The organism is Microbacterium bandirmense (assembly GCF_037204185.1).
Taxonomy (GTDB): Bacteria; Actinomycetota; Actinomycetes; order Actinomycetales; family Microbacteriaceae; genus Microbacterium; species Microbacterium bandirmense.
In genome coordinates, this window is the sequence record NZ_JBBDGM010000017.1 from 1 (window position 1) to 56559 (window position 56559).

53 protein-coding genes (1 of these 53 only partly in view) are annotated in these 56559 nt (G+C 68.2%); 26 read left to right on the forward strand and 27 right to left on the reverse strand.

All coding sequences use genetic code 11. The annotated features are described in order from the left end of the window. From WDU99_RS15405 to WDU99_RS15425, 5 genes are all read right to left on the reverse strand, one after another. Positions 1-1618, reverse strand: a 1618-nt coding sequence (locus WDU99_RS15405; RefSeq protein WP_337333347.1) for an AAA family ATPase, incomplete at its 3' end; no start/stop codon positions are given. Between the two features lie 46 nt (positions 1619-1664). Next, a complete protein-coding gene (locus tag WDU99_RS15410; protein ID WP_337333348.1) occupies positions 1665-2117 on the reverse strand; it encodes a hypothetical protein in 453 nt (150 codons plus the stop codon). A gap of 725 nt (positions 2118-2842) precedes the next feature. After that, the gene (locus WDU99_RS15415) at positions 2843-3052 is read right to left on the reverse strand and encodes a hypothetical protein (RefSeq protein WP_337333349.1); all 210 of its coding nucleotides are present in this window, start codon (positions 3050-3052) and stop codon (positions 2843-2845) included. 130 nt (positions 3053-3182) lie between these two features. Then, the gene (locus tag WDU99_RS15420) at positions 3183-3578 is read right to left on the reverse strand and encodes a type II toxin-antitoxin system VapC family toxin (protein WP_337333350.1); all 396 of its coding nucleotides are present in this window, start codon (positions 3576-3578) and stop codon (positions 3183-3185) included. Beyond that, positions 3575-3808 (reverse strand): FitA-like ribbon-helix-helix domain-containing protein, encoded by a 234-nt coding sequence (locus tag WDU99_RS15425; protein WP_337333351.1) that lies wholly within the window; start codon positions 3806-3808, stop codon positions 3575-3577. The genes WDU99_RS15420 and WDU99_RS15425 overlap by 4 nt, the downstream gene beginning before the upstream one ends. 225 nt (positions 3809-4033) lie before the next feature. Between WDU99_RS15425 and WDU99_RS15430 the strand changes: the two genes are divergently transcribed. Both WDU99_RS15430 and WDU99_RS15435 read left to right on the forward strand, forming a co-directional pair. After that, positions 4034-4423 carry a cyclase family protein gene (locus tag WDU99_RS15430; protein ID WP_337333352.1) on the forward strand — a complete coding sequence of 130 codons (390 nt, stop codon included), beginning with the start codon at positions 4034-4036 and terminating at the stop codon, positions 4421-4423. Between the two features lie 187 nt (positions 4424-4610). Beyond that, the gene (locus WDU99_RS15435; RefSeq protein ID WP_337333353.1) at positions 4611-5267 is read left to right on the forward strand and encodes a ScoMcrA-related endonuclease; all 657 of its coding nucleotides are present in this window, start codon (positions 4611-4613) and stop codon (positions 5265-5267) included. Positions 5268-5375: 108 nt separating this feature from the next. On the opposite strand, the gene WDU99_RS15440 is transcribed toward WDU99_RS15435, so the two are convergent. After that, positions 5376-5915, reverse strand: coding sequence for a large exoprotein (locus tag WDU99_RS15440; protein WP_337333354.1), 540 nt, complete (start codon positions 5913-5915; stop codon positions 5376-5378). 191 nt (positions 5916-6106) lie between these two features. On the opposite strand from WDU99_RS15440, the gene WDU99_RS15445 reads away from it, so the two are divergent. Beyond that, on the forward strand, positions 6107-6592 hold the full coding sequence (locus WDU99_RS15445; RefSeq protein ID WP_337333355.1) for a hypothetical protein: 486 nt from the start codon (positions 6107-6109) through the stop codon (positions 6590-6592). On the opposite strand, the gene WDU99_RS15450 is transcribed toward WDU99_RS15445, so the two are convergent. Then, positions 6576-9767, reverse strand: coding sequence for a transcriptional regulator (locus WDU99_RS15450; protein WP_337333356.1), 3192 nt, complete (start codon positions 9765-9767; stop codon positions 6576-6578). The two genes, WDU99_RS15445 and WDU99_RS15450, sit on opposite strands and share 17 nt — an antisense overlap. Positions 9768-9898: 131 nt before the next feature. On the opposite strand from WDU99_RS15450, the gene WDU99_RS15455 reads away from it, so the two are divergent. Continuing rightward, a complete protein-coding gene (locus WDU99_RS15455) occupies positions 9899-11080 on the forward strand; it encodes an FAD-dependent oxidoreductase (RefSeq protein ID WP_337333357.1) in 1182 nt (393 codons plus the stop codon). A 42-nt stretch (positions 11081-11122) separates the two neighbouring features. On the opposite strand, the gene WDU99_RS15460 is transcribed toward WDU99_RS15455, so the two are convergent. From WDU99_RS15460 to WDU99_RS15475, 4 genes are all read right to left on the reverse strand, one after another. After that, complete coding sequence (locus WDU99_RS15460; RefSeq protein ID WP_337333358.1) at positions 11123-12232, reverse strand: Fic family protein; 1110 nt, start codon at positions 12230-12232, stop codon at positions 11123-11125. A gap of 158 nt (positions 12233-12390) precedes the next feature. Next, on the reverse strand, positions 12391-12561 hold the full coding sequence (locus WDU99_RS15465; protein ID WP_337333359.1) for a hypothetical protein: 171 nt from the start codon (positions 12559-12561) through the stop codon (positions 12391-12393). Positions 12562-12654: 93 nt separating this feature from the next. Next, a complete protein-coding gene (locus WDU99_RS15470) occupies positions 12655-14358 on the reverse strand; it encodes an ABC transporter ATP-binding protein (RefSeq protein ID WP_337333360.1) in 1704 nt (567 codons plus the stop codon). A gap of 106 nt (positions 14359-14464) precedes the next feature. Next, positions 14465-15373 carry a LysR family transcriptional regulator gene (locus WDU99_RS15475; RefSeq protein ID WP_337333361.1) on the reverse strand — a complete coding sequence of 303 codons (909 nt, stop codon included), beginning with the start codon at positions 15371-15373 and terminating at the stop codon, positions 14465-14467. A gap of 139 nt (positions 15374-15512) precedes the next feature. Between WDU99_RS15475 and WDU99_RS15480 the strand changes: the two genes are divergently transcribed. Both WDU99_RS15480 and WDU99_RS15485 read left to right on the forward strand, forming a co-directional pair. Further along, the gene (locus WDU99_RS15480; RefSeq protein WP_337333362.1) at positions 15513-16826 is read left to right on the forward strand and encodes a glucarate dehydratase family protein; all 1314 of its coding nucleotides are present in this window, start codon (positions 15513-15515) and stop codon (positions 16824-16826) included. After that, positions 16823-17806: a 2-hydroxyacid dehydrogenase gene (locus tag WDU99_RS15485; RefSeq protein ID WP_337333363.1), complete on the forward strand. Its 984-nt coding sequence runs from the start codon at positions 16823-16825 to the stop codon at positions 17804-17806. Before WDU99_RS15480 ends, WDU99_RS15485 begins: the two co-directional genes overlap by 4 nt. 18 nt (positions 17807-17824) lie before the next feature. Here the strand turns inward: WDU99_RS15485 and WDU99_RS15490 are convergent, their stop codons facing one another. Genes WDU99_RS15490 through WDU99_RS15505 form a run of 4 tightly spaced genes read right to left on the reverse strand, consistent with a single transcriptional unit; the run spans position 17825 to position 22090 of the window. After that, complete coding sequence (locus WDU99_RS15490) at positions 17825-18550, reverse strand: sulfite exporter TauE/SafE family protein (RefSeq protein WP_337333364.1); 726 nt, start codon at positions 18548-18550, stop codon at positions 17825-17827. Further along, a complete protein-coding gene (locus WDU99_RS15495; protein ID WP_337333365.1) occupies positions 18547-19509 on the reverse strand; it encodes an ABC transporter permease in 963 nt (320 codons plus the stop codon). The genes WDU99_RS15490 and WDU99_RS15495 overlap by 4 nt, the downstream gene beginning before the upstream one ends. Beyond that, the gene (locus WDU99_RS15500) at positions 19502-20488 is read right to left on the reverse strand and encodes an ABC transporter permease (RefSeq protein ID WP_337333366.1); all 987 of its coding nucleotides are present in this window, start codon (positions 20486-20488) and stop codon (positions 19502-19504) included. The genes WDU99_RS15495 and WDU99_RS15500 overlap by 8 nt, the downstream gene beginning before the upstream one ends. A 30-nt stretch (positions 20489-20518) precedes the next feature. Then, complete coding sequence (locus WDU99_RS15505) at positions 20519-22090, reverse strand: ABC transporter substrate-binding protein (protein WP_337333367.1); 1572 nt, start codon at positions 22088-22090, stop codon at positions 20519-20521. 260 nt (positions 22091-22350) lie between these two features. Between WDU99_RS15505 and WDU99_RS15510 the strand changes: the two genes are divergently transcribed. From WDU99_RS15510 to WDU99_RS15525, 4 genes are all read left to right on the forward strand, one after another. Then, positions 22351-23343 carry a 2-hydroxyacid dehydrogenase gene (locus WDU99_RS15510; protein WP_337333368.1) on the forward strand — a complete coding sequence of 331 codons (993 nt, stop codon included), beginning with the start codon at positions 22351-22353 and terminating at the stop codon, positions 23341-23343. Between the two features lie 116 nt (positions 23344-23459). Next, positions 23460-24395, forward strand: a complete 936-nt coding sequence (locus WDU99_RS15515; protein ID WP_337333370.1) for a 5-dehydro-4-deoxyglucarate dehydratase — start codon at positions 23460-23462, stop codon at positions 24393-24395. Positions 24396-24437: 42 nt separating this feature from the next. Then, positions 24438-26033 (forward strand): aldehyde dehydrogenase (NADP(+)), encoded by a 1596-nt coding sequence (locus WDU99_RS15520; RefSeq protein WP_337333372.1) that lies wholly within the window; start codon positions 24438-24440, stop codon positions 26031-26033. Then, the gene (locus WDU99_RS15525) at positions 26030-27361 is read left to right on the forward strand and encodes an enolase C-terminal domain-like protein (RefSeq protein ID WP_337333373.1); all 1332 of its coding nucleotides are present in this window, start codon (positions 26030-26032) and stop codon (positions 27359-27361) included. Before WDU99_RS15520 ends, WDU99_RS15525 begins: the two co-directional genes overlap by 4 nt. Before the next feature lie 46 nt (positions 27362-27407). Here the strand turns inward: WDU99_RS15525 and WDU99_RS15530 are convergent, their stop codons facing one another. Both WDU99_RS15530 and WDU99_RS15535 read right to left on the reverse strand, forming a co-directional pair. Next, positions 27408-27623 carry a helix-turn-helix domain-containing protein gene (locus tag WDU99_RS15530; protein WP_337333374.1) on the reverse strand — a complete coding sequence of 72 codons (216 nt, stop codon included), beginning with the start codon at positions 27621-27623 and terminating at the stop codon, positions 27408-27410. Next, positions 27624-27971 (reverse strand): DUF2975 domain-containing protein, encoded by a 348-nt coding sequence (locus WDU99_RS15535; protein WP_337333375.1) that lies wholly within the window; start codon positions 27969-27971, stop codon positions 27624-27626. Between the two features lie 79 nt (positions 27972-28050). On the opposite strand from WDU99_RS15535, the gene WDU99_RS15540 reads away from it, so the two are divergent. Further along, complete coding sequence (locus WDU99_RS15540; RefSeq protein WP_337333376.1) at positions 28051-29286, forward strand: MFS transporter; 1236 nt, start codon at positions 28051-28053, stop codon at positions 29284-29286. A 56-nt stretch (positions 29287-29342) separates the two neighbouring features. Here the strand turns inward: WDU99_RS15540 and WDU99_RS15545 are convergent, their stop codons facing one another. Beyond that, the gene (locus WDU99_RS15545; protein ID WP_337333377.1) at positions 29343-29639 is read right to left on the reverse strand and encodes a DUF503 domain-containing protein; all 297 of its coding nucleotides are present in this window, start codon (positions 29637-29639) and stop codon (positions 29343-29345) included. Positions 29640-29827: 188 nt separating this feature from the next. Between WDU99_RS15545 and WDU99_RS15550 the strand changes: the two genes are divergently transcribed. The 15 genes from WDU99_RS15550 to WDU99_RS15620 all read left to right on the forward strand — a co-directional run bounded on the left by WDU99_RS15550 (position 29828) and on the right by WDU99_RS15620 (position 47291). Then, the gene (locus tag WDU99_RS15550) at positions 29828-30574 is read left to right on the forward strand and encodes a DUF2520 domain-containing protein (protein ID WP_337333378.1); all 747 of its coding nucleotides are present in this window, start codon (positions 29828-29830) and stop codon (positions 30572-30574) included. Next, positions 30571-31425: a pantoate--beta-alanine ligase gene (gene panC / locus WDU99_RS15555; protein ID WP_337333379.1), complete on the forward strand. Its 855-nt coding sequence runs from the start codon at positions 30571-30573 to the stop codon at positions 31423-31425. The genes WDU99_RS15550 and panC overlap by 4 nt, the downstream gene beginning before the upstream one ends. After that, positions 31425-31811 carry an aspartate 1-decarboxylase gene (gene panD, locus WDU99_RS15560; protein ID WP_337333380.1) on the forward strand — a complete coding sequence of 129 codons (387 nt, stop codon included), beginning with the start codon at positions 31425-31427 and terminating at the stop codon, positions 31809-31811. Before panC ends, panD begins: the two co-directional genes overlap by 1 nt. 2 nt (positions 31812-31813) lie before the next feature. Then, positions 31814-32713, forward strand: coding sequence for a 3-methyl-2-oxobutanoate hydroxymethyltransferase (gene panB / locus WDU99_RS15565; RefSeq protein ID WP_337333381.1), 900 nt, complete (start codon positions 31814-31816; stop codon positions 32711-32713). A gap of 54 nt (positions 32714-32767) precedes the next feature. Continuing rightward, entirely contained in the window at positions 32768-33775 is a 1008-nt protein-coding gene (locus WDU99_RS15570) for a PfkB family carbohydrate kinase (protein WP_337333382.1), read from the forward strand. A gap of 129 nt (positions 33776-33904) precedes the next feature. After that, positions 33905-35161, forward strand: coding sequence for an ATP-binding protein (locus tag WDU99_RS15575; protein ID WP_337333383.1), 1257 nt, complete (start codon positions 33905-33907; stop codon positions 35159-35161). Between the two features lie 60 nt (positions 35162-35221). Next, complete coding sequence (locus WDU99_RS15580) at positions 35222-36676, forward strand: DUF3375 domain-containing protein (protein ID WP_337333384.1); 1455 nt, start codon at positions 35222-35224, stop codon at positions 36674-36676. Beyond that, positions 36673-37338 (forward strand): DUF4194 domain-containing protein, encoded by a 666-nt coding sequence (locus WDU99_RS15585; RefSeq protein ID WP_337333385.1) that lies wholly within the window; start codon positions 36673-36675, stop codon positions 37336-37338. Before WDU99_RS15580 ends, WDU99_RS15585 begins: the two co-directional genes overlap by 4 nt. Next, positions 37335-40643, forward strand: coding sequence for an ATP-binding protein (locus WDU99_RS15590; RefSeq protein WP_337333386.1), 3309 nt, complete (start codon positions 37335-37337; stop codon positions 40641-40643). Before WDU99_RS15585 ends, WDU99_RS15590 begins: the two co-directional genes overlap by 4 nt. Further along, on the forward strand, positions 40643-41818 hold the full coding sequence (locus WDU99_RS15595) for a Wadjet anti-phage system protein JetD domain-containing protein (protein WP_337333387.1): 1176 nt from the start codon (positions 40643-40645) through the stop codon (positions 41816-41818). The genes WDU99_RS15590 and WDU99_RS15595 overlap by 1 nt, the downstream gene beginning before the upstream one ends. A gap of 147 nt (positions 41819-41965) precedes the next feature. Continuing rightward, positions 41966-43267: a hypothetical protein gene (locus tag WDU99_RS15600; RefSeq protein ID WP_337333388.1), complete on the forward strand. Its 1302-nt coding sequence runs from the start codon at positions 41966-41968 to the stop codon at positions 43265-43267. Positions 43268-43334: 67 nt separating this feature from the next. Continuing rightward, entirely contained in the window at positions 43335-43904 is a 570-nt protein-coding gene (locus tag WDU99_RS15605) for a PadR family transcriptional regulator (protein WP_337333389.1), read from the forward strand. A 20-nt stretch (positions 43905-43924) separates the two neighbouring features. Beyond that, complete coding sequence (locus WDU99_RS15610; protein ID WP_337333390.1) at positions 43925-45598, forward strand: ABC1 kinase family protein; 1674 nt, start codon at positions 43925-43927, stop codon at positions 45596-45598. 56 nt (positions 45599-45654) lie between these two features. Then, positions 45655-46632: an NAD(P)-dependent alcohol dehydrogenase gene (locus WDU99_RS15615; protein ID WP_337333391.1), complete on the forward strand. Its 978-nt coding sequence runs from the start codon at positions 45655-45657 to the stop codon at positions 46630-46632. Between the two features lie 197 nt (positions 46633-46829). After that, complete coding sequence (locus WDU99_RS15620; RefSeq protein ID WP_337333392.1) at positions 46830-47291, forward strand: hypothetical protein; 462 nt, start codon at positions 46830-46832, stop codon at positions 47289-47291. A gap of 96 nt (positions 47292-47387) precedes the next feature. Here the strand turns inward: WDU99_RS15620 and WDU99_RS15625 are convergent, their stop codons facing one another. From WDU99_RS15625 to WDU99_RS15665, 9 genes are all read right to left on the reverse strand, one after another. Next, entirely contained in the window at positions 47388-48788 is a 1401-nt protein-coding gene (locus WDU99_RS15625; protein WP_337333393.1) for an FGGY-family carbohydrate kinase, read from the reverse strand. Next, positions 48785-50284, reverse strand: a complete 1500-nt coding sequence (locus tag WDU99_RS15630; protein ID WP_337333394.1) for an FAD-binding oxidoreductase — start codon at positions 50282-50284, stop codon at positions 48785-48787. Before WDU99_RS15630 ends, WDU99_RS15625 begins: the two co-directional genes overlap by 4 nt. A gap of 42 nt (positions 50285-50326) precedes the next feature. Then, positions 50327-51103: an SDR family oxidoreductase gene (locus WDU99_RS15635; RefSeq protein ID WP_337333395.1), complete on the reverse strand. Its 777-nt coding sequence runs from the start codon at positions 51101-51103 to the stop codon at positions 50327-50329. Positions 51104-51113: 10 nt separating this feature from the next. Further along, the gene (locus WDU99_RS15640; RefSeq protein WP_337333396.1) at positions 51114-52598 is read right to left on the reverse strand and encodes an NAD-dependent succinate-semialdehyde dehydrogenase; all 1485 of its coding nucleotides are present in this window, start codon (positions 52596-52598) and stop codon (positions 51114-51116) included. Beyond that, entirely contained in the window at positions 52595-53548 is a 954-nt protein-coding gene (locus WDU99_RS15645) for an NAD(P)-dependent oxidoreductase (protein ID WP_337333397.1), read from the reverse strand. Before WDU99_RS15645 ends, WDU99_RS15640 begins: the two co-directional genes overlap by 4 nt. A 23-nt stretch (positions 53549-53571) precedes the next feature. Further along, positions 53572-54090 carry a formaldehyde-activating enzyme gene (fae, locus tag WDU99_RS15650; RefSeq protein ID WP_337333398.1) on the reverse strand — a complete coding sequence of 173 codons (519 nt, stop codon included), beginning with the start codon at positions 54088-54090 and terminating at the stop codon, positions 53572-53574. Further along, a complete protein-coding gene (locus WDU99_RS15655) occupies positions 54090-55031 on the reverse strand; it encodes a glycine betaine ABC transporter substrate-binding protein (RefSeq protein ID WP_337333399.1) in 942 nt (313 codons plus the stop codon). Before WDU99_RS15655 ends, fae begins: the two co-directional genes overlap by 1 nt. A 62-nt stretch (positions 55032-55093) precedes the next feature. Next, the gene (locus WDU99_RS15660) at positions 55094-55891 is read right to left on the reverse strand and encodes an ABC transporter permease (protein WP_337333400.1); all 798 of its coding nucleotides are present in this window, start codon (positions 55889-55891) and stop codon (positions 55094-55096) included. After that, positions 55888-56559 carry the 3' portion of an ABC transporter ATP-binding protein gene (locus tag WDU99_RS15665; RefSeq protein WP_337333401.1) on the reverse strand. 366 nt of this gene lie beyond the right edge of the window, so 672 of the gene's 1038 nt are visible here — the last part of the coding sequence; its start codon lies off the right edge, out of view — the gene reads right to left on this strand; the stop codon is at positions 55888-55890. The genes WDU99_RS15660 and WDU99_RS15665 overlap by 4 nt, the downstream gene beginning before the upstream one ends.

The following is a 56559-nucleotide window of genomic DNA, read 5'->3' on the forward strand; positions in this document are numbered from 1 at the left end:
GTTTTGAGGACGGACGCGACAGCGATTGAAGGGCCGCGAGTGTTGGGCTGTATAGAATGCCCTTCTCGTCGCGTTGTAGTAGCTTCAACGCGACTAGATCTTCAGCGGCTTGCTCCGCCTCTGCGTCTCCCGCGATCCACTCATTCAGCTCAGATTCAGTGATCGATGAATCAAGCAGGGATGCCGCCGACGGATAGTGGATTCCGAGCGCCGCAACTATCCCATTCCAAGCCTCGCCAGCGACGATCGCCCATTCAGGCGCGCTCACGCCCACATGGTCGGCGTTGATCTTGACAGCGTCGGCGGAAGCTTCGAGCACCTGTGTCCGAACGCTCTTGCGAACCGCGGATGCCAGGTCGCGAACGAAATACGGGAAGCCACCAGTAAGGCGTTGGACCTCGGCGATAGCGTCCGGTTGCCAGTCAAGAAGCATCGGGCGGCCCAAATCGCGAAGAAGCGAGGTCGTCTCCTCGAGTTCGAACGGGGTGAGGTAGACGCTGGAGACCTGGTTGAACATGGGATTGTCAACTTCGCCGCGATCCCCGAGAGAACTGCTCCTGAACATACGATTCGCAACGCCGCTGAACACTAGGGACACGTTCTCGCGAGCCTGCGCCGCAGATCGAAGGGCTCCCAGCAAGACTTTGATGGCCATTGGATTCTCGCGCGCGATCGCCGCTGCGCTCTCGACCTCGTCCACAGCGACCACAATGCGTATACCTGGGTTGCGAGAAGCGACGCGTTTGATGCGATCCGAAAGCGCCGAAGGGGTCAGGTCGTCGACCGACTGATCAGACTCATTCCCGATCCAGACATCTATGCCCTTTGCTTTTGCAGACTTGAGTTCCTCGTTCAAGCTCGCCGCAATCGAGCTAGCCAACTCCTCGGCTGAGTGTTCCTCCAGCATCTGAAAGTCTGCGATCGGGATGACCACACGACGCGGGAGCAAGACCCTTCGCAACTCGCGCAGCACCGACGTTTTCCCGGACCGCCTGAGTCCGAGGATTGCGATGTTCTGATCACCATCGATGGCCGCGCTCAGGTTCCGCATGAGACCCGTGCGGCCGAAGAAGTCGACGCCGCTAACGGGATTCTGGGTGCCGTACAGATCTCGTTCGCCGAGCCGGTCTCGAAGATTCCTAGTGATCTCCGCCATCAGGTCCGGACCGGTGTGTCGCAACGGATCGATGGCGACGATAGTGAGCTCACTGTATGAGTCGCTCTGCCATTCGTCGAGTTTGGTCTGGACGTTGGGGTCTGTGGAGATGAGGAGGGCAACACGACGGGACGGTGTGAAGCGCTCCGACTGCATGATCTGATCCTGGAGCGACCGAATCAAATCACTTGTGCGAAGCGTCATCGCGTTGAACGAGCGTCGTTGAAAATCCCGCCAGGGAGTGAAGTATGCAGCTACTTCCCCATTGATCCCGAAACGACGCTCGAGGTCTTCTCCGAGGCGTAGCAACGCGAGCCCAGACCCCTTGAGGTCGACTTCCTTTGCAACCGACGCCATGAAGAACATCGGGTTCGGGTTGTTCGCGGTCCGGAGTGACGAGTCCAAATTCTCGGCGGCCGGAAACTCCCGGAAAAACCGGCTACGGACCTCTTGCAATCCCATCGCGCCTCCCAATCCGATTCATTCATAGCATGCGCCGCAGCGTGACTCATCGCTCTTCGCGACGCGTCGCTGGGACGCGGAGGATCACTTCCTGCGCAGCCATGTCCTCACGGGGGAGATTCGACTGATCTAGGAGTATGCCCCCCTCAGCCTCTAGGAGTATGCCCCCCTCAGCCGCCGGTGCGAGCACGGAGCGGGCGGCGTTCTCCGCGTCGAGGGTGTCGGGCTTACCGTTCATCCGTCGCTGGCGGCGGTCTGGACGCCCTGCTTCGACGGCTTTGCGTCCGTGTCGGCGCAGGAACGAGGTGAGGGTCGCTCCGTAGGAGCCGGTGCCCTCGATGCCGAACGCAAGGACCTTTCCGAACGTCCGCCCAGGCGAGCATCTGCCGGAACCCGCCGGTATCGGTGGGGACGGTGAGAGTAGCGAGGATGCCGCCGATCGTGTCGAGCACGGCGGCGACGTGGATGTGCTTGTGGGTGTCGACGCCGATGACGACATGCCCGGAGTGGACGGATTCGAGTGCGATCATGGTGCCTGTCTCCCTTGACGGTCAGCGTGGTCTCACGCTGTCGCCGGCGGGTGGACAGGACTGTCACGGGGACGCTCTCGACATGCTGCTCGAGGCTCCTATTAGGTCACGCCCGATCCGGCGGCAGCGCTTGTTGCGTGTCCGGCCGGGCGGTCGACAGATCAACGCAAAGGCACCCTGCGGGCCAATCGTAAGCAAGGGTCAGACCGCGTCGGCCGGGACTCCTCAATCCTTGCGGAACCGGGTAGAAAGAGACTGACAATCGTACGAATCGCCGACGGATCCGATTGAGGGGGCGATCTGCTCGAGCGCGAGGTGCTCGGTCAGCACAATCGACGTGTATTGAGAGCCCAAGCGGAATCCGACAGCGACTGAGCGCAAGCACGCCTCGATCCTGCCGCCCACCACCCCTACGGGTTAGGAGACATGCCCTGATATGGGCGTGGGTTTGTCAAGGGGCAGGGGCGAGCGTGCTCGCCGCGTCCAGCAGAGCCAACGGATGCGGGTCGCGGATCGCCCCATGCAGGAAGCGCATCAGATCAGGAGTGTCGGGTGCCATGGAGCAAGGCTATGCGCGGGCCGGGTCGTCGCGGGAACCGCCGGCGGCGGCCTCGCGCTCAGCCCCGCGGTCGGGCTCGCGCGCCTGCGCCAGCAACCCCGCTGGCACCGCACGCCTCACCGGGTCCCGCACACGTCACGGGATGTCGGTGTAGTGCTCTCCCCGGCCCTGCTCTTCGGCGGCCAGACGGTCCTGCTGCTGCTCGTCGAAAGTCGGCCGCCGGTCGTCGGGGCGGTCGGGGTCGGTGTGACCCTTGGCAGCACGCGCGTCGTCGTCCTTGCTGAGGTCCGGGTCGGTGCCGTCGGGGTAGAGCGGGTCGGTGGGGAAAGGGGTCGGGTCAGACATGGGTTCTCCGGTCGCTGGTGGGAGTGCCAGCGTGGCATTCGACGTATTCGAGCGGATGCCCGTTGACAAGCCGCCCGTGAGGTGAAGCGGTTCTTTTGTCGTTGCCCCGCCGACCTGCTCTGGCGGATGGTCACGGCACGGGGACCAATTCGACGGCGCAGTGCTTCGCCGCGGCTTTCGCCAGCCTTCGGTCGTAGGTGAGCAGCGGGCATCCGAAGCTTTCGGCGAGCGCGACATAGCTTGCGTCGTAAGCCGAGAAGTTGTCGCGCAGTGCCAGTACCCGCGGTACAAGTGGCAGCGACTCCTGCAGATCGACACGGAGTCGCCGCAGGAGTCGAACTGCCTCGTCGAGGTGACTGTCGGTGAGAATGGCCTCGAGGTTCAGGCTGCGGAGTGCCGATGCGACTTCGATCGGGAGGAAGTCGGGTGCGACCAGCCGCGCTCCGGACAGACGATCACGCAGCGGGTTCTTTCGCCCGATATCGGCGATGAGATCGACCACAGCCGAGGCGTCGGCGACGATCATCGCCCTTGTCTGCCTTCGTGGATGGCCTTCAAGATCACGTCGATCGGGACCCTCGGCCGGGTCGGCCGAGCTTCGATCTCTGAGAACAGCTCAGCCAGGGTCGGCTTCGAGGCCATCTCGGTCAGCTCTGCAGTGAGGTACTGCTGCAGTGACTGCCCCTGCGCCTCGGCGCGAGCGGTCAGCACGACGTGCACCTGCGGGTCGAGGTCGCGGATCAACACGTTCGGCATGCTTACCGTATGCATGCAGATCATCCGATCAATTAGTGGATCCCGAAACTCGCGTCCGAGACCTGGCGCGCGAGATCGCGAGCACGCGCCAGGTTATAGGGCTCTTCCTATTTGAGGTGGGGTGGGTGAGTCCACTCTGAAGAGCCCATTTAGTGCGCAGTCCACGCACCAAGAACCCTGGCATATCAGGGCTCAACAGGCCTCAACCCGCGAAAACCGCCCGTGGTGACACGATCCAGGTGGGGCGACCTCGTCGTGCCCGGCGGCATCCCCGACGCCGTGCCGTCGATCGTGATCATCGACACCGGGTGGGCGCGCCACTTCGGCCAGCAGGCGGCTCTGCAGCATCCGCATCTTGACGCGGCGACCGCCGCCGAACTGTGGCGGCGCGGCATGCGCCTGCTCGCTGTCGACACCCTCAGCCCAGACCAAACGGGCGCAACCGGCGCGCCCGCCGCCTCGTTCCCCGTGCACGGGATCGTGCTCGGCGGCGACGGTCTCATCGTCGAGAACATTCGCGGCCTGACCGACCTGCCGGCGCGCGTGCGGGTCGGCTTCTTCCCGCTGAATCTGCAGGGCGACGCGGCGCCCGTGCGCGCGGTGGCGTTCACCTGACGCACGGCACCCCGTCAACAGAAGGGCGCCTCAGGCGCCGGCTCCCGCAGGGCGCTCCGGCTGCGTCGGCCCATCAACAGTGACGTCGTTTTGGTGCTTGAGTATTGCGCTGACTTCTCGGAAGCGTGACGAGGCGCGAGCCGGCGGACCCCCGTACGTGTCGGTGCTCACCGGTAGCATCCGAGTCATGGTCTCGTACGCTGCTCTCACCGAACGATCAGCTGTCGATGCTGCGCTCGCCGAGTTCGATCGGCTGGGGCGAGACGCGTTTCTGCACAAGTACGGCTTTGGCCCCGCGACGGAGTACTTCCTCATCTCCGACGGGGGCTTCTACGACTCGAAGGCCATCTTCGGCGTCGCGTACGGTAACCAGCATGGAACGGCGCTGGCGTCGGAGGAGTTCAACGGCGGCAAGAACGGCGCCGCGGGTCGACTCAGCCAGTTGGGGTACAGCATCGATGGTCTCGAATCCCGCGGGGGTCGGCTGTCGTACGACACCTTCGAGGCCGCACTCAACGAGTTCCGACTGCCGGTGGAGAACATCCCGATGGCACGCGAGTTCGTCATGCGCCACGATTTCGTGGAGTTCTACATCCCACGGTCGCGCAGTTACATCGCGATGATCCCTCGCGGTGGATCGAGACCCACCGGCTGGATCCACGTCGGCTACATCACCGAGCGCCACGACGACGGCCACGTCACGCACTTCGCCCTGCCCTACAACAAGATCCGCGACGGTGGCGGGTCGCGCTCGCGACAGCGGGAGGAGAGCGAGCAGTCCCGATGTGACACACCTGGGTGCGGGATGCAGCTGCCCGCCAGCGGGATCTGCGACTACTGCTGAGCCGCTACTTACCGCCGCTCTTCCCGCTGAACCTGCAGGGCGACGGGGCGCCCGTGCGCGCGGTGGCGTTCACCTGACGCACGGCAGCCCCGTCAGCAGAAGGGCGCCTCAGGCGCCGGCTTCGGCAGGACGCTCCGGCTGCGCGGGCCCATCGACAGCGGATGCCTGTGCTGGAACCCCCGGCCACTCCGTGCGGTCGGCGAGAAAGCCGTTGCCCGCCCACTGCGCCGGTGCCACGGCGGTGTTCCACGTTGCCTTGCTCAGCCCGATGACGCCGAACCAGGCTGTCGGGATCAACCAGAGTGCGACCAGCGCCGGCTCTTTGCCCGTCTTGAGTCCGACGCGGTAGGCGGCCACGCCGCCGCCGACGAACAGCGCGAGCGAGAAGATGAACCCGATGCCCACCCAGCTCAGCACCACGGCCCCGGCGAAGCAGTACAGCACCAGCCACGGGCTGAGGTCGCCGAGCTTGAAGAAGACCATGAAGTTGTAGACGGGCACCCACGCCCGCCACGTGCCCTGCACGCCCGCCTTGGCGAAGACCTTCGACATGAAATAGGCGGTGACCACGTACACGGCCACGCCGACGACGGCCACGCCGACCATCGCGGCCAAGTACGCCGCGAGAATCCCGGTATAGGTATCCATCTGCTTCCCCTCTCAGAATGCGCATCACCCGCAGACAGATGTGCGTCGTGTCGACACCCAACCATCGACCGCTCACAGACGACTCACAACGTGGGCGACCATCGGCCAGGCACAACGATGTGAGCCGTCTGTGAGCGCCACATGTTGAGATCGTGCGACCAGACGCCACCGGGGACAAGGGGGAGAAGAAGATGGCAGGATCCATGCGGGTTCGAATCGTGACCGGCACGCTCGCGATGGGGATCGCGGCGACGCTGACGGGGTGCTTCGGCAATCCCGTCGACGCGCTCGTCGACAGGGCCGCGCAGGACGGAGCCGAGCAGGTCGCCGAAGACCTCATCGAGGGGATGAGCGACGGCGAGGCATCGGTCGATTTCGGAAGCCTGCCGGATGGTTTCCCCTCCGAGATCACCCTGGTCTCGGACAACATCATCCAGTCGATGACCATCGACGAGGGCATGGTCGTCATCGTCACCGATCCGCGCGGTATGGACGAGCTGGTCGCACAGGTGGAGTCCGACTTCTCCGGCTGGGAGCAGGAGGCGACGGCTGACATGGGTGAGATGCTCAACGTCACGTATCGCAAGGACGAGTCGCTGAGCGTGAACGTGTCGATCATCGCGCCCTCCGGGGAAGAGGAGGCGACGGTCGGCTACACCGTCATCCCGGCGCAGTAGCCTGCGTCGCGTCGACGGCCCACAGCGCGGTCGTGTGCGGCTCGGCCGGGGCACGGCCGTACGTGAGCATCGCCCGGATATCTGCCGCGGTCGACGCGAGACCGAGCGCGTCGGCCTCGGTGGCGATCGCCTCGAGTGCGGTGAAATCGGCGGATGCTGTCGCCACGGCGTGCCGCAGCAGCAGGGCGAGCAGGCCGCCGCCGCCGATCTCGTTCGCCTCTTCGAGCACCCGGACTGCGCCGGCCAGCATCCCGTCGTCGCTGCCCTGCGTGTCGAGCCGCTTGCCGATCTCGCCAACGCGCTCGGCGCTCAGCCGCACTGCCCCTGCGCGCACCGCGCAGTGCGCCAGCATCCCCGCGAAGAAGGTGTGCTGCGCGGTCAGCATCACCTGAGCGGACTCGACGAGCAACTGCGCGGCCTCGCCGCGTCGGCCGGCGCACCGTGCCTCCCAGGCCGCAGACCAGGCTCGCAGCATCATGACCTTCGGGTCGTCCGCGGCCCCGGGCGGGACGGCCTCGTCGCCGGGGTCGCTGTCGGTCCGCCCGATCACGCGCGCGGTGGCATCGACCAGGGCGAGCGCCGCCGGCAGCAGTCCGGTGGGGTCGCGCCAGCGCAGGTGGGTCGCGGCCGAGACGGCGACCTCGTGCGCGTGTGCCATATCGCCCGACAGCAGGTCCGAGAACGCCAGGGCGTACTCCCACGCGCCGAGCGACTCCGGACGATCGGTGTGCGCCTCGGCGATCGCCGACCGGAGATGCCGACGCGCGGCGCGGACGTCGCCCGAGTTCGACACGGCCATGATCTCGGCCAATTCGATGAGCTCAGCGCCGGAGGGAATGCGCGCGACGACCTCGGCCGGGGCGCCGTGCAGCCGTCGCAGGGTCCGCACGGCGACGTCGTGCGGACCGGTGATCGTTCCCGACAGGGCCGCTGTGATGAGGCTGATCACCGCCACCGCGTCACCGGTGTCGCCCGGGGCGTCCATGATCGCCCGGGTGCGTCCCGCGACCGTCGACCAGCGCAGGGCCTCGCGCTGCAGATGGGCGACCTCGACGGGGTCGTCGATGGTGCGCAGTGCGTGCTCGACGACACCGAGTGCGGCCGCTGCGTCGTAGTGTCGCAGACCGAGATGCCGGGCGTGGGCCAGCGCGACGGCCGCCCGCTCTGCCGGAGTGGCGGCCACGGTCGCCGCGGTCTCGAAATGCGTCGTTGCGCCATCCGGATCACCGAGGGCGGATGCTGCCGAGCCGGCGAGCCGGTGTGCCGTCGCATTCTCGGGGTCGAGTGCGGTGACCGCGGTGGCGGCACGCAGTGCGAGCCGTTCATCGAAGGCGGCCAGCGCGTGTTCGGCGAGTTCGACGGTGGCCGGGATCTCGATCCGCTCTCCCAGCTCGAGGGCGAGGATGTGCGCACGGCGGCGGGCCGCCGGCGATTGCCGGGCCGCATCGCTGCGCAGTAGGGCGAGCACATCGACTGACAGGTCGTGCCACAGGGCATCCGAGCAGCGCCCGCGCAGGTGTGTGAGATCGAGCGGATGCGACAGGACGAGCCATCCCGGCGCCGAGTATCCCACCACATCCGCGCGCGTCAGCATCCGACGCTCTGCCGCGGTGAGCGCGTCGGCGGGGTACTCGCCGGCGATGCCGACCATCGTCGCGGCGTCGACGAGCGCATCGTCCAGTCCGGTGAAGCGGTCGCCGACGAGCTGGGTGAGCCGGACGCTCGATGCCGGCTCCGCCTGCAGCTCCCAACCGTGCGGTGTGCGCAGCAGGCGCTCCTCCTCGACCGAAACCGTGAGGATCTCGCGCAGATGCAGCGGGTTCCCGCCCGAAAGCGGAACGACCTGCCGGCGTGCCGACGGGGTGAGCGTGCCGCCGATCGTGTGCAGCACCAGTTCGTCGGCGTCGGAGTCCGACAGGGGCACGACGCCGATCTCGGCGATCTCGCCGCTGTCGTAGAGGGCACCGATCTCGCCCGGCGTTGCGGCGAGATCGGTCGCGGTGAGCACGACCGGTACCGACGCGTTGCGGATGAGCTGACCGACGACGAACAGCGATGCCTCGTCCAGTTGCTCGACGTTGTCGATCAGCAGGGCCGCCGTGGTGCGGTGGCGGGTGAAGTGATCGATCAGCGCGGTCGGGCTCAGGGTCTGCTCGGGCACGACGGCGGCGAAGACGCCGAGCGGAATCGAGCGGCTCAGCGGAGTGGCCGTCAGCAGCGTGATGGCATCGCGCACGCTGGCGTACCTGCTGCGGATCGCCCGCAGCAGGTGCGTCTTGCCGATACCGGGCGGGCCGGTCAGCAGCGTCGCGCGTCCCTCGCGCAGTGCGCCGGCGAGCAGGTGCGGCTCATTGGAGGTGAGGTGGCGTACCGACGTGTCCGGTGCCGGTGGCGTCCTGTTACCGCCGGCGTCGTTCATCATCGACAGGCGCAGCAGCGTCTCGGGCGGCTGCTCGCGGAGGATCGCCAGGTGCAGGCGGCTCAGTTCGTTGCTCGGTTCGGCACCGAGCAGATCGGCGAACACCGACCGCGCCCGCTGGAACATCTCGAGGGCCTCGTTGACGCGCCCGTCGCAGTACAGTGCCGAGATCAACTGACCCCAGTGGCGTTCCGAGAGCGGGTCCTGTTCGACGAGAGCGTGCAGTTCTGAGACGACCGCTGCGCAGCGATCCAGGGCGAGATCGAGGTCGATGCGGTCGGCCAATGCCGCCGAGCGCACGTTCTCGAGCCGCACCGACTCGGCCCGCAACGCCGTCAGATCCAGCAGGCCCGAGTACGCCTCCCCCTGCCAGAGCTCCAGTCCGCTGGTGATCAGATCCGCCGCGCGGGAGAGGTCCCCGTCGGCGATCGACGTGTCGCCCTGCCGCACCAGATCCTCGAAGCGCGCGGCATCCGTGCGCACACCGGCAGCGTCGATCCGGTAACCGCCGTGCGCGAACACGATCGGTACCGGGATCGCCGAGCGCAATCGTGAGACGTGCGCCTGCAGCGCGTGACCCGGATCCCGCGGAGCCTGCTCGCCCCACAGCTCATCGATGAGCCGATCGGCCGGCACGGTCCGTCCGCGCGAGACCACGAGGCGGGCGAGCAGGCCGCGTTGCCTGGCGCCGCCGAGCGGATGCTCACGGCCGTTGCTGCTGGCCCTCACGGTGCCCAGCACCGACACGTCGAGCACGCGGCATCCTCCCTCATCGCAGACCCGGCCACCATAGCAGTGCGCGAAAACCGGCTCGTGGCAGGTTTCCACGGGTCGACAAGCCCGCAATTGACTCCCCATCCCCGCCCGCGCCGGAGCATGCTGTATCCATGGGGACCGAGTTCGAGACGGACTGCGTGATCGTCGGCGGAGGACCCGCCGGACTCGTGCTGGCGCTCGCGCTGCTGCGCCATGGCATCCGTGTCGTCGTCATTGAGAAGCACGCAGACTTCCTGCGCGACTTCCGCGGTGACACCATCCACCCGTCCACGCAAGACCTGCTCGCCGAACTCGGTCTTCTCGACGAGTTCCTCACCCGCCCGCACGACGACATGCCCCGCGTCACGTTCAGCTGGTACGGCACCGAACTCACGCTGGCGGACTTCACCCACCTGCCCACCCGGCGCAAGGTCATGACGTTCATGCCGCAGTGGGACTTCCTCGACCTGATCGCCGACGCGGCAGCGCAGCATCCGAAGTTCACTCTGCTCCGCTCCACCCGCATCGGCGACCTGATCCGTGACGGCGACCGCGTCGTCGGCGTCACGGGAGTCGGCCCGGACGGCGAGGTGGCGGTGCGCGCCCGTCTCGTCGTCGACGCCTCCGGCCGCGACTCCGACGTCCGCGCCGCCGCAGGGCTCGTCCCGACCGGAGTCGCCTCGGCGATGGATGTGCTCTGGTTCCGTGTCGCCAAGAGCGCGAGCGAGCGCTACCCGTTCATCCAGGCCGGCTCCGGACTGATCATCACGATCGACCGCGGCCACTTCTTCCAGGTCGCGCACGTGATCCCCGCCGGCGCCTGGCGCGGCACCGACGCCGACCTGGCCACGATGAAAGACAGGATCGCGCGGATCTCGCCCGGCATGGCCGATGCCATCGCCGCGCTCGCCGCCTCTGACGTGCACCTGCTGCGGGTGCGGCTCGAGCGACTGCGCAGCTGGTTCATCGACGGGATGCTGTGCATCGGCGACTCCGCACACGCCATGTCACCCGCTGGTGGCGTCGGCATCAACCTCGCCATTCAGGACGCCATCGCCACTGCGCGCATCCTCGGGCCGGTGCTACGCGATGGCATCCCGACGACAGCCGAGCTGCGTCGCGTGCAGCGGCGACGCAACTTGCCCACCTGGATCACCCAGTTCGTGCAGCGCCGCCTCCAGGGGCCGCTGATCGCCGAACGAGAACCGGATGCGCCGCTGCCGTTCCCACTGCGGATGCTGCGCGACCACCCGCGCCTCACGCACGTCACCGGCCGGTTCATCGGGATCGGGGCGCGGCCGGAGCGGCTCTAGTTGACGGTGCTGCACCGGCTCGACCGGCTCGACCGGCTGCGCCTACTTCATAGCAGCCTGGATGCGACGGTCCAGGTCGTCGAGCTCCGCCATCACCTCGGTGGCGACCCACACACGGTTGCGCTTGCGTCCGGTGATCTCCTGGATGAAGCCGTACTGTTCGAGCTGCGAAATGGCACGGTTCGTGTTGGACGCGACAGCGCCAGCGTAGTGCTCGATCTCGTCGGAGCTGAGGACAGGGTGGTCGTAGAAAGCGGAGATGAGATTGGCGGCCGCCGAGCCAGCGCGTGGCTTGAGTTCCTTGATCCACTCGTCGGGCATCGACTTCAAGCGTGCGATGGTCGGCCGGGAGCAATTGGCCGCAACATCTGCAGATCGTGCGAACAGTTCAATCACCGGCGCGGGGTCGCCGCCCCGGTATGAGTCGAGTGACGAGAAATAGTCTTCGCGGCGGGCGAGAAGGCCGCTCGCCAGAGGCACGATGGCATTTCGAGTGACGCCTCGACGCCGAAGGACAGCTGACACCAGAGCACGACCGATGCGTCCATTGCCATCGGTGAAGGCATGGATCGACTCGAACTGAGCGTGTCCGATTGCGGCCTGCACCATCACGGGGACGTCATCGCGGTTCAGGTATGCGATCAGATCCGTGACCAGATCCACGACTCGCCCTGGTGCTGGAGGAACGTGGAGTGCATCACGCGGCGAGTGATCGCTCCCGCCGATCCAGTTCTGCATGTCGCGGAAGCGCCCTGCGTAGGCGGATTCGTGCGGGTCATCGACCATCAGTGCATGGTGGGCATCGGTCAGATCTTTCAGCTGGAAGCTTCCGCGGTCGCCCACTTGGGTGATCAGGTCGTGAAGCGCCCTGGAGGCGGCCACCATGCTGGTTGCCGACGAGTTGCTCTTGTTCCCCCCGATCGCTCGGGCGTAATCGATGGCCGAGGCTGAGATGCGCTCGATCTTCGACGAGGCGGCCGACTCGCTTCGGACCATGAACCGGCTCATCGCCGCGGAGTGCCCCTCAGCGTCGGTGTCGGCCTGAGCGACAGCGAGCAGCGCCTTCTCGGTGGCGAGCGTGACTGGCAACGGAGGGAGGTAGTCGAGCGAGGCGATGATCGGGGGAATGGTGGCGTCCACCGAGCGCAGCATCCGATCCTCGCGGGTGCCGCCACGAAACTGCTGCTGCCACGGGAGCGTCTCGACACGGTGCGCTGGCCACTTCGTCCCACCACTCATGACCGCAACTTTAGCGCCATATAGTTTCGTTTACATCAATCAAGCAGAAATAGCGCGCGATCTACTTGCGGTTACAGACGTTCGTCGTGCGTCGGGCCCCGGTCATCCGGGCCGTCGACCTCAGGGCTCTCCACATCCGCCCCGGGTGACTGGGTGCGCTTGTCGTCTCGGTCCTGACTCAGGTCCGGGTCGACGCCCTCGGCGTCGAGAGGGTCTTCGGTGAATGGTGTGGGGTCCGACATCGTGTCTCCGATCTCTAGAACGGCCCACACTGGCATCCGACGTCGTTCTGGCGACACCCCGTTGACAACCCCGAGAAGTTGACACGTCACTCCCTAGGCGCTGAACGCCGGCACAGCCTCGATCAGCGTGCGGGTGTACTCCTCCTGCGGGTTTGTGAACACCTGCCCGGCATCGCCGAACTCCACGAGCCTGCCGTGCTTGAGCACGGCGATCCGGTCGGCGGTCTCGGCGACCACTCCGAGGTCGTGCGTGATGAACAGATAACTCAGCTCGCGCTCATGCTGCAGCTCGTCCAACAGCTTCAGTATCTGGGCCTGCACCGACACGTCCAGTGCGGACACGGCCTCGTCGAGCACGATGAACTCCGGATCGAGCGCGAGCGCACGAGCGATCGCCACGCGCTGTCGCTGGCCGCCCGACAGCTCGTCGGGATATCGATCCAGCATCCCGTCGGGAAGGGCGACCTGCTCGGAGAGCTCCACGGCCCGCTTCGAGCGCGACGTGCGATCACCCTCGCCGAACGACAGCAGCGGCTCGGTGATGAGCTGCTCGATCGTCATGCGCGGGTTCAGCGAGTCGAACGGGCTCTGATAGACCATCTGGAACCGGCGGCGCAGCTGCCGCAGCTTCTCGCCCTTGGCGTGCGTGATGTCCTCACCGTTGAACGAGATCGCACCCGACGTCGGCTCGTCCAGACGCAGCACCAGCCGCGCCAGCGTGCTCTTGCCCGACCCCGACTCGCCGACGACCGCGAGCGTCTCGCCGCGACGAACGTCGAGCGAGACAGCATCCACCGCCGTCAGCGACTTGCGCCCGCCCTCGCCCTTCGGCAGCGGGAAGATCTTCGTCAGCTCGGATACGCGCACGATCGGCTCGCCGCCGAACTCGATGCGTGCCTTCGTGTCGGCCGACCGCCGCTCGTGCGCGCTCAGACGGGGAGCTGCGGCGATCAGCTTGCGCGTGTACTCGTGCGATGGCGCGGTCATCACCTGCGCGGCGGGTCCGGCATCCACGATCTCGCCCTGCTTCATCACGACGACGGTGTCGGCGCGCTCCGCTGCCATCCCGAGATCGTGCGTGATCAGCAGGATCGCCGTGCCCAGTTCCCGCGTGAGATGTGCGAGGTGATCGAGGATCTGCTTCTGCACCGTGACGTCGAGGGCGCTGGTCGGCTCGTCGGCGATGATCAGGCTCGGCTGCGCGGCCAGCGCGCCGGCGATCAGCGCACGCTGCTTCATGCCGCCCGAGAACTGGTGCGGATACTGCTTCGCCCGCTCGGCCGGATACGTCAGCCCCGCCATCTCGAGCAGCTCGACGGCGCGATCCGCCGCCTCGTGCTTCGTCGCGAGGCCGTGCACGAGCAGCGGCTCCGCCACCTGCACGCCCACCTTGCGCACCGGGTTGAGTGACAGGGCCGGATCCTGCGGAACCAGCCCCATCAGCCGCCCTCGGATGCCGCGCCAATGCCGCTCACTGAGGGGGAGAAGGTCCTGCCCGTCGAACTCCACACTGCCGCCGGTGACCTCGGCGTTCGGCGCGAGGAGGTTCATGATCGCCTGCGCCACGGTGCTCTTGCCGGATCCGGATTCGCCGACGATCGCGACGACCTCGCCGCGGCGCACGTTCAGGCTCACGCCTCGTACGGCATCGACCTCACGGTCTCCGATGTGGTACGCGACCCGCAGATCCTCGACGCGCAGGATCTCGTCCTGCGCACTGAGGTCGGGTGCGGGCTCAGCGGTCTCGGGTCGCCGAGCCGGCTCATCGACGGTCGCGGCGACGTCGTCCTGCAGCATGCGTCCTCCTCGTCGAGTACGGGCGGGTGTCTCGTTCACGTTAGGCGGGTCGATCCATCCTGATCAAGGCCTACATGAGCATTGGGCAATGCAGGCACTGCATTGATCACTCCTCGTCGTGCGCGTCGTCCACCAGGCTCAGCAGCCGCTCGACGAGAGGATTGTGCGATTCGGAGTTCCACGCGATGTCGAGTTCGACGCTGTTCACCCGCGATGACGGGTCAGTCTCGCTGATTGGCAGCAGCGTCACCGCTTCGGGGGCGATCCGACCGGCCGATTCCGGCACGAGCGTGAACCCGAGCCCGGCGCTCACCAGGGCCAGCAGCGCGGGCACCTGGCCCGCGTACTGCACGATGTGCGGATGCACGCCGCTGGCGACGAACATCGACAGCAGCAGATCGTGGAAGTACCGCGCCACGCTCGGCGAGTACATCAGCATCTGCTCGTCCTTGAGGTCGATGAGCTTGAGCGGCCCCTCCCGCTGAGCCAGGGGGGAATCGCTCGGAACGGCGACGGCGAGCCGCTCGCGATACACCGGGCGGGTACTGATCTGCGGCCTCGCGAGCAGCGGCCGCATCAGTCCGATGTCGACGGTGCCCTTCTCGAGCTCTTCCATCTGATCGAGGGAGACGAGCTCGCGAAGCAGCAGCGTGACACCCGGCAGTTCGGCGGCGGCGCGACGGAGCAGATCGGGGACGACAGACTGGCCGGCCATCGCCGTGTACGCGATCGTGATGGTTCCCGCCGCGCCCTGACCGACAGATCGCACGTCGGCGACGGCCTTCGCCGCGAGGTCGATGAGTCGTCGTGCGTTGGGCAGCAGCGCGCGTCCTGCCTGGGTGAGAGTGACTCGCCTGCTGGTGCGGTCGAACAGACGGGTCGACAGCTCGCGCTCCAGCTGCTGGATCTGACGGCTCAGCGGGGGCTGCGTCATCTTCAGGCGCGTCGCGGCCGCGCCGAAGTGCAGCTCCTCCGCGACCGCGATGAAGCACTCGAGTTGCACCAGCGAGATCATCGATTCACTCCCGACATCAGTCAGTGCGCATTTTGGTTTGCCCGCGCATCCGTCCCCACCCTAATGTCGGGAGCAACCCGACGGCACGGAATCCGGCGAATCGGAATCCGAACGCCGGAATCCCACCGACGGAGGCGTGATGCCCGAAGAGATCCAGCTGTCCGTGCCCACCGCCACGCGTCTGGCCGATAACGCGGTCCGCTCCATCCGGATCACGCCCGTCGCCTTCCAGGACCCGCCCCTGCTCAACACCGTCGGTGTGCATGAGCCGCTGGCGCTGCGCGCCATCGTGCAGGTGCGCACCGAGTCGGGTGTGCTCGGCCTGGGCGAGACCTATGGCGACGCCGCCCACCTGCAGCGGCTGGCGAAAGCCGCCGAAGCGGTGCTCGGATGCGACGTGTTCGCCACCAATGACATGCGCACCCGGGTGGAACGCAGCGTCGCCGCTGACGGCGTGCAGGGCGGGCATGGCATGTCGGGCATGGTCACCGGCACCAGCACCGGCGACCGCGTGCTGTCGCCCTTCGATGTGGCGGCCATCGACATCCGCGGCCGTGTGCTCGGCGTGCCCGCCAGCGAGCTGCTCGGCGGACGGGTGCGCGATTCCGTGCCGTTCAGCGGATACCTCTTCTACAAGTGGGCCGCACATCCCGACGCAGCATCCGACGAATGGGGCGAAGCCCTCACCCCGGACGGCATCGTCGCGCAGGCCCGACGCATCGTCGACGGCTACGGCTTCACCGCGCTCAAGCTCAAGGCCGGTGTGCTGCCTCCCGACGAAGAGATCGCGGCTATGCTCGCGCTGCGCGAGGCGTTCCCGGATCACCCGCTGCGCATCGATCCGAACGGCGCCTGGACCGTCGAGACATCGCTGCGCGTCGCGGATGCCCTGAAGGATGTTCTCGAATACCTCGAAGACCCGACGCCTGGCCTGGAGGGCATGGCCGAGGTGCGCCGCCATACCGACCTGCCGCTCGCGACCAACATGTGCGTGGTCGCGTTCTCGCACATCGCCGAGGCCGTACGACGCGGCTCGATCGACATCGTGCTGTCTGACCACCATTTCTGGGGTGGGCTCGAGCGCTCCCGCCTGCTCGCCGGCTTCGCCGAGACCCTCGGCTGGGGGCTGTCGATGCACTCGAACTCGCACCTCGGAATCAGCCTGGCCGCGATGACACACCTCGCCGCCGCAACTCCCGGCGTCGACTACGCATGCGACACCCACTGGCCGTGGAAGCGCGAGGACGAAGACGTCATCGCCCCGGGGACGCTGACCTTCACGGACGGCGCGGTCGCCGTACCCACTGCTCCGGGCCTCGGCATCGAGCTCGACCCGGATGCCCTCGCGCGCCTGCACCGGCAGTACCTCGACGGCGGCATCCGCGAGCGTGACGACACCGGCTACATGCGCCGAGTCGACCCGGGCTACGTCCTGGAAAGCCCACGCTGGTGAGCGCACCGCTGCGGATCGCCGTCACCGATCCGATCATCTCCGCCTTCGCCGACGAGCTGCGCCGCACCGCACGGCCGCACGAGTGGACGTTCACCGACCCCGCCGACCCGCGGGCCGCCCGCATGGCGATCGCCGACGCCGACGTGGTGATCGGCTCGCGGCTCACCGCCGCCGACATGGCCGGCGCGGACCGCGTGCGTCTCGTGCACGTGACGGGTGCAGGCGTCGACCGAGTGGATGCCGGTGCCGTGTCTCCGGAAGTGCCGCTGTGCAACACCGGACACCACGGCCCCGCGATCGCCGAGCACGTGCTGATGACCGCGCTCATGCTGCGTCGCCGCGCCCTGCAGGCCGACACCGAGATGCGCCGCGGACAGTGGCGCACCATCGCCACCGCCCCGGGCACGCCGTATCACCGCTCACTCGCCGGCAGCACCCTCGGACTCATCGGCTACGGCGAGATCGGGCGGTCGGTCGCCCACCTCGCGGCCGCGTTCGGCATGCGCGTGATCGCCATGCGTCGGCATCCGCAGACCGCGGGCGGCGACAGCGAGCTGCCCGACCGCGTCTACGGCGAGGACGGGCTGCACGACCTGCTCGATGAGAGCGATGTCGTCGTCGTCACCGCACCGCTCACCGAGCGCACGCGGGGGCTGATCGACGCCGAGGCACTGACGCACCTGCATCCGGATGCCCTCATCATCAACGTCGCCCGCGGGCCGCTCATCGACGAGGACGCGCTGTACGCCGCGCTCGCCGAGCACCGAATCGGCGGTGCCGGCATCGACGTGTGGTGGGACGCCCCGCAGGGCACCGACGCCCCTGCCTCAGTGCACCGCTTCGCCTCACTCGATCGCGTCGTGCTCACCCCGCACTACTCCGGCCACGCCCGTGAGGTCTTCGTCGCCCGCGCCGCCGACATCGTGCGCAACATCGACCTGCTCGACGCCGGCCTGCCGTTGGAGCGGCGCGTGAACTGAGCACGACGGCATCCGATCTCAGCCAAGTCCGACGAGGCGGGCGATGATCAGCGTCACCGCCCCGAGGGCGGATGCGCCGAGCGCGAGCGAGCGTGTGCGCGTGCGATTGAGGAATCGATTCACGAAGCGCGACAGCACGACCCCCGCGATCGCGAACGGCACCATCCAGGCCGCGGTGAGCAGCGCGTGCGACGGCACCACGCCCCACAGCAGCAGCGCGACGAGCGACAGTGACGAACCGACCAGGAAGAACGCCGACATCGTGCCGCGCAGGCGCGGCCCCTCCGACGCCTGCCACACGATCGCCATCGGCGCGCCGCCGACCGAGGTCGACGTGCCCATGATCCCCGACATCGCTCCCGCCAGTGCCTGGGTCGTCCGCGTCACCCGCGGTCGCCAGCCGCGCAGCGACACGACGACGCCCAGCAGCACGACCACCGCGACGGCCCACGACAGCACGGCCGTCGACATCACGGCCACCAGACCGGCGCCGACGATGCTGCCCGGCACCCTGCCGGCCAAGGCCCAGCCCGCCCCGCGCAGATCGAGTGACGCCCGATCCAGCACCAGCACGATCAACGTGACGATCATCGCGAGCACGATCACCAGCACCGGCAGCAGAGTGGCATCGACCAGCGCGATGAACGGCGCAGCCAGCATCCCCATGCCGAACCCGATCGACCCCTGCAGGCACGCCGCGACGAGGATGACCAGCGCCAGCAGCGCGAACTCGACGGGTGTCACCGACGCGGGGCGACGGAGCCGATCAGGCGGCGACGCTTCTTGGTCTGCAGACGCCAGCGCTGACCGGGGTCGGTCGCCAGACGCAGCCAGGCTGCGAGTACGTTCGCCGACACCGTGGTGATCACGATCGCGAGGCCGGGGAGCACCGACTGCCACCAGGCCTCCGCGAGGTACTGGCGCCCCTGGGCGACCATCAGACCCCAGCTGACGTCGGGCGGCTGGATGCCGATGCCGAGGAAGCTCAGCGACGACTCGGCGAGCATCACGTAGCAGAACTCCAGCGTCGCCAGCGTGACGAGCGTCGGCAGCACGTTCGGCACGATGTGCCGGAACACGATCGACCGCTGCTTGGCGCCGAAGTTCGTCGCGGCGTCGACGAACATCCGCGAACGCAGCTCGGCGGCATCCGCACGCGCGGTGCGCAGATACAGCGGGATGCGGGTGATCGCCAGCACGAGGACGATGTTCGCGGCGCTGGGGTTGAACACGTACAGGATGACGACGGCCAGCAGCAGAGACGGGAAGCTCATGATCACATCGGCGATGCGCATCGAGACCGCTTCGCGCCAGCCACGGTGGAATCCGGCCCACATGCCCCAGATTGAGCCGACCACCGCCGAGACCACGACAGCCGCAGCCGCCACGCCCAGCGTCGTGCCGGCCGCTGCGATGATGCGGGCCAGCAGGCTGCGGCCCAGCGAATCGCTGCCGAGGATGTACTCCCAGCCCAGTTGCAGGCTGAACGGCGGCATGTTGCGGGCGGCGAGGTCCTGGCGCTGCGCGAGGTCGTCGAACAGCGGCGGACCGACGATCGCAGTGAGCACGATGAGGGTCAGTACGATCGCGGCGGTGGCCGCGACCTTGTCCTTCAGCAGCAGCCGCCACAGACCGGGGCGACTCGCCGAACGGCCCTTGCGCGCCTGGTGCGTGAGGATCGTGACGGTGGAGTCCTCAGACATTGGTCAGCTCCTCTGCCTTCGTGTCGGAGATCACGCCGGGACCACGCCGCGCGCGGGATCTGGACGTCGGCCGCACGCGCGGATCGAGCAGCGCGTAGCCGAGGTCGATGATGATGTTCAGGGCGAAGATCGCCAGCGCCGTCAGCAGCACCGCCGCCTGCAGCACGGCGAAGTCGCGCTGCAGGATCGAATCGATCATGAGCTTGCCGATGCCCGGCCACCCGAAGATCGACTCGACGACGACCGCGCCGTTGATCAGGCCGACGGTCAGGTCACCGGCGACGGTGAGCGCGGGGGCGGCCGCGTTGCGCAGCGCGTGCTTGCCCACGATGTGCATCTCGCCGGCGCCGCGACTGCGGGCCACCTTGATGTACGGCTGGCCGAGCACGGTGACCATCGACCCCCGCACCACCTGTGCGAGCACGCCGACGGGGCGCAGCATCAGCGTGGCGACCGGCAGCACCCAGACACCGGCGCCCTCCGTGCCGGATGTCGGGAGCCATCCCAGAGTGATGGCGAAGATCCAGATGCCGAGGATCGCCAGCCAGAAGTCCGGCACGCTCGCCGCGGTCATCGAGAAGAAGCTCACGATGCGATCGGCCACGCCGTTGGGCTTCAGCGAGGCCCAGCTGCCGATGACGACGGCGACCGAGACCGCGAGGAGCATCGTCACGGCGGCGAGCTGCAGCGTGGCCGGGAAGGCCCGAAGCACCATCTCGGCTGCCGGCTCCCCGGTGCGCAGCGAGGTGCCGAAGTCGAGCTGCAGCACACCGAGGAAGTAGTCCCCCATTTGCTCCCAGATGGGGAGGTCGAATCCGTTCCGTGCCGCGAAATCGGCGCGCATCTGATCCGTTGCGTTCAGCGGCAGGTACAGCGCCGACGGATCACCGGTGAGACGGGCGAGCACGAAGACACCCAGCACGACTGCGATCAACGGCAGCGCGCTCTGCAGAATGCGTCTGCCCAGGTAGGTCCACATGTTCGCCCGCCTCTCTCATCTCGGTCGCGGTCAGCCCGCGATCGAGACCTCCTTGATCCGCAGCTCGTCACCGGTCGACGAGTTGGGCTCGTAGTTCACTCCCTCGGCCAGGCCGAGCATCACGGTCTGGTGCGCGATCGGCGCCAGGGCGACGACGTTCTCACGCTCATACGCGAACACCTCTTCATAGGCGGCCTGGCGCTCGTCGCCGGTCAGGTTGCGGGCCTCATTGATGAGCGCGTCCAGACCCGGATCGCCGAACTCGGCCTGCGCAGCACCGGTGAGCATGTACTGCTCGACGGTGAACTGCGCGTCACCCGCCTGGTTGCCGTGCTGCACGAGCATCGAGATCGGACCCTCGTTCGTGACGAACGGCTTCAGCTGGTACTGCAGGTGCTGAGTGGTATCGACCATGCGCAGCTCGACGTTCAGCCCCGCCTGTGCAACCTGCTCGCGCAGCACCTCGCCCAGTTCGCTGACCTTCGGGAACTGCGCTGTGCGCACCGGCATGATGATCTTCGTGTCGACGGGAACGCCATCGGCCTTCGCCTCGGCCACGAGCGACTTCGCCTTCTCGAGGTCGTAGGGCCACGGCTCGAGATCGGCGTTGTAGCCGACGATGCCCTCGGGGATCAGCTGCGCCGCGACCTTGTCGCCGTCGGGGTACAGCGACGACACGATGCCTTCACGGTCGATCGCGTAGTTGATCGCCTGGCGGATGCGGATGTCGTCGAGCGGGGCGGTCTCGCCCGAGAACCGCAGCGCGATCGTCTCGTTGTTCGGGTAGCTCACTCCGAGGTCGCCGATGCCGTCTTCAGGGCTGAGGCCGAGCGCGATGTCGGCTTCGCCGCTGGTGATCATCGCGGCGCGGACGGTGCCCTCGGTGCGCCATTGGTACTCGACCGTCTGGAACTCGGGTGCGTCGCCCCAGTACTCGTCGTTGCGCTCGAGGGTGAGCTTCGTGCCGGCCTGCCAGTCGCTGATCGCGTACGGCCCGGTGCCGCTCGGCTCGCGGACGAACTCGGTGTTCGAGGTGTCGGGCGAGACGATCTCGATGAACGAGAGCTTGAGCGGAAGGATCGGATCGGGGCTCGGGGTGGTGACCACCAGGGTCGTGGCATCCGTGGCCTCGACCTCGAGGTCGTCGTCGCCGAAGATGTAGCCCTCGACGTTGCATCCGAGGTCGCCGTTGACGGCGCGGTCGATCGAGTATGCGGCTGCGGCGGCGTCGAACGCGGCGCCGTCCTGGAACGTCACACCCTCACGGACCGTGAACGTCCACTCGGTGTCGCCGGTCTGCTCCCAGTCGGTCGCGAGCAGTGGCTCCAGATCACCGGTGGTGGGGTTGCGCTCGACGAGCGGCTCGGTGACGGTGCTGCGCACGACCACACCTGTCGAGGTCAGGTTCGCGTCACACGCCTCCAGCGTGGGCGGCTCCTGCGGCAGGACCACGCGCAGCGTCGCCGCGTCGCCGCCGCCCGCGCTGTCGCCGTCCGAGTCGGAGTTGGCGACCGAGCACGACGCGAGCAGGGTGATCGCGGCGATTCCGGCGGCGGCACCGGCCAGTCGCGCGGTTCTGCTGTGAGGGGAAGAAAGCTTCATCGGGTTCCTCCAGGTAAGGGGATGGCTGACGACCAGTTGGCTGTCGGCTCCTTGTGAATGTCGCAGAGCGTTTCAGAAGCGTCAACCGATTCGGCGGCGGTATCGTCCGCGCTCATCGGATGCCGGTGGCCCAGGGTCCTCCTGGGCGAACACACGATCCGCGAGATTCCGCCGCTCTCCTCGGATAGATGCTGCACGCGCATCAATCCATGCAAGTTCGCTTTTGGACGCGCATCGTTGACGAGTCGTAGTCTCACGCCATGACCAACTCAACCACTTCCGCGTCCTCGCCCGCTCCGGGCACCGTCGCACAGGCGGGGCCGCTGCTCCCGTCGCTGGAGCGCATCATCCAGCAGGAGTACGCCGCCGTTCGCCTGCCGGACGACGCCGCAGCGCTCGATCCGGCGGATGCTGCGAAGGTACGCGCCGTCGTCACCAGCGGTCGGGTGGGGGTTCCGAGCGCGCTCATGGCGGCGCTTCCGAACCTCGAGATCGTGACCAACTTCGGTGTCGGCTACGACACCACGGATGTCGCCCAGGCGGCCGAACGCGGCATCCAGGTGACCAACACCCCCGACGTCCTCACCGACTGCGTCGCCGATACGGCGCTCGGGCTGATGCTCGACGTGTTCCGCCGATTCGGGGCATCCGAGCGCTTCCTGCGCGACGGACGCTGGGAGTCGGGCGGATTCCCGCTGACGCGCCGGTTCTCGCGCAGCACCGTCGGCATCCTCGGACTCGGGCGCATCGGCCAGGCGATCGCACGACGCGCGGCGGCGTTCGACGCCACCGTGCTGTACACGACGCGGCGTCCCGTCGAGTCGGTGACCTGGGAGCACATCCCGTCCGCCGTCGAGCTCGCCCGTCGATCGGATGTGCTCGTCGTCGCCGTGCCGGGTGGAGCGGCGACGGACGGACTGGTGGATGCTGAGGTGCTGCGCGCACTGGGACCGGACGGCTTCCTCGTGAACATCGCCCGAGGCTCGGTCGTCGATGAGGATGCCCTCATCGACGCACTCGAGGCCGGCGAGATCGCAGGAGCCGGGCTCGACGTCTTCGCGCATGAGCCGCACGTGCCACCGCGGCTGATCCGCGACGATGTCACCCTGCTGCCGCACGTCGGCAGCGGCACGCGCGAGACTCGCGAGGACATGCGCGATCTCACGCTCGCCAACCTGCGAGCGCACCTCGCGGGGCAGCCTCTGCCGACGCCGGTCCCCGAGACCGCCGGGCTGGCAGCACTCACCCATTAATGCATCTGGTGCATTGATCTATCCACTAATTAGTTTGGCAACGCATTGATTCGCGCCTAGCGTGACCAGTGTTCAGATCCACGCCGACCACCGGCGAGAAACCTCAGGAGTGCACCGTGGCACGATTCACGCCCACCGAACTGGCCGACCACCTTCGCGATGGTCTTCTCTCCTTCCCCGTGACCGCGTTCACGCCCGACCTCGAATTCGACGAGAAGCGCTACCGCGAGCACGTGGAGTGGCAGGCGAGCCACGGCGTCGCAGGGCTCTTCGCCGCAGGCGGAACCGGCGAGGGCTTCAGCCTCGACGCCGCCGAATCCGCCGCCGTCGTCCGCGCGGCAGTGCAGTCCTCGCGCCCCGAGGTGCCGGTGCTCGCATCCGCCGGCGGCTGGACCCGCAACGCCATCGCGAACGCCCGCGCCGCCGAAGAGGCCGGCGCCGAGGGCATCCTCGTCCTGCCCCCGTACCTCACCGAGTGCGATCAGGCCGGCCTCGTCGAGCACGTCTCGGCGATCGCCGCCGCGACCAGCCTCGCGATCATCGTCTACAACCGCGGCAACGCGATCTACTCGGCCGAGACCATGGCCACGCTCGCCGCCCGCCATGAGAACGTCATCGGGTTCAAGGATGCGACCGGAGACATCGAGCACCTCGCCTCCGTGTACGTCCGCAACGGCGAGCGCCTCTTCTACCTGGGCGGCCTGCCGACCGCCGAGACCTACGCACTGCCGCTGCTGCAGATGGGAATGAGCACCTACTCGTCGGCGATGTTCAACTTCATCCCCGAGTTCGCGCTCGAGTTCTACCGTGACGTGCGCGCGCAGGATCGCGCGGCCGTCACCGAGAAGCTCGGCCGGTTCGTGCTGCCGTACCTCGAGATCCGCGACCGCGGCCGCGGGTATGGTGTGTCCATCATCAAGGCGGGTCTGCGCGTGACCGGGCGTGGTGTCGGACCGGTGCGTCCGCCCCTGCACGACCTGTCGGAGCAGGACGACGCCGACCTCGCCGCACTGATCGAGCGCGCGGGAGTGCTGGCGCCCGCCCTAGCCTGATCCCCCACCACCGATCCGCGCAGAACGCAAGGAGTGTGTGAAATGACCGCCGCCGTCCTCACCGGGCATTCATCGATCGCCGGACGATCCGTGCCGGGCGCAGGCTCGCCCCTGTACGCCGTGGCTCCGGCCACCGACCAGAAGCTCGATCCGCCGTACACGCAGATCGACGTCGAGCAGCTCCGGGAGGCCACGGCGGCGGCCGAACAGGCATTCGAGTCGTTCTCCAGGCTCGAGCCCGAGGCGCACGCCGCGTTCCTCGACACGATCGCCGACGAGATCGAGGCGATCGGCGATGCGCTGATCGAGCGGGGGATGCAGGAGACGGGGCTGCCGCAGGCACGATTGGCCGGCGAGCGGGCGCGCACGACCGGGCAGCTGCGGCTGTTCGCCGAAGTCGTGCGCACCGGTGCCCACCGCGGTGTGCGGATCGACCCGGCCCAGCCGGAGCGCTCGCCGATGCCGCGACTCGACATCCGCCAGCGCAAGGTGCCCCTGGGGCCGGTCGCTGTGTTCGGAGCGTCGAACTTCCCGCTCGCGTTCTCGACCGCGGGCGGCGATACCGCATCCGCGCTCGCTGCCGGCTGCCCGGTCGTGTTCAAGGCGCACAGCTCGCATCCGGGAACCAGCGAGCTGGTGGCGGCGGCGATCGCGCGCGCCGTCGACGCGCACGGGCTGCATCCCGGAGTGTTCTCGCACATCTTCGGTCCGGGCCGCAGCGTCGGGCAGGCGCTCGTCTCCGACCCGAGGATCCATGCCGTCGGGTTCACCGGCTCACGCGAGGGGGGTCTCGCGCTGGTGCGCACGGCGCAGGGTCGGCCCGTGCCGATCCCTGTTTACGCCGAGATGAGTTCGGTGAACCCGGTGTTCGTCCTGCCCGGGGCGCTGGAGGGTGACATCGATGCGCTCGCCACGGGTTACGTGCAGAGCGCGACCGGATCGAGCGGTCAGCTGTGCACGCAGCCGGGGATCGTCTTCGTCCCACGCAGTGAGGCGGGGGAGGCGTTCCTGCGGGCCGTGTCGGCAGCGATGGATGCGGCATTCGGGCAGACCATGCTGTCGCCGAGCATCGCCGCCGCCTGGCGTGAGGGTGTGGCGACTCGGGATGCCAATGCTGAGGTGCTCGCCCGCGGTGCGGAGGGTGACGGGCCGCACGCCCCGGCGCCGGTGATCCACTCGGCGGACATCGACGCCTTCGAGAGGAACCAGGTGCTGCACGAAGAGATCTTCGGTGCAGCCTCGCTCGTCGTGCGATACGACGATGCGGCCGAGCTGGCCGCGGCGGCCGAACGTCTGGAGGGACAGCTGACCGCCACGCTGCAGTTGAGTGCGGCCGACCACGAGCTCGCGGCCGAGCTGCTGCCCGTGCTCGAGCGCAAGGTCGGGCGCATCCTCGTAGGCGGCTGGCCGACCGGGGTGGAGGTCGGACACGCCATGGTGCACGGCGGGCCGTTCCCCGCGACGAGCGACTCGCGCACGACGAGCGTCGGCACACTCGCGATCGAACGCTTCCTGCGGCCGGTCGCCTATCAGAACTTCCCGGACGAGCTGCTGCCCGAGGCGCTGCGCGACGCCAACCCGTGGCGCGTGCCGCGGCTGATCGACGGTCGCCACTCCGGTCCGGAGGAGAGCGCATGAGCACCGTGCCCACGATCGAGCGGATCGACGTCGTGCCGGTCGCCGGTCACGACTCGATGCTGCTGAACCTCTCCGGCGCACACGGCCCGTTCTTCACACGCAACATCGTCATCGCGACGGATTCCGATGGGCGCGAGGGGCTGGGCGAGGTGCCCGGCGGAGAGCCGATCCGCACCACGATCGCCGAGGCCGGAGAGTTGCTGAGCGGCGAGCCCGTGGGTCGGTACCGCTCGCTGCTGCGGTCGGTGGCGGCGCGCTTCGCCGACCGCGACGCCGGCGGTCGAGGGCTGCAGACCTTCGACCTGCGCACGACCGTGCACGCCGTCACCGGCATCGAGTCGGCGCTGCTCGACCTGCATGCGCAGCAGCTGGGCGTGCCCGTGGCCGAACTGCTGGGTGACGGCCAGCAGCGCGATTCCGTGCCGATGCTCGGGTACCTGTTCTTCGTCGCCGATCCCGATCGCACCGACCTGCCGTACCTGCGGGAGAGCGGTGCCCCGGCCGGCACCTGGGAGAGCGTGCGGCGCGAGGAGGCGATGACGGCGGAAGGGGTGATCCGCCTGGCGGAGGCCGCGCAGAAGAAGTACGGGTTCTCGGACTTCAAGCTCAAGGGTGGTGTGCTCGAGGGCGAGGCAGAGGCGGATGTCGTCACGGCGCTCGCGGAACGGTTTCCGGATGCGCGGATCACACTCGACCCGAACGGCGGATGGATGCTGGACGACGCCGTGCGCATCGGTCAGCGACTGCGCGATGTGCTCGCCTACGCCGAGGACCCGTGCGGCGCCGAGGGCCGCTTCTCGGGCCGGGAGGTGATGGCGGAGTTCCGCCGCCGCACGGGGATGCGCACCGCCACGAACATGATCGCCACCGACTGGCGTGAGATGGCGCACGCCATCAGATCGGATGCTGTCGACATCCCCCTCGCCGATCCGCACTTCTGGACGATGGCCGGATCGGTGCGGGTGGCCCAACTGTGCAACGATTTCGACCTCACCTGGGGATCGCACTCGAACAACCACTTCGACATCTCGCTCGCGATGTTCACCCAGGTGGGGGCTGCCGCACCGGGTGAGATCACGGCTCTCGACACGCACTGGATCTGGCAGGACGGGCAGCAGCTGACGGTGGATGCGCCGCAGATCCGTGACGGCGCCGTGCAGGTGCCCGACCGCCCGGGACTCGGAGTTACGCTCAACCGCGACCGGCTCGCCGAAGCCCACGAACTCTACGTCGAGCACGGACTGGGTGCCCGTGACGACGCCATTGGCATGCGGTACCTCGTGACGGACTGGACCTTCGACGCGAAGCGGCCCTGTCTGGTGCGGTGAGGAAGAGGACGTCAGCCGTCCACGGCGACGACTCACGACCAGACCGTCACTCCTCCCCGTCGGGCTCCCACCGCAGCAGATCCCCGGGTTGACACTCCAGCACTTCGCAGAGGGCATCCAGCGTCATGAACCGCACGGCCTTCGCGCGGCCGTTCTTCAGCACGGCGAGGTTCGTCGGAGTGATGCCGATGCGCTCGGCGAGCTCGCCGACGGCCATCTTGCGGCGGGCGAGCATCACGTCGATGTCGACGATCACGGGCATTCAGATCACCTCACCCAGCTCAATGCGAAGCGTCTGCGCCTCGTTCCCACGCTCGATCGCCTGTCGCAGCAGCGCCTTCATCACCACGACCAGCAGCGCCATGCCGCCGAGCACCAGCGCGGCACCGCACACCAGCGCCACGATTCCGGGAGCGATGTGCGTCGGCGCCATGACGAACGCGAGCGCAACTACCAGCACCGCGATCACGACGAAGCTCACCCGAAACCACGTCGGGGTGCCGTCAAGATCCACCCAGATCAGCGGGGTGAGCACCGTCTGCACCACCAGTGATCCCGCCAGCGCCAGTGCGATCACCACACGCAGCAGCACGATCGTCGTCCGTCCCATGGCAGCATCCTCTCATCGAATAACAGAGAGAATCTATCGTTAATCGTTCGATCAGGAAAGGCTGGATACGGTCGTACATATGCCCCGCTCCACCACCGTCGCGCCCGCGATGCGCCGCGCGCGCCTCGGCGTCGCTCTGCTGTTCCTCACCAACGGAGCGCTGTTCGCCAACATCCTGCCGCGCTACCCCTCGATCAAGAGCGCGCTCGGGCTCGACGCCACCACCTACGGCCTGGCCATCGCCGCCTTCCCCGCCGGCGCGATCGTGGCGGGACTGGCCGCGGCGATGTTCATCCGCCGCTTCGGCTCGGCGAAGGTCGCCGTCGCCGGCACCATCATCACTAGTCTCGGCATCCTCGCCGCCGGCTTCGCACCGCACGTCGCGTTCTTCGCGCTCGGCCTCTTCCTCGGCGGAGCATCGGATGCCATCACCGATGTCGCCCAGAACGCCCATGCTCTGCGCGTGCAGCGCGGCTACGGCCGCTCGATCATCAACTCATTCCACGCGATCTGGTCGATCGGCGCGGTGCTCGGCGGCTCGATGGCGGCCACGGCGATCGCGCTGGGTGTACCCCTCGGCATCCACCTGATCATCTCCGCGGTGCTGTTCGGCATCGTCTCACTCGTCGCCCTGCGCCTCTGTCTGCCCGGTCGCGATCGGGAGATCGATGAGGATGCCGTCGCCGACGGCCCCGAGATCGGCGGCGCTCTGCAGCGCGTCACCGCGAAGACCGTCATCATCCTCGCCGCGCTCGTGCTGATCTCGATCGCCGGAGCACTGATCGAAGACGCCGGGATGTCGTGGGCGACCCTCTACCTCGTGACCTCACTCGACACGCCGGCGGCGCTCGCCGCCACCGGATACATCGCCCTCGTCGGCGCGCAGTTCATCGGGCGCATCGTCGGCGACGGCCTCACCGACCGGTTCGGTCAGCGCGCCGTCGCCATCGCCGGCGGGCTCATCGCCTCGGTCGGCATGGGCATCGCCCTCGCGTTCCCGTCGATTCCCGGCACGATCCTCGGCTTCGCCGCCGCCGGGTACGGCTGTGCGACCCTCATCCCCGCCGCGATGCACGTCGCCGACGAACTGCCCGGTCTCAAGCACGGCGCGGGCCTCACGATCGTGTCGTGGCTGCTGCGGCTCGGCTTCCTGCTGTCGCCGCCGATCGTCGGGCTCGTCGCCGACAGCGCCGGCCTGCGCACGGGCCTGCTCGTGGTGCCGATCGCGGGGATCGTCGCCGTGCTCTGCGCGTGGGCGCTGGAGGGGCGGAAGAAAGACATGCAAAACGAGATGACACGTCGCGAGAACGTGTAAAGAATCGCGGCGATTCTTTACGCGTGAAGACGAGCAGCGTCCCCAAGGAAGTGCGCTCAGTCCTCGCTGGAGCGCAGGCCGCGACGCGCCGACAGCAGGGTGATCTCCGGATGCTCTTCGGCCAGCATCCGCTCGGCCCGATCGAGCACATCGCGCACGTGCGTGGCGTCGGCGCCGACGACCGACATGCCGATCGTGGTGCGTCGGTGCAGGTCGTGCTCACCCACTTCGGCGACGGCGGCCTCGGTGCGGCGGGAGAGGTCGGCGATCAGCGGACGGATCACGCTGCGCTTCTCCTTCAGCGACCGCACATCGCCCAGCAGCACGTCGAACTCGACCCAGCCGATCCACATGGCGATCAGTATGCCACTCGGAGGGCCGAAATCGTTATGGCAAGCTGAACCGGCAACTGAAGCACAGAAGCACCAATGAGAGCGGCCTTTAGCTTGACGAAGTGTTGCCGAGTTTGGCGCACGCGCCGTCACAGCGCGATACTCATGGCGAAACCGGGGCTGCACGATCCGACCCCGGCTCACCCGACATGAACCCATCATCGCTTCCCGCCTCCGCGAGCGTCGCCGTCATCGGCGCCGGCCGCCTCGGCGGCGTGCTCGCCGCCGCCCTTCGTCGCGCCGGACTCGCGGTGCACGCACCTCTGCGTCGCGACGATGAGATTCCCGCGGTCGACGTCGCGCTGCTGTGCGTTCCCGACGCGGCTATCGCTGCCGCAGCCCGAGTTGCCCGCCCGCACGCGCGCCTGGTCGGGCACGTCTCGGGCGCCACGCCCCTTGACGACGTCGACTTCAGCATCCATCCGCTGCAGACCTTCACCGGCGCCGAGCAGCCCCAGGTCTTCCACGGGATCGGCTGCGCCGTCGCGGGACGCACCGACGACGCGCTCGCCGTCGCCGACGGACTCGTCGCCGCGCTCGGCGCCCGCGCCTTCCGTGTCGACGACGAGCACCGCGCGGCGTATCACGCGGCGGCATCCATGGCTTCGAATCTGCTGCTGACGACGTTGGATGCTGCCGAGCAGGTCGCGGCGATCGCGGGCATCCGATCCGACGACGCCCGGGCGCTGCTCGCGCCGCTCGTGCGGCAGACGGTCGCCAACTGGGAGGCGACCGGCGCTCGCGCCGCGCTCACCGGTCCGATCGTGCGCGGCGACGAGAGCACGGTCGCCCGGCAGCGGGATGCGATCGCCGAGGAGCGGCCCGACCTGGTCGTGCTGTTCGACGCGCTCTGCGACGGGACCCGCACGCTGGCAGCACGGGGTGAGTCCGCATGAAGATCCTTCGCACGATCACCGAGGTGCGCGACGCCGTCCGCGCGGCACGCCGCGACAACGCCCGGATCGGCCTCGTGCCGACCATGGGCGCCTTCCACGAGGGGCACCTCTCGCTCATGCGGCAGGCGCGGGCAGCATCCGACCTCGTCATCGTCTCGCTGTTCGTCAACCCGACCCAGTTCGGCGCGAACGAGGACCTCAGCACCTACCCGCGCGATGAGGCACGCGACGCGGCGCTCGCCGAGGCCGAGGGCGTCGACATCCTCTTCGCCCCGGATGCCGTCGAGATCTACCCGGACGGCTTCGCCACCAGCATCCACATCTCGGGCCTCACCTACGTGCTCGACGGGGCGAGCCGCGGTGCGCACCACTTCGACGGCGTCGCCACCGTCGTCACCAAGCTGCTGAACATCGTCGCGCCCGACGTCGCCTACTTCGGGCAGAAGGACGGGCAGCAGGTGCTCGTCGTGCGCGACCTGAACCTCGATGTGCGCATCGAGGCGTGCCCCACCGTCCGCGAGGCGGACGGGCTCGCGATGAGCTCGCGCAACGTCTACCTCGATGCGGATGCCCGGCGCCGGGCGACCGCGATCAGCCGGGGGCTCGATGCAGCATCCGCCCTCGCCGCCGCAGGCGAACGCGACGCGGCGACCCTCACTGGCGCCGTGCGCCGCACACTCGCGGAGGCCGACATCGACCCCGAGTACGTCGAGTTGCGCGACCTGCGCGATCTCAGTCCGGTGACCCGGCTCGACGGCGAGGCGCTGCTGGCGGTCGCCGCGCGCGTCGGCGGCGCCCGCCTGATCGACAACCACATCCTCCGCGGCACAGAACAGAAGGGCGATGCCTGATGCGACGCACCATGCTGAAGTCGAAGATCCACCGCGCCACCATCACCGGCAGCGACCTGAACTACGTCGGGTCGATCACGATCGACCCAGACCTGCTCGACGCCGCCGACATCCTGCCGCACGAGCAGGTGCACGTCGTCGACGTCGACAACGGTGCGCGCTTCGAGACGTACACGATCGCCGGTGAGCGCGGATCGGGAGTCATGCAGGTCAACGGCGCCGCCGCACGCCTGGTGCACTCCGGCGACACGATCATCGTCATCTCGTACGCCGACTACTCGCGCGACGACCTGGCTGACTACGAACCGACCGTCGTGCACGTCGACCGCGGCAACGGGATCATCCAGGTCGACACCGACGTCGACCAGCTGCTGAGCGGAGTCTGACGATGAGCACCCACCCCACTCCGGCATCCGCCGCGCGACCGCGCGTCACACTCGGCGCGCTCGCCGCGAAGAAGGCGGCCGGCGAGCCTATCGTCATGGTCACTGCCTGCGACTTCCCCGGCGCTCAGATCGTCGAGGCCGCCGGCGTCGACACCGTGCTGGTCGGCGACTCCGCCGCGATGACCGTGCTCGGCTACGACAGCACCGTGCCGGTCACTGTCGACGAGATGATCATGCTCACCTCGGCCGTGCGCCGCGGGCTCTGGGCACCGCTGCTGGTGGCCGATCTGCCGTTCGGCTCGTATGAGGCATCCGATGAGCTCGCGATCGCGACCGCACAGCGCTTCATCAAAGAGAGCGGCGCCGACGCCGTCAAGATCGAGCGCGGCGGCACCACCGTCGAGCGCGCGCGGGCGCTGGTGGCGGCCGGCATCCCCGTCGTCGGGCACGTCGGTCTCACCCCGCAGACGGCGACGTCGCTTGGCGGCTACCGCGCGCAGGGGCGCACCGCCGACGGTGCGCTGCGCGTGATCGAAGACGCACTCGCCCTGCAGGATGCCGGATGCTCGATGCTCGTCATCGAGGCCGTTCCGGCCGAGGTCACGCGGGCCGTGATGCCGCACATGCAGATCCCCGTGATCGGGATCGGAGCGGGCGCGGATGCCGACGGGCAGGTGCTCGTCTTCCACGATCTGCTCGGGATCTACGGCGGCAGCGCCGCGCGCTTCGTCAAGCGCTACGCCGACCTGCGCACAGAGATGGTCGCGGGCGTGTCGCGGTACGCCGAAGAGGTGCGCGGAGGAGAGTACCCGGCGGTCGAGCACACCTACTCCATGCGGGCCGATGAGGCCGAGGCGTTTGCGGCGCGGGCGGCGGAGGGTTTCGGGTTCGGTTCGCGCTGACGGTCGGAGTCGACGGCGTTCGGATGGCCGCGGGGCGCTCGATAGGCTGACCGGATGCGAGCGGATGCCGGCCATGTGCCCCCTGTTCCCGCCGACGAGGTCGAAGAGGGCCGAGTGTCGCGCGTCATCCACACCGGCCAGGCGCTGGTCGACCTGATCGTCGAGGTGCCCGACCTGCCGGCTCGCGGGCAGAACGTGATGGCGTCGTCGAGCACGCAGTACGCGGGCGGGGCGGTGACCGTGCTGCTGGCGGCGGCCCGACTCGGCGCGCAGTGCGTGCACGCCGGAGCAGTCGGCACCGGACCGAACGGCGATCTGATCCGCGCGGCTCTTGCGGATGACGGCATCGCAGCATCCGCCCCTGCCATCACCGCGCACGACACGGGCGTGTGCGTCGTGATGGTCGAGCCGACCGCCGAGCGCACCTTCGTCACCACCCTCGGCGCCGAGCGCGACATCACGGCCGGCTCCCTCGCGAGCGCCGAGGTCGAGGACGGCGACCTCGTCTGCGTCACCGGATACTCACTCGCCGTCGAGCAGACCCGCGAGCCGCTGCTGGAATGGCTTGCCACGCTGCCCGAGGCGGCGATCGTCGTACTCGACCCCGGTGCGGCGTTCGCGACGCTGCCATCCGCGGTGCGCGAGACGATGCTCGCCCGCACCGACGTCTGGACCGGCAATGCCGAAGAGGCGACCGACCTGCTGGCCGCGCGCGAGGTGCCCATGGCCGCAGGGCGGCGTGAGATCGAGGCGCAGGCAGCCGCACTCGTACCGCTGATGCGCGACCACGCTGTCGTGATCGTCCGGGACGGAGCCGAGGGATGCGCGGTGCATGCCGAAGGCGAGACGACGTACATCGCAGGCTTCCCGCAGACCCCGCTCGACACAAACGGCGCCGGCGACACGCACACCGGCGCGATGCTCGCGGGCGTCGTCGAGGGCCTGAGCTGGGCGGATGCCTGTCGCCGGGCCAACGCAGCCGCGGCCATCAAGGTCACACGCCGCGGCCCGACGACGGCGCCGACGCTTGACGAGGTGGAGGCGTTCCTGCGGGACTGGTGAGGGCACGCGGCTCGCGGACGTGTGTCCACTTTTCCCTCTCTGGATCCTCGACTTTTTCCTCTCTGGATGCTCAACTTTTTCCCCTCTGGATACTCGACCTTTTCTGCTTCAACGTGTAGCCTCGCAACCATGCCCGCCTATCGCTCGCGTGTGATCGACACCGAACTCGCCGAGGCATTGCAATATCCCGGCGCGGTGCTGCTGGAGGGTCCGCGTGCCTGCGGCAAATCGGCGACGGGACGACATCACGCAGCAAGCAGCATTCAACTCGATACAGATCCCGGCGCGGTCACGCTGGCTGCACTCGATCCAGCCCGCTTACTGGTGGGTGCTCGGCCCCGCTTCATCGACGAGTGGCAGCTGGCACCTCAAGTCTGGAACTCCGTCCGGGCCGCCGTCGATCGAGAGGACGATGCGTCGTTCATCCTCGCCGGATCCGCGGTGCCAGCTGACGACGCGACGCGGCATTCTGGAGCGGGCCGTATGCTCCGGTTCAAGATGCGACCCATGTCGTTGGCCGAGTCAGGGCATTCGGCCGGGGACGTGAGACTCAGTGAACTCCTTGCGACTCCCGCCGATCCTGTTTCAGGTGCATCCGATCTAACGGTGCCCGACCTCGCCGAAGTGCTTGTGCGAGGTGGGTGGCCCGGATTGCAGACGCTCCCGCTGCGACAGGCCGTGAACCGCTTGCGTTCCTACTTGGATGACACAGCACGCATCGATCTGCCGAGGCTCGAGGACGAGCCGCGGCGAGATCCCGACGCTGTGCTGCGACTGGTGCGGGCGCTGGGGCGAAGCGTCGCCACTGAGGTGTCGATCGCGGCGCTGGCGCGAGCCGCATCGGCAGGGGACGAGCGGATGACCGATGCTACCGTGCAGTCGTATCTGGGTGCGCTGTCGCGAGTCTTCGCTATTGAAGACCAGCCCAGTTGGGGTCCGCACCTCAGGTCGCGAGATCGTGTACGCAAGGCCCCCCGCCGGCACCTCATCGATCCATCGTTGGCCGCGGCTGCAGTCGGCGCCGGTGCTGACAGGCTGCTCACCGACCTGGGGTATTTCGGACAGCTGTTCGAGTCGCTCGTGGTGCGCGACCTGCGCGTTTACGCGGAGCCGCTGGGCGGGGTGGTGCGCCACTATCGTGACAGCGCCGGACGCGAGGTGGACGCCATCATCGAGCTTCCCGATGGATCTTGGCTGGCGATCGAGATCAAGCTGGCGGCCTCCAGGGAGGACTCGGCGGCGGAATCCCTCCTCCGCTTCGTGTCGAACCTCGACGCGTCGCGCACGCCGCCGCCGACTGCGATGATCATCATCACAGGGGGGCAGTACGCGTACACGCGGGCGGATGGCATCCACGTCGTGCCGATCGGTGCCCTCGCTCAGTAGCCGAAATCACCGAAGGCCGACGTCCGTGGCATCCGCCAGAATGTCGGTGGAGGTTCAGAGATGTCAGCGACAGCACAGGCGCTGCGATTATGGCGTCGCGCCGAAGAAGACGACGCCTGGCGGTTGCTGCGCGCCGACAACGCTCCGTTCGCCGTCGCTGTTCTCGCCGAACACCTCGGCGGGGATGATCGGCGAGTAGATGCCGATGAGCTGGCCGAGGCAATCGACGCAGACCTCGACGAGATGCGCTCTTACGGGCACGACCTGCCACTCAACGCCCGTGGGTATCTGACGGCTTGGCGAACGGCCGGACTCATCGCCCGACGTGCGTCCGAAGGAGCCCGCGGCGAGACCTACGAGCTCACAGTCGATGCCCTCGCGGCACTCCGCTTTCTCGACGAGCGCGAGTCTCCGCGGCACGCGGCAACAGCATCCCGCCTGGCCAGCCTGTCGATGCAGCTCACGCAACTCGCCATCGACACCGATCCACAGGCGGCCCGTCGGCTCGAGCGGCTTCGCAGTGAGCGCGACCGCATCAACGCACAGATCGCGTCCATCGAGCGCGGCGATGCCGACGATGCGCTGACCGGGCCCCGTGCGCTCGAGCGTCTTCGTGAACTGCTGTCACAGGCATCCGAGGTCCCAGACGATTTCTCTCGCGTCCGCGCCGTCTTCGAAGAGCTCAGTTCCACACTGCGCGCCAAGATCCTCGAATCCGATGCAACGCAGCGGGCGGTGCTCGACGACGTCTTTCGCGGGGTCGACCTCATCGGAGACTCGGACGCCGGGCGCAGCTTCAGTGCCTTCTCGTCCCTCGTGCTCGACCCCGCTCTCGGCTCGGCGTTCGAAGAGGACATCCGTCAGGTGCTCGAGCGCGACTTCGCGAGGGAGCTCACCGTCACCCAGCGCCGCAGGCTGCGCGGCTTTCTCGACGAGCTGAAGATCCGCACTGCCGAGGTGCACGATGTGATCACCGTGTTCGCCCGCGGCCTGCGGCGGTACGTGCAATCGCAGGACTACCAGCGCGACCGCGTACTGCGCACCAAACTGCTGTCGGCGATGGCGACAGCGCATGCTGCGGCGCAGACGACCAAGCCGTACACGCCGGTCGGCATCGACCTGGAACTCACCTCGGTCGCCTCCTCCAGCGTCGGTGCCCTGCGGTTGCACGACCCGTCGGAGTACGACGCCGCCGCGGACATCACCACTCACGAGACCGCAGCCGTCGACTGGGAGATGCTCCGCGCCTTCGCGCGCGAAACCGAGATCGACTTCAGTGAGCTCACCGCGAACGTCAACGACGTGCTCACTGCGTCAGAGCTCCCCTCCGTCGGCGACATCCTCGACGCTCATCCGGCAACGCAGGGCGTCGCGAGCGTGGTGGGCCTGCTCAGCCTTGCCAGTGAATACGGAACACGCGGTGACGAGGTCGAGCAGCTTACCTGGATCACACCCGACGGCATCCCGAGTTCTGCGCTTGTCTCGACGCATCGCTTCACCGAGAGGATTCCATGACCGAGGACGATGAATCCCGAGAGCGCGAACTGTGGCGCGGGGACACGGGCACTTTGCAGGAGCGGTCTCGGCGCGCGCTGCTCGAACTCGTGCGCGGACCGTACCTGTCGCGGGCACGCTCGTCGCAGAACTGGTCATCGCTGCTGGCCGATGAGAGCAGCATCCGTTCGCGTCTCAACGATCTGTTCCTGGAGCTGGTGCTCGACCGCGACAGTGAATTCGCGTTCGTTCGCAACGCGGAATCCACCGAGATCCAGGTGCCGCGTGCGGTGCGCTCGGAGTCGCTGACCTTCATCGACACGGCCATGCTTCTCGCGCTGCGGCACGCGCTGCTCAATGAAGACGCGCACGGTCGCGTCATCGTCGGGCAGGACGAGCTGTACGAATCGCTCGATGTATACCGCACCGCCGATCGCGACCTCACCGACTTCCGCAAACGCCTGAATGCCTCCTGGTCGAAGATGGTCAACAAACTCCGCGTGCTGCATCCCGTTGGAGACGATCGCGCCGAGATCTCCCCGGTGGTGCGAATGCTGGTCGACGCCGATCAGGTCGACGCCCTGCAGACCGTGTATGACTCACTCGCCGCCGACGCCGGCAAGACGGAGACGGAATCGGATGCCCCAGGCTCGGTGCCACAGTACGACGAGGTGACCCGATGAACATGCTCGACGGGTTCGCCGACGACCTCAGGACCGTTCCGGGGCATCCCGGCCAGTGGCGGCTCAGTCGCGTCGAACTGCTCAACTGGGGGACCTTCGACGGCCATCATGCCGTCCCGATTGCACGTGAGGGGCACCTGATCACGGGTGCGTCCGGCTCAGGCAAATCATCGCTGCTGGATGCGATAGCCGTCGTGCTCACACCGGACAAGTGGGTGAAGTTCAATGCGGCAGCTCTTGACGGGTCAAGTAGAACCGGTGATCGCAACAAGGTCAGCTACGTCCGTGGTGCGTGGAGCAAAGAGGCCGATGCCGCCTACGATCGGGCAGTCAGCACGTACCTGCGCAAGGCCGCCACCTGGAGCGGCATCCTGCTGCGCTTCGACGACGATCGCAATGACCCGGTCGTGCTGGTGCGACTGTTCCACCTCAAGGGCACGACCACCGACCCAGCCGATCTGAAGGACGCGTGTGTGATCCTCCGTCGCGATATCGCGCTGCCCGATTTCGCGTCCTACGCAGCGCGGGGTCTCGACGTCCGGCGGCTCAAGGCCGACCTCGATCCGGTCGTCGCGACATCAAGCGGGCACGGACCGTTCTACATGCGCATGCGCAGTCTTCTCGGCATTGCCAGCGACAACGCGCTCAATCTGCTGCACAAGACGCAGGCTGCGAAGAACCTCGGCAGCCTCGATGCGCTGTTTCGCACCTTCATGCTCGACACTCCGGGCACATTCAAACGGGTGGAGAACGCGGTCGATCAGTTCCGAGAGCTCAGCGAATCGCACAGTCACGTCGTCGACCTGCGCGACCAGGCCGAAGCGCTCGGCGTCATCGACGAGTCGGCGGTGCAGTTCGACGCGGCGGAGGTCGACATGCTCGCCGGTCGTCGGCTGAGCGATCGCGCGCTGCCCTTCACCGCACAGTGGAAGCTGCGGCTCGCCGAGACCGAGCTGCACGCGGCCAAGCAGGAGCAGACTAGAGCCCAGCGCGCCGCCGAGGCCGCGCGCCTCGCAAGCGAAGAGGCTGAGGCGCTGCACGACTCTGCGAAGCAGCGCCTCGACAAGCGCGGAGGAATCGAACTGAGTCATCTGCGCGCACGCATCGACGACGCCAGAGCGCGAGTTCGCGAGGTCACAGCCGCGCGGACCCTGCTCGGCGACCGTCTTGAGCGCGTAGGCGTGCCGATGCCCTCGTCGGCCGGAGAACTCGATGAACTCGTGGCACTCGCCCTGGCCGAGGCCTCGAAGCAGACCCCCGAGGCCATCGACTTCACTGTGAATGACGCGCTTTCGCAGGCTCAGGCGGAGGTCCGCAGACTCGAGGCCGAAATTCAAGCGCTGCGAGGCAACCGCACCAATGTGCCGGCTGACCTCATCGCGGCACGACGCAAAGTCGCGAGGAGCCTCGATCTGCCCGAGAGAGCGCTGCCGTTCGCCGGTGAGCTGATCGATGTGCGTGGTGAGTTTGCGGAGTGGAGCGGTGCGATCGAACGTGTTCTCTCACCGCTCTCGACTGCGCTGCTGGTGCGTGACGATCTGCTGGCGCGTGTTCGGCGCGTGGTGGATGGCATTCACCTTGAGGCGAGACTCGTGCTGGACGCCGTCGCGTTGCATGTCGACGCGCCAGCAGCGGTGCGCGATGACCGCAGCGTCATCCACCGCGTCCACGTGGCGGACGGCCCGTTCGCCGCATATCTGCACCGGCGCCTGAGTGACGAGTTCGACTATGCGTGCGTCGACGATCCCGATGAGCTTGACGGGGTCGATCGCGGTGTCACGATCACGGGCCTGCTCAAGCGATCGCGGCGCCGGTACGAGAAGAACGACCGCTTCCGCGTCGACGACCGCAGGCGGTGGGTGCTCGGCACCGACAACGGCGACAAGGTCGACCATCTGATCACGGAGTTGAGTGCGGCCAAGCGCGCTGAGCAAACAGCTCGGGCCCGCTTCGACCATGCGCAGAGCGCGCGCGACGTCCTGATCAAGCGCCGCGAGGTGTTCGCCGACATCACCCGCGTCACATGGCCGGAGATCGACGTCAAAGCAGCGGGCAGGCGAAGCGCTGCCCTCGAAGAGCAGCTGCGCATACTCACCGCCCCCGACAGCGAGATGGCCGAAGCGGTCAAGGCCGAGCAGCAAGCGCGGCAGGATGCTGATCGGCTGCGTAACGAGAGGAACGAGCTCGAGGTCGCAGCTCAGCTGGCCGAAGGCGAGCAGCGGCGGATCGCGGGACTGATCGATGAGCTGCGCAGCGAGCAGACGACCCCGGTCGACGACGCGGACGCCGCAGATCTCGAACGGCGCTTCCGTGAGGTGCGCCGCTCGATCGTGCTCAGCAACATCGACGCGGTCAGCGCACAGGTGGTGCGGTCGCTCGGGTCACAGGTGCAGGAGGCTGACGCGCGTGCACGTCAGGCGCAGGCGGACTTCGTGGGGCGGGCGACGCATTTCGTCGACAGGTGGGAAGCTGCGAGCGCCGAGCTGACACCGACCATCGAAGACCGCGCGGGGTTCAGGGCCCTTCGCGAGGGCATCCTGGCCCGCGGCCTGCCCGAGTACGAGGCGCGATTCCTCGCGCTGCTGCGCGATCGTTCGCGTGACATGGTCATCCATCTGCGGGACGAGCTGATGTCCGCTCCGCGACGCGTGGCCGAGCGGATCGACCCGGTCAACGAGTCACTCGGACGCTCGCCCTATGACCGCGGGCGCTATCTCGAGATCATGGTCAAGACGAGGCGCAGCGGAGAAGTCGATGAGTTCCTCGGCGACCTCAAGCGCATCGTCGAGGGCAATTGGGCCGAAGAGGACCTGGCTGGTGCGGAACAGCGATTCGCCGTGCTGTCGAAGGTGATGCACCGGCTCGAATCCAGCGACAACGCAGATCGGGCTTGGCGTGCGCGTGTCCTCGACACCCGTGAGCATGTGTCGTTCCTGGCGCAGGAGAAGGATGCCGCCGGTCGCGTCGTGGCCGTGCATGACTCCAGTGCCGGACTCTCCGGTGGTCAGAGGCAGAAGCTGGTGATCTTCTGCCTCGCGGCTGCGCTGCGGTTCCAGCTCGCCGATCCTGACGATCTTGTTCCTTCGTATGGCACGGTCGTGCTCGACGAGGCGTTCGACAAGGCCGATGCACAGTACACGCGCATGGCGATGGACATCTTCCGGGAGTTCGGGTTCCACATGATCCTGGCGACGCCGCAGAAGCTGCTGCAGACACTCGAACCGTACGTCGGCGCCGTCACCAGCGTCTCGAACCCCACGAGAGACCAGTCGATTCTGGCCAACGTGGTCATCGAGCGCGCCTGATGACGATCACGCCGGCTGATATCGCCGCCCGCGCACGTCGGATGTACGAGCGCTCAGCGCGGACGTGGGTGGTGGATGCTGACACCGATGTCCTCCTCGATGCGCCCCTGCATCCGCCCACCGAGCGCGACGCGCTCGCCGACCTCGACGCCGCCCGCAGCTGGGTGCAGTCGTGGCGTCGGGCCGAGGCCGACCTGCCGATTCAGGTGGAATGGCAGGACCGCAGCTGGTCGCGAGTCGGCCGGCAGAGTGTCCCCGTGCGGGCGCGGGTGGACGGCCCCGCGGCGATTGCCATGGTCGCCGGTTGCGGTCGCGAGTGGAAGGCCTGGGGTCGCCGGATCGCCGAGCTGCGAAACGCGATCTCGGCTGCAGCGGCCGTCGAGCCTGCTGCGGCGCGCGTGAGGGTGGATGCTGCGCTGCGCACGCATTCACGCGGCATCGCCCGCCTCAGCGCCGCCGACGCGCGCATCCTGCAGGACGTGGTGGTCTGGCTCATCCAGCATCCGGTATCGGGATTGCGCGTGCGGCAGGTGCCGGTGCGCGGCATCCACGGCAAATGGCTGGAGCGTCACCGCGCCGTCGTCGAGGCTCTGGTGGGTGCGGCTCTCGACTCCGATGGTCTGGGGCTGATATCTGCGGCGGATCGGCTGCGGATCAGCATCCTGGACGCTGCTCTGCGTGCGTCCGGCGTGCGGGATCTGGCCGCCCCGATCACTGAGCTCGCGGCGCTCCCCTTCGACGACCGTCTGCGCGTCGTGGTGATCGTGGAGAACCTCGAGACGCTGTTGGCGCTGCCGGATGTCGACGGAGTGGTGGCGATCCACGGCAGCGGGTATATCGGGCATCTCGTCGCGCCGCTGCCTTGGGTGCAGACCCGTCCCGTCCTGTACTGGGGTGATCTGGACTCGCACGGATTCGCGATCCTCAATCGCGTTCGTGCGGCCGGGATCGACGCGCGAAGCGTGCTGATGGATCGTGTGACCCTGGATGAGTTCCGCGACCTGTGTGTCGACGAGCCCACGCCTTTCCGGGGCGACCTGTCACGACTCACTGCCGATGAGCGCGCCGTCGTCGATCTGCTGCGTGAGCGCGGCGACGTGCGTCTTGAGCAGGAGCGCATTGCCTGGCCTTACGCCTGGCGGGTTCTCAGCGGAGCCATCTCGAAAGCGAGGTGAGAGCCTCACTGCGCTCCTGCGCGGCACGATCCGAGCGCGGTCAGCGCCGGTGACTCCTCCTGCACCGGTCTGCCGGCGGCGCCGCTTCTCCACAACTCCCGGGCCGAGCCGTCCATGACGTCGGCGCCGCTTCGTAGCGTCGAGCGCATGAACCCTACGCCCACCACACGTCTCCCTTCCGCCATCGACGTCGAGCTGACCGTCACCGATCATCCGGAGCTCCGTCGCGTCATCCGAATGCCCCGCGGCACTTCTCACCGGTTGGCCGCTGAGGCCTACCTGCTCAGCATCGGCTTCGAGGTCGACCGCGCAACCCTGGACGACCTGGCGTACGACGATCACGATTTCGGACGTCGCGCGATCGACGACCCCGTCATCAGCCCCGTTGACGACGCGTTCTGGGGCAGGGCTGCGCTTCCTGTCCTGAAGCAGCAGCTGATCGTTCCGAGATTCCCGCACGAGGTCGAGTACACGTTCAGCAATGCGCAGCCGCAGCGCGTCGGCGACGCGCGGTTCTCGGTGATCGGGGAGAGCGAGCAAGCTCGACAGGTTCCGCAGGCTGGGCCGTGGCAGACCAGCGCCCCGTCTGCAGCCCTCACCGACGTCAACCATGAGCTGCTGCATCGGTTCAGTGTGGTGCTTCCCGTGGCCTGCGATGTAGCGGCCGTGGACCCGCATCGTGGCATCCCTGCCGGCTCGCGCATCGCGACGCTGCTCGACTCGCTCACCCCGCATCGCCGACTCGCGCTGCTGACCCATCTCGACACTACCGGAATCCCCGGAGATGCGACCCGCGATCTGCGCATCATCGAGTCGGCGATCCTGCCGATGCGCAGGCTGCTCGAGCGGGTGGGACGCGACGGCGTCGCGCAGGACCACGAGACGGGTTGGCTTCCCGGTGGCTTCGGTGAGGATCTCGCCGAGTCGCTGGGATGGCAGTCGTCGGATGCTCTCGCCGCGCCCTCTGAAGTGCTGATCTCCTTCGCGCGCCGGGCGCGGTTCATCCGTCGATTCAAGGGGTGTGTCGTGCCGACCAACGCCGCGTGGACGTTCAGCGAACCCGGTTCGCGTTCGCTCGGCAGGATCGCCGACGCGGTCACGGCACCCTCGACGCAGTACCGGGCGTGGGAGGCTGGTCAGCGGGACTCGGCAGACGCCTCTCTGGTGCTGCTGGGGATCGCGGACGGCAGCATCGCCCGCTTCGCGGACGTCGCCGAGGCGCTGCGCATCGGGCGGCCCGTGGTCCAAGCGCGACGCTGGGACGGATACGACGAGTGGCTGAGCGAGCCGATGTGGCACGAGTCGGATGCCAATACGGGCGTCATGGCGCGTGTGCAGGAGCTCATCGATGGTCTAGCCGCCTTGTCGCCAGCAGGGGAGTACGGAGTGATCAGCGCGGCGACGCGCGCGGTCGCGCGGGAGGCGCTGGTGGGTGGGCGGGAGTGGTGATCGACCCCTTGCCGAACGACACTCAACGACATATCGTTAACCATCGTTCGGATATCGAGGAGGCATCATGAACAACGCATTCCCCACCGGTCCCTTCGGCTTCGGAGCCAGCAACGGTGCGGGCAACCCGCTCGCCGGCGTCTGGGAGGCCATGGACCAGCTGCGCAACAGCTTCGAGCAGCGCACCGGCGGCTCGCGGATGGCCCGCGGCGACGTCCGTGCGGCCGTCATCTCGCTGCTCGCCGAGAAGCCCATGCACGGCTATCAGATCATCAGCGAGATCGGCGAGCGCTCCGGTGGCGCCTGGAAGCCCAGCGCCGGATCGGTCTACCCGACTCTGCAGCTGCTCGCCGACGAGGGCCTGATCACCGCCGAAGAGCAGAACGGCCGCAAGACCTACTCGCTCACTGACGCCGGCATCGCCGAGTCGGAGGATGCCGCCGCCAAGCCCGCCCCGTGGGAGAACGTCGGCGGACGCGGACCGGGGCACCTCGCCGCGCTCCCCAAGGCCGGCATGGAGCTCGCCAGCGCCACCGCGCAGCTCGCCCGCACCGGCACCCCGGATCAGGTCGACGAAGCGGTCGCCATTCTGGAGGACGCACGTCGTAAGCTGTACGCGATTCTCGCCGAAGGGTGACGTCGCACGAGGGGGCCCCGATGACGCGAGCGGATGGGTCCCGCTACCGGCGCATCATGCGCTTCGCCGCCCGCGCGTTCGTGCAGATCTGGTGGTTCGAACTCGTGCTGCCGAGGCTCGGACTCGCGCGCGTCGCCGAGCGCACGCGCGATGGTCGGATGCTGACGCTCGCCCGCCGCTTCCGCGCGCTCGCCGTCGACCTCGGCGGGCTGATGATCAAGGTCGGGCAGTTCATGTCGTCGCGGCTCGACGTGCTGCCGCCCGAGATCACCGCCGAACTCTCCGCCCTGCAGGACGAGGTCCCGGCCGTGCCGTTCGACGAGATCCGCGTGGTCGCCGAGGCCGAGCTCGGCATGTCGCTCGAGCGCGCGTTCGCCTCGTTCGATCGGATGCCCGTGGCGGCAGCATCCCTCGGTCAAGCGCACCGCGCAACGTTGTCGCCGCACGACGCCGCTGAGACTGGACTCGACGCCGTCGTCGTCAAGGTGCAGCGGCCGGGGATCGACGCGATCGTCGATATCGATCTGGCGGCGCTGCGCCGCGTCGCGCGCTGGGCGCAGCGCGTGCGCATGGTCGCGAACCGCGTCGACGCGCCCGCGCTCGTGGAGGAGTTCGCGCAGACCTGTCACGAGGAGATCGACTACCTGCACGAGGCGGCCAGCGCCGAGCGCTTCGCCGACGACTTCGCCGACGATGACCGGGTCGGCTCACCGGGGATCGTATGGGAGCGGTCGACCCGCCGTGTGCTCACCCTCGAAGACGTCACCGCCATCAAGATCAACGACACCGCCGCGCTGCGTGCCGCGGGCATCGACCCCGGTGAGGTCGCCAAGGTGTTCGCTGACGTGATGCTGGATCAGGTGTTCACGCACTCGTTCGTGCACGCCGACCCCCATCCCGGCAACATCTTCGTGACGCCGGTGGGCGCTTCCGCGGCTCCTTCGGGCGGGCGGGGCTGGCGCCTGACGTTCATCGACTTCGGGATGATGGCCGAGGTGCCCGACGAGCTGCGCGGCGGCCTGCGCACCCTGGTGATCGCCGTCGCGTCGCGCGACAGCCGCGGGCTGGTGAAGGCCGCGCAGCAGATCGGCGTGCTGCTGCCGTCTGCCGACACGGTGCAGCTCGAGCGCGCCCTCACGGTGCTGTTCGCCCGCTTCGGCGGGATGGGCTTCAGCGAGCTGCGCGATGTCGATCCGCGCGAGATGCAGGACTTCGCGGTCGAGTTCGGCGACACGATGCGCAGCCTTCCGGTGCAGTTCCCCGAGAAGCTGCTGCTGCTCATGCGCGCCGTCTCGCTGACCTCGGGCATGTGCAGTTCGCTCGATCCGGCCTTCAACATCTGGGAGCCGGTGGAGCCGTACGCCACCAAGCTGCTGCGCGACCAGAGCGGGCACCTCGTGACCGACTTCGCGAAGCAGTCGGCGGCGAACGCCGGGGCGCTGTGGCGGATGCCGACGCGCGTCGACACCCTCATCGATCGCTTCGAGGCGGGCTCGCTGACCTTCGACATCTCCCGGCTGGAGAATCGTCTCGACCGGATCATCCGCGTCGCGTTCCGCGCGGTGTCGGCCGTGCTGTTCGGTGGGATGCTGATCGGCGGGGCTGTTCTGCTCGGTACCGTGCCGTGGCTGGGGGTGACGCTCATGTGCGCGTCGGCGGTGCCGCTGCTGCACGCGGTGTTCGGGCGGCGCTAGGACTGCCAATTGCACCGCTCGCGACGGTCGAGACTATCTGGACGAAGGAGGAGCCCATGCCCAATACCATGCGTGCTGTCGTATTCGACCGATTCGGTCCGCCCGACGTGCTGCGGCTCGAGGATGTCCCGGTACCTGTCCCAGGGCCGGGTCGGGTGCTCGTCGAGGTGGTCGCCACGTCGCTGAACCTCAGCGACTGGGAATGCCTGGTCGGCTCACCGCTGTACGCGAAGGAGTTGCGGATCCGGTCGCCGCGGAACCGCATCCTCGGCTCCGACATCGCGGGCCGGGTCGTCGCGGTCGGCCGTGGCGTCACGCAGTTCGTCGTTGGGGACGAGGTGTACGGCGACAATCTGATGCTGAAGGGCGGGTTCGCCGAGTACACCGTGGCGGACGCGTCGATGCTGGCGCACAAGCCGGCCGGGCTGACGTTCACGCAGGCCTCGGCCCTGCCGCAGGCGGGTGCCATCGCGGTGCACGGCACCGAGCACGTGGCATCCGGCACCCGCCTGCTGATCAACGGTGGCGGGGGCGGGTCGGGAATGTTCGGGATCCAGCTCGCGAAGCGGGCGGGGGCTCACGTCACCGCCGTCGACAATGCGGGCAAGCTCGACTTCATGCGCAGCCTCGGGGCCGACGCGGTCATCGACTACCACGTCGAGGACTTCACTCGAACCGGCCCCTACGACCGGGTGCTCGACCTGGTGGCCAAGCGGTCACCCCTCGACTATGTCCGTGTGCTGGCGCCCGGCGGTCGCTACCGCGCCGTCGGCGGCAGCATGCGGTCGCTGCTGGGGATAGTCAGCGTCGGCACCATCGCCGCGCGCTTGCGCGGCAGGAGGGTCGGGATGCTGCTGGTCCGCACCGGCCCGTCGCGTTTCGTGCCACTGGCCGATCGATGCGTCGCGGGTGATATCGACATCCGCATCGACCGCACCTACTCGCTCGCGGACACCCCTGAAGCGCTCGCACGCGTCGGCGAAGGGCGGGCGCTCGGCAAGGTCGTCGTCGAGGTGGGCGATCAACTCAGTTGATCGCGCAGCTCTTTCGGTTGCCGCCAGGCCCGTGAGCAAGAGGTTCACCTGCTGTTCGCCCGGCGGATGCAATCGGTTACGGTGCGCTCCCTACGTTCACACGAGTGCGCGTACTGATCCCTGCCTCTGCCCCCAGCTCTCGTGGTCGTGCCTTCGCCCGACCACCCATGCCCGGTACCGGTCGGCGTACGGGGGCGATGATCGCCGGTGCAGTCGCGCTCGGTCTGGTGGCGACGCTGCTGTCCGCGCCGGCGGCGCATGCCGACGAACCTGCGATCGATGGTGCCACCGCACATCCGACGTTCCTCGGCAAGACCCATTACACGGGGGAGTTCCACTCGCACACCTCGATCAGTGACGGGGTTGAGCTGCCCGAGGACGCCTACGCGTACGTCGCCGAGAACACCGACGTGGACTTCTTCTCGGCCAGCGAGCACGACGTGACGATGGACATCCGCTCGGCCGACGACTGGATCGACGACCACGAGCACGCGCATTCGGACGAGTGGAAGTACCTCAAGAGCGGCGCCGAGCGGCACAACGCTTCCGGTGACAGCGATCTGGTGGCCGTGCCGGGTGAAGAGGTCACCTGGTCCGACTGTGCATGCACGCCGCGCACGCCCTCCCTGGGCAACCCGGTCGGATACGGCTCCAAGTAGACCTGGACGTCGAACCTCGGCCCCGCGAAGGGGAGCTCTTCCACCTCGGGCGAGCTCCCCTTCTGCATGTATCGCGGGACATCCGCCGCGAGTGGCTTATGGGGAAAACAGCGTCCGCACACGGGGGATCACTCGTCTGTACGTCTGACGGACTTCCCCGTACGCGCTGACGAGTTCGAGGTCGGGCTGAATTTCTTGTCCTGTCCCCACCATGGCAGTGATGGCGTCAGCCCAGGTGGGGTGCAGCCCCGTCCCGACGGCCGCGCAGATCGCTGCCCCCATACCAGCTGCGTCACGTACACGGGGTGTGCGCACGGGTACCCCATACACGGCAGCCAGGATGCGCAGCATGAGATCCGATTCGCTTCCACCGCCGGTGACGATGAGGGAACGACGGTCTCGCCCGAGCGCACGGCGCGCGCGGTCGTCAGCGCTCTCGGTCTCGATCGCGAGCGCCTCAAGGATCGCCCGGTAGATGTGGAACCGTCCCTGCGTGCCGTCGAAGCCGACCAGCGCCCCGCGCCGCCACGGCTCATCCGCGGGCGCGAGCCAGTCCAGAGCAGCGACGAGGCCGCCCGCGCCAGCAGGGACGTTGTCGGCACCGCGGTTGAGGTCGTCTTCCGACGTTGCCCCGATGGACCCGGATACGACGTCGCGGAACCAGCTGACCGTCCACATGCCGCGCCGCACTCCGGCGCTTTCGTAGAGGTATCCGCCGGGCTGTGACGAGAAGTTCGTCCACACGTCTCGATGCGGCGGCAGCGGACGATCTCCGGGCGTCATGGTCGCGACGTACGTGCCCAGGGACAACAACGCGTCCCCCTCGTCCTGGAGCCCCGCACCCAACGCTTCGACGGCCTTGTCGTTCGACGTCGCGATCACGGGGATTCCCGCGGGCAGACCGAGCAGCAGTGCTACCTCGGAGGCAAGAGTGCCGAGTGCCTCGCCTGGAGCGACCAGGTCGAACAACATCTCCCGTCCCAGACCCGCACGGTCGTACTCGGCGGCATCCATGCTCCAGGCCCAGCGCTCAGTGTCGATAGGCCAGCTGCTCTGTACGTTGCCCGCGGCGTCCTGGCGCTCTCCAGTGAGCTTGTGAGCGATGTACCCCGACGAAGTTGTGACGTACACCGCCTCGTCGGTTTCACGCTCGTACGCGCGCGGCAGCCGCTCGTCCATCCAGCTCATGACCGGCTGGGCGAGCGATCCGTCAGCGCGCAGCACGGCCCGGCAGAAGCGGATCGTGCACAGGCCGATGCCGCGGATCTCGGCCGGATCACCCGCGAAGTCGGCGACCGCGGCGCGCGTCGCGGCGACGATCGAGTCCCACAGGTCGTCGTCCGGATGCTCCCATCGACCGGGCGCGGGCGACGAGTACGGCCGCAGCGCGACGCGGGCGCTCGCGTGCACGGTCCCGTCGCCGTCGACGATCAGGACCTTCGTGCTCTGCGAGCCGTTGTCGATCGCGACGACGTACCCCGCCGCCGACGCGCTCACGCCCGCGTCGCCGTCTCGGCCTCGGGCGTGGCGACGTCGTCCAGCGGATAGATGGTCCCGCGGTTCATGATCCCGCGCGGGTCGAGCCCGTCCTTGAGGGTGCGCAGCAGCCGGTAGGCGCTGCCGTGCTCCTCATGCGTCCACGGCGTGCGGTACTTGCCGATGCCGTGGTGGTGCACCATCGAGCCGCCGAGGCGCAGTGCCTCCTCCACGACGATCGCGTTGAGGGGTTCGTGGTACTCGGTGATCTCCTCGCGTGGCTCGCAGGCGATGTCGTAGTCGTAGACGAAGTACAGGTTGGTGCCGGTCTGGTAGCTGTGCGAGGAGTGCGCTCCGAGCATCCGCAGGTCCGCCGCGCGCGGGAACTCCGTGCGTGCCCGGCGCATGACGGACTCGAACAGTTCCTCGACGCCTGACCAGTCGATCGATACCTCGGTCGTGTAGCCGAGGCGCGCCTTCTCGAGCATCTCGCGCTTCTCGGCGTCGATCTTGTCCTGCCCCCAGTTGAGGTTGTCGAACCAGTTCTCGATCAGTGCGGGGTCGACTTTATCGTGCGGGATGCTGGCGAAGATTTCCTCGACGCCGGCGGCGGTGGCGTCGGCCACGCCCTTCGGTCCTTCGGCGACGACCACGACCACGGCCTTGCCGTCGGCGAAGTGGGAGAAGTGCTGCGCGGCGTCCTCCTCGGAGTACGCACGGGCGACCGAGGGACGGTAGCCGGCGACGATGATCTCGCGGAGCCCGGCAACTCCCGCGGGGAGCGAGTCGACGAGGTACCCGAGGAAACGATTGTTCTCCGGCTGGTAGGTGAACACCTTGACGGTGACCTCGGTGATGACGGCAAGTGCGCCCTCGTTGCCGATCACGATGTGGCGGATGTCGGGTCCGGCGGCGCGGCGCGGCACGTTCTTGATGCGTACGACCTCGCCGTCGGGCAGCACGGCTTCGAGCCCGATCACCATGTCCTCGATCCCGCCGTACAGCGTGGAGAATTGGCCGATAGACCGGGTCGCGACGAGTCCGCCCATCTGCGCGAGCGGCTTCGACTGGGGTGAGTGTCCCGTCGTGAGGCCCTGCGTCCGAAGGGTGTCTTCGAGTACCTGCAGCGGCACGCCGCACTGGGCCGTGACCATCATGTCGACGGGGTCGATGTCGAGGATCGCGTCCATGCGTGACCCGTCGAGCACGATCGAATCCTCGACGATCGTCTCGAGGCCGCCCTCGGTCGCGGTGCGGCCGGTGCGGGGCACGACGTTGACGAGGTTCTCGTCTGCGAACGCGAGGATCGCCGACACGTCGGCGGTGGAGCGCGCGTAGGCGATCGCGGCGGGGATCGGACCGTCGAAGATGCCGTGCACAGATGTGTACTTCTTGAAGCGGTCGACGCTCGCCTCGCGCAGCGCCTGCTCCTCGGTCTCGACCTGGTCGGTGCCGAGGATCTCCTGCAGTCGGGTGACGATCTCCTCGCGTGAGAGAGCGGATCGTGAAGTGACCATGGGGAAGGTGTCCTGTTCGTTGAGGGTGTGGGGGCGCCGCGGTCAGCGCACCAGGTAGCCGCCGTCGACGGACAGCACGTGCCCGTTGACGAAGTCGGAGGCGGGGCTTGCGAGGAAGACGGTCGCGCCCATGAGGTCGGCGACGTCCCCCCATCTCCCCGCCGGCGTGTGGTCGATGATGCGCTGGTTCGCCTCCGCGTCGGCGCGCGTCTCGGAGGTGATCGGGGTGGCGAAGTACCCGGGGGCGATCGCGTTGACCTGGATGCCGTGCCCGCCGAGCTCGTCGGCGTACGCCTTCGTGAGCCCGGCGATGCCGTGCTTGGTCGCGGCGTACGCGGGAGATCCGAGTCCGCCGAGGAACGAGAACAGCGAGGCGATGTTGATGATCTTGCCGGAGCCCTGCGGGATCATCCGCTTCGCGGCCTCGTGGGACATCTCGAACGCGGCGGTGAGGTTCACCGCGACCATGGGGTCCCACTGCGCGCGCCCGAACTCGGTGACGTCGGCGATGCGGCTGATCCCGGCCGAGTTGACCAGGACGTCCACGCCCCCGAACGCCTCGACGCATGCGTCGATCACGCGCGCGGGTGCGCCCTCCGCCGTGATGTCGACGCGGAGTTCCCGGTAGCCGACACTCGCCTCGGCGAGGAGAGCTGCGGTCTCGCCGCCGTCGTCGAACAGCGTCGGCACGAACATGTCGGCACCCGCTTTGGCGAGGGCGAGGGTGAACGCCTGTCCGAGGCCGGTGTTGCCGCCGGTGACGATCGCCCGCTTTCCCCGGAGGGAGAAGTGGTCGAGGGAGAAGTCGGTGATGTGCACGGATGATCCTTCAGGAGTGGGTGCCGACGAAGGGGTCGGCGATGCCGATGTAGGTCGTCTCGAGGTACTCGTCGATCCCCTCGAACCCGCCCTCGCGACCGATGCCGGACTGCTTGACGCCACCGAACGGTGCAGCCGGGTTCGACACGAGTCCGGTGTTGAGGCCGAACATGCCGGTCTCCAGACGCTCGGCGAGACGTAGCGCCCGGTTCAGGTCGCGGGTGTACGCGAAGCACACCAGCCCGTACTCGCTCGCGTTGGCGAGGCGCACGGCCTCGTCCTCGTCGCGGAACACGGTGATGGGCGCGACGGGTCCGAAGATCTCCTCCTGGAGGATGCGGGCGTCCTGTGGCACGTCCACGAGCACGGTCGCGGGGTAGAAGTAGCCGCGCCCCTGGGGAATGCTGCCGCCGAGTGCGATGCTCGCGCCGTCCTCGAGCGCTCCGGCGACGAGTTCGGCGACCTTGTTCCTGGTCGACTCGTCGACGAGCGGCCCGAGCGTCGACTCCGGGTCGGTCCCGCGGGCGTTGACGTACCCTGTCATGCGTTCAACGAGGCGCGAGGTGAATTCCTCCGCCACGCTCTCGTGCACGAGGAACCGGTTCGCCGCGACGCACGCCTCACCGCCGTTGCGCAGCTTCGCGAGCAGGGCCCCCTCGACCGCGGCATCGACATCTGCATCCTCGAACACGAGGAAGGGGGCGTTGCCTCCGAGTTCCATCGAGACGCGGAGCACCTGGTGCGCGGCGTCCGCGATGAGACGGCGCCCCACTTCGGTTGATCCGGTGAACGAGAGTTTGCGCAGTCGCGGGTCGGAGATGAGCGGGCCCGTGACCGCGCCGGCGCGGGTCGTGGGGATGACGTTCACGACGCCGTCCGGCACTCCGGCCTCGCGGAGCACCTCGGCGAACAGGAGTGCGGTGAGCGGCGTGAGCGCGGCGGGCTTGAGCACCGAGGTGCAGCCGGCCGCGAGTGCCGGCGCGATCTTGCGCGTGGCCATCGCGAGCGGGAAGTTCCACGGGGTGATGAGCAGGCTCGGACCGACCGGTCGCTTCGCGACGAGCAGTCGGTTGCGGCCGTCGGGGGCGGTCGCGTAGCGCCCGGAGATGCGGGGTGCTTCTTCCGAGAACCAGCGCAGGAACTCGGCGCCGTAGGCGACCTCGGCGCGCGATTCGGCGAGCGGCTTGCCCATCTCGAGCGTCATGACGAGGGCGAAGTCCTCGGCGCGGGCCGTGACGAGCTCGAAGGCCCGGCGCAGGATCTCGCCTCGCTGACGCGGAGCGGTGGCGGCCCAGGCGGTCTGCGCCGCAGCAGCGGCGTCGAGTGCGGCCATGCCGTCCTCGGGCGTCGCGTCCGCGACCCGGGCGAGCACCTCGCCGGTCGACGGGTCGTGCACCTCGAAGGTGTGGCCGGAGCTCGCCTCCCGCCACTGACCGTCGATCAGCAGGCCGGTGGGGATGGCGGCGATGACCTCGGCTTCGCGTGCAGCGGTCATGCGGGCACCTCCCGACGGAGGTCGCGGCCGAGTAGTTCCTCGTACAGTCGCACGGGCGTCATCTCCCCGGCGCGGTCGCCGTAGCGCGCGCGGGCGCGACGGAAGATCTGCTCGACGAGGGAGGACAGCTCGACCGGCATCCCGACCGAACGGGCGAGATCGACGGAGAGGCCGAGGTCCTTGCAGGCGAGGGCGATCGCGAAGCCCTCGTCGTAGTCGCCGTGGTCGAGGATCGACAACACGTCGCGTGAGACGAAGGTGCTGTTCGCGGGGCTCGCGATAAGCGCGTCCCGCAGCACCCCAAGGTCGACGCCCGCGGCGACGCCGACCGACAGCACCTCGGCGGTCGCGACGAGGTGGGAGAACCACAGCTGGTTGATCATGAGCTTCACGGCGTAGCCTGCGCCGGGCCCGCCGACGTGGAGGATCCGCTCCGGGTCCCCCATCGCCTCGAACACGGGACGCAGCCGCTCGACATCATCGGCGTCGCCGCCGACGAAGATCTGCAGCATCCCGTTCGCGGCACCGACCGACATCCCGCTCACGGGGGCGTCGAGCAGGTGCAGGCCGCGGCCGGCGGTCGCGGCGCGCACACCGTCGAGCACGTCCGGCACGGAGGTCGACATGTCGATCCAGGTGCCGCCGTCCGGCAGCCCCACCACGAGGCCGTCAGGCCCCGAGGCGACGGCCTCGACGTGCTTGGGCGTCGGCAGCATCGTGATGATGAGGTCACTGGCGGCGGCGACCTCGCGAGGGGTCTCAGCCCACCGGGCACCGCCCTCGATCAGGTCGGAAGCCGACTCGCGGCGCAGATCGGTCACGACCAGCGGGAAGCCCGCGGCCTGCAGGTTGCGGGTCATTCCTGACCCCATGTTGCCGAGTCCGATGAACCCGACGGTGGGTCGGGTCCCGACCGGCGTGGGGTCGAGGACGGGGGTGGGAGAGCTCATGGGTGATGCGTGTCCTTCGTGGATCAGGCGGATGCGGTGGAAGGGGTGTAGAACGGATTGGTCGGCGCGTGCCGGGCTTCCAGCACGGCGTCGAGCTTGGGCAGGCCCGCCGCGCCGTTCGCGAGCGCGGTGCGTGTCGCCTCGCGGTTGTTGCGGTAGACCGTGTCGGCGTCGTCGGCCGCCGGATTGACCCACACTGCGGCGACGAGGGCGTGCGTGTCGGCAGCCTCGCGCGGGATCACACCGTCGGCGACGGCGTCGGCGACGCCCGCCGCGACTCCGGCCTGCGCCGGGCCCCAGATGAGGAGGCCGTGCTCGTCACCCGCCGGTGCGGCCTTCGTGACGAACAGCGTCATGGGCTTCACCGGGAGGGAGGGGCGGAGCACCGCCACGAAGGGCACGTGCCCCTGGCTGGGGCTGGCGAGGGCAGTGGCCCACGCCGTCCCCGCCGGGCCCTCGCGATGGCCGAGCACGGTATTGATGTGCGCCGCGTTGACGCCGTCGCCGACGAAGCTCTCGCCGATCTGGAGGGTCGAGGTCATCAGATGAGTCCCTGCTCCTCGAGCCAGTCGATCGCGATGTCCTCGGGGTCCTCGCCGTCGACGTCGGCCTTCGCGTTGAGCTCCTGCATGACCTCGGTGGTCAGGAGCGGGCTGAGCTCGGCCAGCACGTCGGCGATCGCCGGGTACTCGTCGAGAGTGCTCTGCTTGAGCGTGAATCCGCCCTGGTAGCTGGGGAAGAACTCCTTGTCGTCTTCCATCACCACGAGGTCGAGCGCGGGGATGCGGCCGTCGGTCTGGAAGACCTCGCCGAAGTTGCAGTCGTCGCCCTTCTGGGTCGCCGTGTAGATGACGCCGGTGTCGAGCATGGTGACGTTCGAGTCCGGGGCATCGAAGCCGTAGGCGGCCTTGAGACCCGGCCAGCCATCGTCGCGCGTCGAGAACTCGCTCTCGATGCAGAACGTCTGATCGGCGCTCGGCAGGGCTGCGACATCACTCAGCGTCTTCACGCCCAGCTCGTCAGCCTCCTTCTTACGGATCGCGAAGGCGTAGGTGTTGTTGAACGGCGCGGGGTCGAGCCACGCGATGCCGTTCTCGGCGTCCGCTTCCTTGACGGCGTCGAACTGCGCCTCGGCGCCCTTCACCGGCGTCGTGTTGCCGTTGTAGGTGATCCACGACGTGCCGGTGTACTCCCAGTAGCCGAGGAACTGGTCGTTCTCGAGCGCCTGTCGCACGTTGGCCGAGCCGACGAGCTTCGTGTTCGCCTCGACGTCGGCACCGTGCGCATTGAGCAGTTCGGCCGTCATGTAGGCGAGGATGTACTGCTCCGAAAAGTCCTTCGAGCCGATCTCGCCAGTGAGACCTTCCAGCTCGTCGCCTTGGGCTCCCGAGCCTCCGCCGGCACCGGACGAGCAGCCGGTGAGGAGCAGGGCGCCGGCGGCGATGGCGGCGAACGAGGCGGTGGCGATGGTGCGTGTGTTCATTGCAAGTTCCTTTCGGGAAGGGAGTGTGCTGTGCATGTGAATTAGTGGTGGAGTGGTGGTGCTCAGAGGCCCTTGGGTCGAACGATGTCCTCCACGACGCCGGCGGCCCAGTCGATGAGCACGGCGATCGAGGCGACGAGGATCGCTCCGACGACGAGAACGGGATAGCGCTGCAGCTTCAGGCCGTTGATGATCATGTCGCCGAGACCGCCGGCGTTGATGAAGGTCGCGACCGTGGCCACACCGACCGCGAAGACGAGCGCGGTGCGGAGTCCCGCGAGGATCACGGGCGAGGCGAGCGGGAGCTCCACTCGGCGCAGAACCTGGGACGGGGTCATGCCCATGCCCCGGGCCGACTCGCGGATGCTGGGATCGACCTGGGCGAGGCCCGCGATCGTGTTCTGCAGCACGGGGAGGAAGGAGTAGATGACGAGTGCGAGCAGTGCCGTCGTGAATCCCGTCTGCCAGACGATTGCGAGCAGGATCACGACGCCGATCGCCGGCGTTGCCTGACCGATGTTCGCGATGCCGATCACGATCCCGCGGAACACCTTCGACCGGGAGCGGCTCACCGCGATGCCGGCGGGGATCGCCAGCACGGCCACGAGGACGGAGGCGATGATCGACAGCACAAGGTGCTCGCCGATGCGGGCCGTGATGTAGTCGGCGTTGAGCGTGCGCTGCTCGATCGAGTCGAGGTCGAGGCTCGACACCCACACGTAGGTGAGCACCAGCACGACCGCGACGACGATGAGCGGCATCAGGCGGCGCAGCAGCACGGGCATGCCGCGTCGGGGCGCGGACTGCGTGCGCAGCATCGTGGTCGCCGACGGCACGACCTGGGGGCCGGTCACGGTCACGCCTCCTCGGCGCGACGCGCGGGGCCTTCGGAGCCCAGCGCCGCCGAGATGGCCGCCTGGTCGATCGAGCCGACGACCGCCCCGGCCCGCGTGACGTTGACGCGCGGGGCGCCGGTCAGCACGAGGGTGTCGAGGGCTTCGCGCAGCGAGGCGTGCTCGTCGACCGTGGCGGTCGGGGCGGCAGCATCCGCGGATCCGATGCGGGCGTCCGTCACGGGGATGAGCGCGAGCCGCTTGAGCGCTGCGCCCTCCCCGATGAACGAGCGCACGTAGTCGTTCGCCGGGTCGGCGAGGATGCGGGCCGGGGTGTCGAACTGCTCGATCTGGCTGCGGTCGCTGAGCACGGCGATGCGGTCGCCCATGCGGATCGCCTCTTCGAAGTCGTGTGTGACGAAAATGATGGTCTTGCCGATGTCGGCCTGCAGGCGCAGGAACTCGGCCTGCAGCTTCTCGCGGGTGATCGGATCGGTCGCGCCGAAGGGCTCATCCATGAGCATCACGGGCGGGTCGGCAGCCAGTGCCCGGGCGACGCCGACACGCTGCTGCTGTCCGCCGGAGAGCTGGCGCGGGTAGCGCTGCGCGAACGTGCCAGGATCGAGCTGCACGGTGCGGAGGAGCTCGTCGACGCGCTCCGCGATACGGGACTTCGACCAGCCGAGCAGCTTGGG

Excerpts from the sequence above, each read along its gene's own strand:
- WDU99_RS15545 (WP_337333377.1), bottom strand. The coding sequence starts at position 29,639 with ATGTGGATCGGCTGGGTCGAGTTCGACGTGCTGCTGGGCGATGTGCGG.
- WDU99_RS15420 (WP_337333350.1), bottom strand. The coding sequence starts at position 3,578 with ATGATCGTCGCCGACGCCTCGGCTGTGGTCGATCTCATCGCCGATATC.
- WDU99_RS15620 (WP_337333392.1), top strand. The coding sequence starts at position 46,830 with ATGATCGCCGGTGCAGTCGCGCTCGGTCTGGTGGCGACGCTGCTGTCC.
- WDU99_RS15540 (WP_337333376.1), top strand. The coding sequence starts at position 28,051 with ATGCCCCGCTCCACCACCGTCGCGCCCGCGATGCGCCGCGCGCGCCTC.
- WDU99_RS15645 (WP_337333397.1), bottom strand. The coding sequence starts at position 53,548 with ATGAGCTCTCCCACCCCCGTCCTCGACCCCACGCCGGTCGGGACCCGA.
- WDU99_RS15550 (WP_337333378.1), top strand. The coding sequence starts at position 29,828 with ATGAACCCATCATCGCTTCCCGCCTCCGCGAGCGTCGCCGTCATCGGC.
- panB (WP_337333381.1), top strand. The coding sequence starts at position 31,814 with ATGAGCACCCACCCCACTCCGGCATCCGCCGCGCGACCGCGCGTCACA.
- WDU99_RS15440 (WP_337333354.1), bottom strand. The coding sequence starts at position 5,915 with ATGGATACCTATACCGGGATTCTCGCGGCGTACTTGGCCGCGATGGTC.
- panC (WP_337333379.1), top strand. The coding sequence starts at position 30,571 with ATGAAGATCCTTCGCACGATCACCGAGGTGCGCGACGCCGTCCGCGCG.
- WDU99_RS15465 (WP_337333359.1), bottom strand. The coding sequence starts at position 12,561 with ATGTCGGACCCCACACCATTCACCGAAGACCCTCTCGACGCCGAGGGC.
- WDU99_RS15525 (WP_337333373.1), top strand. The coding sequence starts at position 26,030 with ATGAGCACCGTGCCCACGATCGAGCGGATCGACGTCGTGCCGGTCGCC.
- WDU99_RS15640 (WP_337333396.1), bottom strand. The coding sequence starts at position 52,598 with ATGACCGCTGCACGCGAAGCCGAGGTCATCGCCGCCATCCCCACCGGC.
- WDU99_RS15600 (WP_337333388.1), top strand. The coding sequence starts at position 41,966 with ATGAACCCTACGCCCACCACACGTCTCCCTTCCGCCATCGACGTCGAG.
- panD (WP_337333380.1), top strand. The coding sequence starts at position 31,425 with ATGCGACGCACCATGCTGAAGTCGAAGATCCACCGCGCCACCATCACC.
- WDU99_RS15605 (WP_337333389.1), top strand. The coding sequence starts at position 43,335 with ATGAACAACGCATTCCCCACCGGTCCCTTCGGCTTCGGAGCCAGCAAC.
- WDU99_RS15460 (WP_337333358.1), bottom strand. The coding sequence starts at position 12,232 with ATGCTGCGCTCGGTGGACGCCACCATTCCCCCGATCATCGCCTCGCTC.
- WDU99_RS15570 (WP_337333382.1), top strand. The coding sequence starts at position 32,768 with ATGCGAGCGGATGCCGGCCATGTGCCCCCTGTTCCCGCCGACGAGGTC.
- WDU99_RS15575 (WP_337333383.1), top strand. The coding sequence starts at position 33,905 with ATGCCCGCCTATCGCTCGCGTGTGATCGACACCGAACTCGCCGAGGCA.
- WDU99_RS15615 (WP_337333391.1), top strand. The coding sequence starts at position 45,655 with ATGCCCAATACCATGCGTGCTGTCGTATTCGACCGATTCGGTCCGCCC.
- WDU99_RS15435 (WP_337333353.1), top strand. The coding sequence starts at position 4,611 with ATGGTCTCGTACGCTGCTCTCACCGAACGATCAGCTGTCGATGCTGCG.
- WDU99_RS15590 (WP_337333386.1), top strand. The coding sequence starts at position 37,335 with ATGAACATGCTCGACGGGTTCGCCGACGACCTCAGGACCGTTCCGGGG.
- WDU99_RS15580 (WP_337333384.1), top strand. The coding sequence starts at position 35,222 with ATGTCAGCGACAGCACAGGCGCTGCGATTATGGCGTCGCGCCGAAGAA.
- WDU99_RS15475 (WP_337333361.1), bottom strand. The coding sequence starts at position 15,373 with ATGATCTCGCTGGTGCAACTCGAGTGCTTCATCGCGGTCGCGGAGGAG.
- WDU99_RS15510 (WP_337333368.1), top strand. The coding sequence starts at position 22,351 with ATGACCAACTCAACCACTTCCGCGTCCTCGCCCGCTCCGGGCACCGTC.
- WDU99_RS15610 (WP_337333390.1), top strand. The coding sequence starts at position 43,925 with ATGACGCGAGCGGATGGGTCCCGCTACCGGCGCATCATGCGCTTCGCC.
- WDU99_RS15495 (WP_337333365.1), bottom strand. The coding sequence starts at position 19,509 with ATGTCTGAGGACTCCACCGTCACGATCCTCACGCACCAGGCGCGCAAG.
- WDU99_RS15585 (WP_337333385.1), top strand. The coding sequence starts at position 36,673 with ATGACCGAGGACGATGAATCCCGAGAGCGCGAACTGTGGCGCGGGGAC.
- WDU99_RS15455 (WP_337333357.1), top strand. The coding sequence starts at position 9,899 with ATGGGGACCGAGTTCGAGACGGACTGCGTGATCGTCGGCGGAGGACCC.
- WDU99_RS15655 (WP_337333399.1), bottom strand. The coding sequence starts at position 55,031 with ATGAACACACGCACCATCGCCACCGCCTCGTTCGCCGCCATCGCCGCC.
- WDU99_RS15445 (WP_337333355.1), top strand. The coding sequence starts at position 6,107 with ATGGCAGGATCCATGCGGGTTCGAATCGTGACCGGCACGCTCGCGATG.
- WDU99_RS15535 (WP_337333375.1), bottom strand. The coding sequence starts at position 27,971 with ATGGGACGGACGACGATCGTGCTGCTGCGTGTGGTGATCGCACTGGCG.
- WDU99_RS15505 (WP_337333367.1), bottom strand. The coding sequence starts at position 22,090 with ATGAAGCTTTCTTCCCCTCACAGCAGAACCGCGCGACTGGCCGGTGCC.
- WDU99_RS15470 (WP_337333360.1), bottom strand. The coding sequence starts at position 14,358 with ATGCTGCAGGACGACGTCGCCGCGACCGTCGATGAGCCGGCTCGGCGA.
- WDU99_RS15520 (WP_337333372.1), top strand. The coding sequence starts at position 24,438 with ATGACCGCCGCCGTCCTCACCGGGCATTCATCGATCGCCGGACGATCC.
- WDU99_RS15500 (WP_337333366.1), bottom strand. The coding sequence starts at position 20,488 with ATGTGGACCTACCTGGGCAGACGCATTCTGCAGAGCGCGCTGCCGTTG.
- WDU99_RS15425 (WP_337333351.1), bottom strand. The coding sequence starts at position 3,808 with ATGCCGAACGTGTTGATCCGCGACCTCGACCCGCAGGTGCACGTCGTG.
- fae (WP_337333398.1), bottom strand. The coding sequence starts at position 54,090 with ATGACCTCGACCCTCCAGATCGGCGAGAGCTTCGTCGGCGACGGCGTC.
- WDU99_RS15480 (WP_337333362.1), top strand. The coding sequence starts at position 15,513 with ATGCCCGAAGAGATCCAGCTGTCCGTGCCCACCGCCACGCGTCTGGCC.
- WDU99_RS15530 (WP_337333374.1), bottom strand. The coding sequence starts at position 27,623 with ATGCCCGTGATCGTCGACATCGACGTGATGCTCGCCCGCCGCAAGATG.
- WDU99_RS15630 (WP_337333394.1), bottom strand. The coding sequence starts at position 50,284 with ATGGTCACTTCACGATCCGCTCTCTCACGCGAGGAGATCGTCACCCGA.
- WDU99_RS15415 (WP_337333349.1), bottom strand. The coding sequence starts at position 3,052 with ATGTCTGACCCGACCCCTTTCCCCACCGACCCGCTCTACCCCGACGGC.
- WDU99_RS15410 (WP_337333348.1), bottom strand. The coding sequence starts at position 2,117 with ATGTCGTCATCGGCGTCGACACCCACAAGCACATCCACGTCGCCGCCG.
- WDU99_RS15595 (WP_337333387.1), top strand. The coding sequence starts at position 40,643 with ATGACGATCACGCCGGCTGATATCGCCGCCCGCGCACGTCGGATGTAC.